Below are 55,923 nucleotides of genomic sequence, written 5' to 3'. Positions count from 1 at the left end.
GGGCATCGAGCCTGCGCCCTGCGACGGCAGTGTCGGCCAGGTGTCCGACCTGCTGGAACCTTGACATGTTCCCTTTGTAATTTAATCCCTTCCTCATCCTCCCTTATCGACGCCAATCGCCCGCGGCCCCGGGCGCATGCGCTAACTTTGTAGCAGGAAAAGGGGAGAGGCGCCCTCCCCGGTTTTCAAGAGAGAAAAAACGGAATATCAACCTGCTAAAACAGAAAAACTATGCCAACTGCTTACAAAGTGATGAAGCGTGTCATCCAGTTGGGTGACCGCAGGGGCGAAACCGTCTATAATGTTGCCCCCGTGTGCTACGGCACCCTGACGACCGACGATGTGGCCCGCCAGATTGCCGCCGAATCGACCGCCAGCCCCGGCGACGTGAAGAACGTGCTCGACCGCTATGCCTACTACGTGGTGGAGAACCTCAAGAAGGGGTACGCCATCGAGCTGCTGGGCTTCGGCAAGCTGTACCTGCGGTTCATCAACGGCAAGAGCGTCAGCACCGAACAGGACGCTTCGGCCGCCCTGGTGAAGGCCCTCGTACCCGGTTTCCGCCCTTCGTTCACGATGGTGAACAACAGCCGCATCTACGACCTCATTCCCGACAAGATCAGCCTCGTGAAGTACAACGGCACTTCCGCCCCGGCCGGCGAAGACACCTCCGGCGGCGAAGATACCTCCGGCACCGGCGAGGACGGCAATCAGGAGGGAAGCCCGCTGTAAGGGAGCTACGAGCTACGAGTGATGAGCTACGAGCTACAAGTGACGAGTTACGAGTGATGAGTGGGGAGTGTCCGGCGTGCCAGCCACTCCCACCCATACCCGATCCCTTATTCTTCATTCTCAATTCTTCATTCTTCATTCTTCATTCTTCATTCTTCATTTCTATGTCTACTACCCAGAAAATCACCTGGACTTCCATCGTGAAGGCCATCATCCAGGCAGCCATCGCCGCCCTGACGGCGCTTGGCGTCACCAGTTGTTCACCCTTTATCCCCTTCCTGTCATGACCGACGACCGCTATCCGCTGACCGTAGGCGGCGAGGAGGTGCCCGACGAACGGGCCCTCCTCACCCGGATNGACCTGCCCGGCACCGCGCCCAAGGCCTGCCCCTGCCTCGACGCGGCGGCTATATTCGGCTGACGGGATGTCTCGTCTGTTAATGGATTTATATTTCTTTTAAAACGTGTTATAAAACATGCTTTTTTATTTGCATAATTTGCAAATTACCGAAACCTCCGTATCTTTGCAATGTGTTTTTCATAGTATTAGATTTAAGGTTAACAAAGGTTGGGCTCGGCGGAGCCCTTTTTTTATGTCCGTACGTTTTCTTACCTCAAATTTCCCCATTCAGGCATATATTTCCTCTTTTTGCATTGTAATTTTGAAAAACAGCATATTGGTTTCGCTGTTTTTTTATGCCGATACTTAAAAAGTATAGGCAAACAAGAAATTATTTTTATGAAAAATAGATTTAATTAAAATATATTTTATATGTTTGCACCGTGATGCATGAAACTTTGCTAACAAGCCACCCCGAAAGGGTTGGACGCTATATTAAATTTAATCTATAAAAAATCATGAACCGAAATTTTAGATCAGTTAGCCTTTGGCTGTTCTTGAGCCTTGTGGGTGCGGGAACGGCTTATGCGATACCCGGTCGTGCGGTATCAGAATCTAATGTAGTTCAGCAGGGATCTGTTTGTAAAGGTGTTGTAAAAGATGCCTTGGGTGAAACCGTTATTGGTGCTACTGTTGTAGTGAAAGGTACTACGAATGGCACTGTGACAGGTCTTGACGGTGACTTCCAGCTGTCTAATGTGGAGAAAGGATCTGTAATCCAGATCTCGTTTATTGGTTTCCAGACTACCGAGGTAGTTTGGGATGGAACTCCTCTGCAGGTGACTTTGAAGGATGACACACAAACGCTGGACGAAGTTGTGGTAGTGGGTTATGGAACCCAGAAAAAAGTCAATGTGACGGGTGCTGTTGGTATGGTAGACTCCAAGGTACTTGCCGCCCGTCCTGTAACAAATGTAGCCCAGGCACTGCAAGGTACAGTTCCGGGCTTGAACTTTACGGTAGGAAGCGAAGGTGGTGCGCTCGATGGTTCCATGAGCTTTAATATCCGTGGCGTCGGTACGATTGGTGATGGCTCGGGCTCTTCTCCGTTGGTTCTGATTGATGGTATCGAGGGTAGTCTTAATTCGCTGAACCCTAATGATATTGAATCGGTTTCTGTTCTGAAGGATGCTGCGTCTGCTTCTATTTACGGTGCACGTGCTGCATTCGGTGTAATTTTGGTGCAAACTAAGAAAGGAAAAGCAGGTAAGGCACGTGTGAATTATGGCGTGAATGTTCGTTTTAGTGATGCTGTTACGGTTCCTGAAATGATGGACTCCTATACCTTCGCACAATATTTTAATCGTGCAGCTGAAAATAGAGGTGATGCTGCTCCGTTCAGCGCAGAAGCTTTGCAGCGCATTAAAGATTATCAGGACGGAAAACTGACAACGGTATGTACCATTAATGAGACTACCAGACGCTGGAATAATTATACGGGTTCCAATGCCAATACGGACTGGTTTAAGGAATTTTATAATGACTGGGTGCCTTCGCAGGAGCATAATGTAAGTATCGCTGGTGGTACGGAGAAAATCCAGTATACATTGAGCGGTAGCTTTATGGATCAGAACGGTTTGTTGCGTCATGGCGATGACAATCTGCAGCGCTATACTGTGAACAGCAACATTACGGCTAGCGTGACCGATTGGTTCAAGGTGAGCTATTCTACCAAATGGACGCGCGAGAACTTTGAACGCCCGTCTTATTTGACCGGTTTGTTCTTCCATAATATTGCACGGCGCTGGCCGACTTGTCCTGCATACGATCCGAACGGCTATCCGATGGACGGTATGGAAATTATTCAGCTGGAAGACGGTGGTAAACAGCGCAATGAAAAGGATTTGAACACACAGCAGTTACAATTGATTTTCGAGCCGATCAAGAATTGGACGATTCATTTGGAGGGTGCTTTGAGAACTACTAACACGCGTCAACATTGGGAAGTATTGCCAGTTTATGCTCACGATGTAGATGGCAATCCGTATGCTGTTTCTTGGGATGGAGGTGGTTCCTATGCAGCAGGTGCTTCCAGAGTCAATGAATATTCGTATAAAGAAAATTATTACAGTACTAATATTTATACGGACTATTTCAAAGAATTCGATAGTGGCCATTATTTTAAAGTAATGGTTGGTTTCAATTCTGAATTGTATAAGACTGCAAATCTAACAGGGCAGAAGAATACTTTGATTTCTAATTCTGTTCCAACACTGAATACAGCTACAGAATCTCCGACGACTTCGGGTGGCTATGCCCACAATGGTGTAGCCGGTTTCTTCGGGCGTATCAACTATAGTTACAAAGACCGCTATATGGTGGAGGTGAACGGACGTTACGATGGTTCTTCCCGTTTTATTGGCGATAAGCGCTGGGGTTTCTTCCCTTCCTTCTCTTTGGGTTGGAACGTGGTGAATGAAGAATTCTTTGCTGGTATTGCTGAAAAGGCTAATATGAACATGCTGAAAGTACGTGGATCTTGGGGACAGTTGGGTAATACGAATACCAATGATGCCTGGTATCCGTTCTACCAGACAATGCCTCAGGGATCGAACTACAATTGGTTGGTTAACGGTGTACGTCCTAACTATGCTTCATTGCCGGGCATCGTATCTACATTGAAAACGTGGGAAACCATTGAAACGTGGGACATCGGTTTGGACTGGGCTTTCTTCAACAACCGATTGACCGGTTCGTTCGACTACTTCGTACGTTGGACGTATGACATGATTGGTCCGGCTCCTGAACTTCCATCGATTCTGGGTGCTACTCCTCCGAAAATCAACAATGCTGACATGAAGTCTTATGGTTTTGAGTTTGAATTGGGCTGGAGAGATCAGATTGGTGACTTCTCCTATGGCGCGAAATTTACATTGGCCGACGACCAGCAGAAGATTACGGACTATCCGAATGAAAATCTAAAGCTCTCGCAGCCTTATTATCCGGGCAAGAAGTTGGGTGAAATCTGGGGATATGAAACAGTAGGTATTGCTCAGACGCAAGAAGAAATGGACGCTCATCTGGCTAAGGTAGACCAGTCTTCGTTGGGTAGCAAGTGGGGGGCCGGTGATATCATGTATGCCGATCTCGACGGCAATGGTGTCATTTCGAATGCTGACAATACAGCTGATAATTCTGGTGACCGCAAGGTGATCGGTAACAGTACGCCGCGATTCAAATATGGTGTTACGCTGGATGCTGCCTGGAAAGGCATTGACTTCCGTGTTTTCTTCCAGGGCGTGGCTAAGCGCGACTATTTGATGAATGGTCCCTACTTCTGGGGCGCTAACGGTGTAGGTATGTGGCAAGCTACTGGTTTCAAGGAACATTGGGATTTCTGGCGTCCGGAAGGTGACCCCTTGGGTGCCAACACCGATGCTTACTATCCGCGTGTAATAAGGAATGATAGTAAAAATATGCGTGCACAGAGCCGTTATCTGCAGAATGCTGCCTATTGCCGTATCAAGAACTTGCAAGTAGGCTATACGTTGCCGAAGGCTTGGACTGATAAGGCTGGCATGTCTTCAGTACGTGTATACATTTCCGGTGATAACTTGTTCACATTCTCGCACATGTCCAAGATCTTTGACCCGGAAGCTTTGGAAAGTACCTATGATGCAAACAACGGTAAACTTTATCCGTTGCAGCGTACGATATCTGTAGGTTTGAATGTTAACTTCTAATTTGCTTACTTATGAAACTGAAAAATATATTTTTGAACACAATGGCGCTTGTCGGAGGACTGCTTGCGACTTCTTCGTGCAATGACTTTTTGGACATGAAACCGCTGGATCAGGTGACTCCAGGAGAATACTTCAGTACTGCTGACCAGGTTGGAGCATACTGTATTTCTCAGTATAACGGTTTGTTTTCTACGCATAGTGGGTTCGGTGCCGGTACTGTAAACAATGATAAGAACACCGATAATATGGTGGCTGGCGGATATAGTTCGGCTTATTTTGAGAAAGGGCAGTGGCGTGTGCCCAATACGGGCGGATGGGATTTTTCGCAGATCCGTTACTGTAACTACTTCTTCGAAACAGTGATTCCTAAGTATGAAGCCGGGCTGATAACCGGTGGCGATGACGTGATCCGTCATTATATCGGTGAAATGTATTTCATCCGTGCATGGGTTTACTACAGTAAACTCAAGACATTTGGTGATTTTCCTATCGTAACCAAGGTTCTGCCTGACGTAAAGGACGAATTGATAGCCCATTCGGCTCGTCGTCCGCGCAATGAGGTAGCCCGTTTCATTATCAGCCAGCTGGACTCTGCAGCCATGTACATGCAAGAGGATATTTCTGGAAACAAAACCCGTCTTACACGAGACTGTGCTTTGTTGGTGAAGTCACGCGTGGCTTTGTATGAGGCTACTTTTGAAAAGTATCATCGGGGTACGGGCCGTGTGCCGGGCGATGCCAACTGGCCGGGTAAGAAGGTGTATCCCAACTATTCGACCGACATCGATCAGGAAATCAATTGGTTCCTTGACCAGGCGATGGCTGCGGCAGAGCAGGTGGCCGATAAGATCCAACTGACTGAAAATACCGGTTTGACCAATCCGACCGGACCGAGTGCCATAACTAACTGGAATCCTTATTTCGAGATGTTCGCAGCAGAAGACATGAGCGTTTATCCGGAAGTGTTGTTCTGGAAGGACTATCTGATTTCGGGTGATGTGGCTATTTCGCACGGTACACCGGCTTATATCTATAGTGGTGGAAACAACGGTATGTTGAAAAGCTTTGTAGATTGTTTTGTAATGGAAGACGGTTTGCCTTACTATAAGTCTAATGATTATAAGGGAGACAAACGTATTATGGATGTGAAAGCTAACAGAGATCTACGTTTGCAACTTTTCTTGTTCGGTGAGGACGATATGTTGCCTTCCAAAAACACGGAAGACGGCACCTTCAAAGCCTTTGCGCAGCCGAACGTTATTAGTACTGAAGCACAGACAATAGACCAGACCGGATACCGCATCCGCAAATGTCTGACCTATGATAAAAATCAGATTGTTTCAGGTCAAAGCTCGTCTACAACGGGATGTATCATCTTCCGTGCGGTGGAAGCTTATCTGAATTATTTGGAAGCCTATTATGTTAAGAACGGTAAGGTAGACGGAAAGGCTGCTCAATATTGGAAAGCTGTCAGAACACGTGCCGGTATCAATCCGGATTATACTAACTCTATCAATAATACGGATTTGGCTCAGGAAACCGACCTGGCGGCTCATCCGGGCGGATATGAAGTAGATGCAACGTTGTATAATATCCGCCGTGAACGCCGTTGCGAGTTTATCGGCGAAGGAATGCGTTGGGATGACCTGATCAGGTGGAGAGCATGGGATGCCTTGCTGACCACTAAGTTTATTCCTGAGGGCTACAACTTCTGGGATGAGGCTTATAAGACCTATGAACTGCCTGAAGGTACGGACGAAATCAATGATGACCCGAACAGCCCGACGGCTAATATGTCATCAAGACTTGTTTCGAAATATGTCCGTCCGTTTGCTAAGGTGAAAGCCAACAATGCTGTTTATGACGGCTTTACATGGGCTAAAGCTAATTATCTTAGTCCGATAGCTGTTAACGAAATTAAATTGGCTTCTCCCGATAATTCTGTTGACAATTCGGTAATCTACCAGAATCCTTACTGGCCTACAGAGATTGATGGAACCGCAATAGAGTAAGGTAAGGATGGAAAGGTCGGATTTTTGACATCTGACTCTTTTGCAGGCACGAATCGCACGGATTTTTGAGTTATGGCAGTCTGTGTGGTTGGTGCCTGCTCTTGTATGATGCTATTTTGTTTTTTATATATGGAAAAGATGAATATCTTTGTAATGGGATTGTTATGTACGTTGTGTCTGGTATCCTGTTCGCATGATCCCTGCTGGAAACTTGTGTGGGAGGATAACTTTGATGGCGAAAGTCTTGATACGACCGTATGGAGCCGTATTCCCCGAGGACAGGCCGATTGGGCTAATACGCAGTCGTTGGATGAACGGTGTATGGAACTGAAGGATGGAATTCTCCATCTGAAGGGCATCGTGAATGACGACCGGTCGAAAGACACCGCTGCTTTTCTGACCGGCGGAATCTGGACGAAGGGAAAATATGCCTTTAAGGGAGGCAGGGTTGAGGTGCGGGCCAAGTTGCAGGCGGCACGCGGTGCATGGCCGGCTATTTGGATGCTACCTTTTGAACGGCGTGCCGGTTGGCCACATGATGGTGAGATTGATTTGATGGAACGATTGAATCATGATACGATTGTTTATCAGACGGTGCATTCCCATTATACGTATGATTTGGGAATAAAGGATTGTCCGGCTCATAGTACGACTGCAGGGATCGACCCTAACGACTTTAATACCTACGGTGTGGCTGTTTGGCCGGACAGTGTGGTGTTTTATGTGAATGGCATTCGCACCTTCTGTTATCCGAAGATTGAAACGGATAAAAAAGGTCAGTTCCCGTTCGATGTGTCTCAGTACCTGTTGATTGATATGCAGTTGGGAGGACAATGGGTCGGCGCTGTGGATGCGGACGATCTGCCTGTCGAAATGCTGGTGGATTGGGTCAGATATTACCAATGGAAATGATTTTTCAAGTTAGTCAAACTTAGATAAAATATGGAAAAGAAAAAAATCACCCGTCGGATGCTGGTGCTATGGGTATCGGCATGCCTGCTCACCGGCCCGTTGCGGGCCCAGGAACCGGCACCGGTACGCATTGTTCCCCGTCCGGTGGAGACAGCCGCAGTCGCGGGAACGTTCCGCATCACGCCGTCGACCGTCGTGTCGGTCGGCGACGAAGGACTGAAGCCGCTGGCCGAATACTTCAGTTCGCTTTTCGTCCGTCCCGCAGGCTTCCCGCTGAAGGTGACTGTGGGCGGTGACGGCGACATCCGGCTGGAACGGGCGGACGACCTGGCTGCCGAAGCCTACCGCCTGCAGGTGGACGCGGCCGGTGTGCGTATCGAGGCGGGCGGATATGCCGGCGCGTTCTATGCCCTGCAGACGCTGCGCCTGGCCCTGCCTGCCACCATCGAGTCGCTGGCGCCGGTAGCCGGGGCGGAATGGACCATCCCCGCCATGTACGTGACCGACAGTCCCCGCTTTGCTTACCGCGGGCTGATGCTGGACGTGGCGCGCTACTTCATTCCCAAGGAGGACGTGCTGCGGATCGTGGACTGCATGGCCCTGCTCAAGCTCAACAAACTTCACATGCATCTGACGGACGACAACGGCTGGCGGCTGGAAATCAAGCGCTACCCGCGGCTCACCGAGGTGGGCAGCTGGCGGGTGAACCGCAACGACGTGCCCTTCCCCGACCGTCGGAATCCGGAGCTCGGCGAACCGGCCTCGGTGGGCGGATACTACACCCAGGACGACATGCGCGACATCATCGCCTATGCCCGCCAACGCCAGGTGGAAATCATTCCCGAAATAGACATCCCCGCCCACTCGAACGCTGCGCTGGCCGCCTATCCCGAACTGGCCTGCCCCGTGGTGGACAAGCCTGTGGGGGTGCTGCCCGGACTGGGCGGCGACCATGCCGACATCATCTATTGCGCGGGCAATGAGCAGACGTTCCGCTTCCTGGAAGGAGTGATCGACGAAGTGGCCGAGCTGTTCCCTTCGAAATACATCCACCTGGGCGGTGACGAGGCCCGGAAAACATACTGGAAGAAATGTCCCCTGTGCCAGCAGCGGATGAAGGACGAGAACCTGCCCGACGAAGAAGAGCTGCAGAGTTACTTCATGCGTCGCATGAGCCGCTACGTGCAGGACAAGGGCAAGGAAGTGATGGGCTGGGACGAGCTGACCAACAGCACCCTGCCCGAGGGCGTGGTGGTCTTCGGCTGGCAGGGCTTCGGCAACGCGGCCCTCAAGGCGGCCGCGCAGGGACACCGCTTCGTCATGACGCCCGCCCGCCTGCTGTACCTCATCCGCTACCAGGGACCGCAGTGGTTCGAGCCGCTTACCTATTTCGGAAACAATACGCTGAAGGACATCTATGCCTACGAGCCGGTGCAGAAAAACTGGAAGCCGGAGTACGAACCGCTGCTGATGGGCGTGCAGGGCTCCCTGTGGACCGAGTTCTGCAACCATCCGTCCGATGTCACCTACCTGATATTCCCCCGTCTGGCAGCTGTGGCCGAAGTGGCCTGGTCGCCCAAGGGCAGCAAGGATTGGCCCTCGTTCGTTGCCGCGCTGGACGGCTACCTGGCACACCTGCAGGCCAAGGGTATCCTGTATGCCCGCTCCATGTACAACATCCAGCACGCGGTGACGCCTGCCGGCGGAGCGCTGAAGGTGGAACTGACGTGCGAGCGTCCCGATGTGGAGATACGCTATACGACCGACGGCATGGAGCCGGGGGCGGCTTCGGACCTGTACGAAGGTCCGCTGACGCTGGACGGAAACGCCGTGCTGAAGTGTGCCACCTTCCGCGACGGGCAGAAGGCGGGCCGGACGCTGGAACTGCCGCTGGAATGGAACCTGGCCACCGCGAAACCGCTGCTGGGACTGCCCCCGCAGGCGGGCATCCTGGTGAACGGCCTGCACGGCAGCCTGAAGCAGACCGACTTTGAGTGGTATACCGGGGAGATGTCCCGGCCGCTGACGTTCACGGTAGACCTGCTGGAACGGCGGGAAGTGGCGGAATGTGCGGTGGGCTGCATCACCAACTACGGCATGGGCTGCCACAAGCCGCGGACGCTGACGGTAGAGGTGTCGGACGACAACCGGACGTTCGTCCCGGCCGGCAGCCTGCACTTCACGGACGCCGACATCTTCAAGGAAGGCACCTTTGTGGAAGACCTGAAGGTGAAGGTCGGCACACGGGCCCGCTACGTGCGCTTCACGCTCGAGGTGCCCGGCAACTGCCCGCCCGACCACGTGCGCCCCGGACAGCCTTCGCGCATCTATGTGGACGAAGTCATCGTCCGCTGACATGGTATAACGAACTAACCCTAAAAACAGATAGAATCATGGACAAACCAGAAAACAACAACGGACAAGTACAGATAGAACTCAAGGAAGACGTGGCCCAGGGCACGTATGCCAACCTGGCCATCATCACCCACTCCAGCTCGGAGTTTGTGCTCGACTTCATCCGCATGCTGCCGGGCATGCCCAAGGCCGGCGTGCAGTCGCGCGTCATCCTCGTGCCCGAACATGCCAAGCGCCTGCTGCTTGCCCTCCAGGAAAACATCGACAAGTACGAACGTGTCTTCGGCCCCATCCGCATGCCCGACGACCGTCCCCTTCCTCCGCTGGGAAACGTGCAGGGCGAGGCCTGATGTCATCGTCCTGTAACAGCCCCGCGAGGGGCTATTCGGCTGAAAATCAAAAAAAATATTGTAGTGCATTGATAATTCAAATATTATTCGTATCTTTGCAGCCCGAAAAAGTGTATTGTCGAAAATTCATACAAATAATATAATAACTAAAAAACAATTAAAATGCCTACAATTCAGCAATTAGTAAGAAAAGGACGCCAAGTGCTGGTAGACAAGAGCAAGTCTCCTGCCTTGGATGCATGTCCCCAAAGACGTGGCGTTTGCGTGAGAGTGTATACAACCACTCCGAAGAAGCCGAATTCAGCTATGCGTAAAGTAGCTCGTGTACGTTTGACCAACGGTAAGGAAGTGAACTCCTACATCCCGGGTGAGGGTCACAACCTGCAGGAACACTCCATCGTACTGGTACGCGGCGGTCGTGTAAAGGACCTTCCGGGTGTACGTTACCACATCGTTCGCGGTACATTGGATACTGCCGGCGTAGCAGGCCGTACGCAAAGACGTTCCAAATACGGTGCAAAGCGTCCGAAACCGGGACAGGCTGCTCCTGCAAAGAAGAAATAAGGAACAATAACCGAAACAACAAAAAGTAAAGTAAAAATTACGTTTTAGTTTGCTTGGACAGATGCTAAAGGTTGAGTAAACCTGCCGGTGGGCGGGTTGAAGAAGACAGAAGTAGACAACCAAGAACGAAAAACATTATTCTTTCAAGAAAATGAGAAAAGCAAAACCCAAAAAACGCGTTATCCTGCCGGATCCCGTGTTCAACGATGTGAAAGTATCGAAGTTCGTCAACCACCTGATGTACGACGGCAAGAAGAACACTTCTTATGAAATCTTCTACGCTGCTCTGGAAACGGTGAAGAACAAAATGCAAAACGAAGAAAAGTCCGCTCTGGAGATCTGGAAGAAAGCTCTGGACAATGTGACTCCCCAGGTGGAAGTGAAGTCTCGCCGTGTAGGTGGTGCCACTTTCCAGGTTCCGACAGAAATCCGTCCCGACCGCAAAGAGTCCATCTCAATGAAAAATCTGATCATCTTCGCCCGCAAGCGTGGCGGCAAGTCTATGGCTGACAAGCTGGCTGCTGAAATCATGGACGCCTACAACGAACAGGGCGGTGCATTCAAGCGCAAGGAAGATATGCACAGAATGGCTGAAGCTAACCGTGCTTTTGCTCACTTCAGATTCTAATCAAGTATAACAATTAAGCAAGAAGGATTTAAAATGGCTAAACATGATTTGCATTTGACCCGTAACATCGGTATCATGGCTCACATCGATGCTGGTAAAACCACGACATCAGAACGTATTCTGTATTATACTGGTTTGACGCACAAGATCGGTGAAGTACACGACGGAGCTGCTACGATGGACTGGATGGAACAGGAGCAGGAACGTGGTATCACGATTACTTCCGCTGCTACGACCACTTATTGGAACTATGCAGGTAACAAGTATAAAATCAACTTGATTGATACTCCGGGACACGTGGACTTTACCGCTGAGGTAGAGCGTTCGCTGCGTGTGCTCGACGGTGCCGTTGCAACCTACTGTGCAGTAGGTGGCGTTGAACCGCAGTCTGAAACCGTATGGCGCCAGGCTGACAAGTACAACGTTCCCCGTATCGGCTATGTGAACAAGATGGACCGTTCGGGTGCCGACTTCTTCGAAGTGGTTCGCCAGATGAAGGACGTGCTGGGCGCCAATCCGTGTCCGGTAGTTATTCCTATCGGTGCCGAAGAAAACTTCAAGGGCGTTGTCGACCTGATCAAGATGAAAGCCATCTACTGGCACGACGAGACGCTGGGCGCCGACTATGAAATCGACGACATCCCCGCCAACCTGGTTGACGAAGCTCAGGAATGGCGCGACAAGATGCTCGAGAAGGTAGCTGAGTTCGACGAGTCACTGATGGAGAAATACTTCGACGATCCCACAACCATCACGGACGAGGAAATCCTGCGCGCCCTGCGTGCCGGAACCCTGAAGATGGAAATCGTTCCGATGCTGTGCGGTTCTTCGTTCAAGAACAAGGGTGTGCAGACACTGCTCGACTATGTTTGCGCCTTCCTGCCGTCTCCGCTGGATACTCCGAACATCATCGGTACGAACCCCACGACCGGTGCTGAGGAAGACCGCAAGCCGGATGAGGATGAGAAGACCGCTGCTCTGGCCTTCAAGATCGCTACCGACCCCTATGTAGGCCGTCTGACATTCTTCCGTGTATATTCCGGTAAGATCGAAGCAGGTTCCTACATCTACAACAGCCGTTCGGGCAAGAAGGAACGCGTTTCCCGTCTGTTCCAGATGCACTCCAACAAGCAGAACCCGGTAGACGTGATCAGCGCCGGTGATATCGGTGCCGGTGTAGGTTTCAAGGATATCCGCACGGGTGATACCCTCTGCGACGAAGATGCTCCGATCGTACTCGAGTCCATGGACTTCCCCGATCCCGTTATCGGTATCGCCGTTGAGCCCAAGACTCAGAAAGATATGGACAAGCTGGCCAACGGTCTGGCCAAGCTGGCTGAAGAAGACCCGACCTTCACGGTACGTACTGACGAGCAGACCGGTCAGACGGTTATCTCCGGTATGGGTGAGCTTCACCTGGATATCATCATCGACCGTCTGAAACGTGAGTTCAAGGTTGAATGTAACCAGGGTAAGCCCCAGGTGAACTACAAGGAAGCCATCACGAAGACTGTCAACCTCCGCGAGGTTTACAAGAAGCAGTCCGGTGGTCGTGGTAAGTTTGCCGACATCATCGTCAACGTAGGTCCGGTAGACGAAGACTTCAAGGAAGGCGGCCTGCAGTTCATCAACGAGGTGACTGGCGGTAACATTCCGAAGGAATTTATCCCCTCTGTACAGAAGGGCTTCCAGACTGCCATGAAGAACGGTGTACTGGCCGGCTTCCCGATGGACAGCCTGAAGGTGACACTGCTCGACGGTTCGTTCCACCCGGTAGACTCCGACCAGCTGTCATTCGAAATCTGCGCCATCCAGGCTTACAAGAACGCCTGCGCCAAGGCCGGTCCTGTGCTGATGGAGCCGATCATGAAGCTGGAGGTTGTAACTCCCGAAGAAAACATGGGTGATGTTATCGGCGACTTGAACAAGCGTCGTGGCCAGGTAGAAGGTATGGAATCGAGCCGCTCCGGTGCCCGCATCGTGAAGGCCATGGTTCCGCTGGCAGAAATGTTCGGTTATGTAACAGCTCTGCGTACCATCACTTCCGGCCGTGCCACTTCCTCCATGTCTTACGACCACCACGCACAGGTATCCACTTCCATCGCGAAGGCTGTGCTCGATGAGGTGAAGGGACACTCCGAACTCCTTTAATGAAATTCTGAAGCCCGCAGGTTAGCGTATGACTCTTAACCTGCGGTGCTTCTCCATTTAATAACAAGTTTAACAATAAACACTGATGAGTCAAAAAATTAGAATCAAATTGAAATCTTACGACCACAACTTGGTTGACAAGTCTGCCGAGAAGATTGTAAGAACAGTGAAGACGACGGGCGCCATTGTTAGCGGTCCCATTCCTCTTCCTACGCACAAGCGTATCTTTACTGTAAACCGTTCGACTTTCGTAAACAAGAAGTCGCGTGAACAATTCGAACTCTCTTCTTACAAGAGACTGATCGACATCTACAGCTCTACAGCCAAGACTGTCGATGCTCTGATGAAGCTGGAGTTGCCGAGTGGTGTGGAAGTAGAAATCAAAGTGTAAGTGTATTTTAAAAATTTAGTGAAATGCCAGGATTATTAGGAAAAAAAATCGGAATGACATCCGTTTTCAGTGCCGAGGGTAAAAACGTACCATGCACTGTTATCGAAGCAGGTCCTTGTGTTGTTACTCAAGTGAAGACCGTAGAAAAAGATGGCTATGCAGCTGTTCAGCTGGGCTTCCAGGACAAGAAGGAGAAGCATACCACGAAACCGCTGATGGGCCACTTCAAGAAGGCCGGAGTAACTCCCAAGAAACACTTGGCTGAGTTCAAAGAATTTGAGACAGAACTGAATCTCGGTGACACAGTGACCGTAGAACTGTTCAATGATGCTGACTTCGTCGACGTAGCCGGAACTTCCAAAGGTAAGGGCTTCCAGGGCGTCGTTAAGAGACACGGTTTTGGTGGTGTAGGCCAGACTACTCACGGTCAGCACAATCGTGCCCGCAAGCCGGGTTCTATTGGTGCTTGTTCTTACCCTGCAAAGGTCTTCAAAGGCATGCGCATGGGCGGACAGATGGGTGGTAACAGAGTGACTGTTCAAAACCTGCAAGTATTAAAGGTAATCGCGGAGCACAACCTCCTCTTGGTGAAGGGTTCTATCCCCGGTTGCAAAGGTTCAATCGTAATAATTGAAAAATAATGGAAGTTAGCGTATATAACATTAAAGGTGAAGACACCGGAAGAAAGGTTGCGTTGAACGAATCTATCTTCGGCATTGAGCCCAACGACCATGCCATCTACTTGGACGTAAAGCAGTTCATGGCTAACCAGCGTCAGGGTACTCACAAGTCTAAGGAAAGAAGTGAAATCAGCGGATCTACTCGTAAGATCGGCCGTCAGAAAGGCGGTGGCGGTGCACGTCGTGGTGACATGAACTCGCCTGTGCTGGTTGGTGGTGGTCGCGTTTTCGGTCCGAAACCCCGTGACTATTACTTCAAGCTGAACAAGAAAGTGAAGGCTCTGGCCCGTAAGTCTGCTTTGTCTTACAAAGCTCAGAACAATGCGATCATGGTTGTTGAAGACTTCGCATTCGAGGCTCCCAAGACGAAGAACTTTGTGGAAATGACAAAAAATCTTAAAGTTTCTGACAAAAAGCTGCTCATGGTTTTAGCAGAAGCAAATAAAAACGTATATTTGTCAGCTCGTAACATAAAGGGCGCTAATGTGCAGACTATCTCAGGGTTAAATACTTACAGAGTATTGGACGCTGGGACTGTCGTGTTTACTGAAAGTGCACTTTCTGCGATCAACAATATCTTAGCTTAATTTAAAAAAGGAGGCTTAAATAATGGGATTTATTATTAAACCGTTGGTGACAGAGAAGATGACCGCAATTACAGATAAGTCGAACAACCGTTTCGGCTTTATTGTGCGTCCTGATGCTAACAAGTTGGAAATTAAGAAGGAAGTTGAAGCCCTTTACAACGTTACGGTGGTTGATGTAAATACGATCAGATATGCCGGCAAGAACAAGAGCCGCTATACGAAGGCTGGTCTCATCAACGGACGTACCAATGCTTACAAGAAGGCAATCGTTACGTTGAAGGAAGGAGATACTATTGATTTTTATAGCAATATTTAATACAAATGGCAGTACGTAAATTTAAGCCCACAACACCGGGGCAAAGACATAAAATTATTGGTACTTTCGAAGAAATTACTGCACGGGTACCAGAAAAGTCTCTTGTATTTGGTAAGAAATCCTCAGGCGGTCGCAACAACGAAGGTAAGATGACCATGCGTTACATCGGTGGCGGCCACAAGAAGGTAATCCGTATCGTTGACTTCAAGAGAAATAAAGACGGTGTGCCTGCAGTGGTGAAGACAATCGAATACGATCCGAACCGTTCGGCCCGTATCGCTCTGTTGTTCTACGCTGACGGCGAAAAGAGATATATTATTGCTCCCAATGGATTGCAAGTTGGTGCGACTTTGATGTCAGGTGAAAATGCAGCTCCAGAGATTGGAAATGCACTTCCTCTTCAGAATATTCCGGTCGGTACTGTAATTCACAACATTGAATTGCGTCCGGGTCAGGGTGCCGCTCTGGTTCGTTCGGCCGGTAACTTCGCTCAGTTGACTTCAAGAGAAGGCAAGTACTGCGTTATCAAGTTGCCTTCAGGTGAGGTTCGTCAGATTCTCAGTACTTGTAAGGCTACTATCGGTAGCGTAGGTAACTCGGATCACGGGTTGGAGAGCTCAGGTAAGGCTGGTCGCTCTCGTTGGCTGGGACGTCGTCCTCGCAACCGTGGTGTGGTTATGAACCCGGTTGATCACCCGATGGGTGGTGGTGAAGGACGTGCTTCCGGAGGTCACCCGAGATCTCGCAAGGGATTGTATGCTAAGGGTCTTAAGACAAGAGCTCCGAAGAAACAATCGTCTAAGTATATTATTGAGAGAAGAAAGAAGTAACCTGATTAATTGAGAAAATTATGAGTCGTTCATTAAAAAAAGGTCCGTATATTAACGTCAAGCTTGAAAAGAAGGTGCTTGCCATGAATGAATCGGGCAAGAAAGTGGTAGTTAAGACCTGGGCCAGAGCTTCAATGATTTCGCCTGATTTTGTAGGCCATACTGTTGCAGTTCACAATGGAAATAAATTCATTCCTGTTTATGTTACCGAAAACATGGTGGGACACAAGCTGGGCGAATTCGCTCCGACCCGTACCTTCAGAGGTCATGCTGGTAACAAGAAAAAATAAGGCAGGATTCAATTGAAATAATAAAGTAATAATATAATGGGAGCAAGAAAAAAAATATCGGCTGAAAAAAGAAAAGAAGCCCTTAAGACCATGTATTTTGCGAAATTGCAAAATGTTCCTACTTCCCCCCGTAAGATGCGTCTCGTGGCTGACATGATTCGCGGGATGGAAGTGAACAGAGCGCTTGGCGTTTTGAAGTTCTCTTCGAAAGAGGCTGCAGCCAGAGTGGAAAAGTTGCTGCGCTCTGCAATCGCTAACTGGGAGCAGAAAAACGAACGTAAGGCTGAAAGCGGCGAACTGTTCGTAACCAAGATTTTTGTTGATGGTGGTGCTACGCTGAAAAGAATGCGTCCGGCTCCGCAGGGTAGAGGTTACAGAATCCGCAAGCGTTCTAATCATGTAACATTGTTCGTTGGTTCTAAAAGTAATAACGAAGATCAAAATTAAGGCAAATGGGACAAAAAGTTAATCCAATAAGCAACCGTTTGGGAATTATCAGAGGATGGGATTCCAATTGGTATGGTGGAAAGAATTACGGTGATTCTTTGCTGGAAGATAGCAAGATCCGCAAATATCTGAATGCTCGTCTTGCAAAAGCCAGCGTTTCAAGAATTGTCATCGAACGTACGCTGAAACTCGTGACGATTACCGTTTGTACTGCACGTCCGGGTATCATTATCGGTAAGGGTGGCCAGGAAGTTGACAAGCTGAAGGAAGAGTTGAAGAAGGTTACCGATAAGGATATTCAGATTAACATCTTCGAAGTGAAAAGACCTGAGCTCGATGCAGTTATCGTGGCTAATAACATCGCTCGCCAGGTAGAGGGCAAAATCGCTTATCGCCGCGCTATCAAGATGGCTATCGCCAACACGATGCGTATGGGCGCTGAGGGTATCAAAGTTTTGATTTCAGGACGTCTGAATGGTGCCGAAATGGCTCGTTCTGAAATGTATAAGGAAGGAAGAACTCCGTTGCACACTTTCAGAGCTGACATCGACTACTGTCACACGGAAGCGTTGACCAAGGTCGGTCTTCTCGGTATCAAAGTTTGGATCTGCAGAGGTGAAGTTTATGGCAAGAGAGAATTGGCTCCGAACTTTACACAAACCAAGGAAAGTGGCCGTGGAAGCAATAGCGGAAACAATGGCGGAAAGAACTTCAAAAGAAAGAAAAATAATCGCTAAACGAATTTGATTTTTTAGGAATTATGTTACAACCGAAAAAGACAAAATTCAGAAGACAGCAGAAGGGCCGCCAGAAAGGTAGTGCTCAGAGAGGCAACCAGCTGGCTTTCGGCTCTTTTGGTATTAAGGCTTTGGAAACGAAGTGGATCACAGGCCGTCAGATTGAAGCTGCGCGTAGTGCTGTGAGAAGATATATGCAACGTCAAGGACAGATTTGGATTCGTATCTTCCCGGACAAACCTATTACGAGAAAGCCTGCTGATGTACGTATGGGTAAAGGTAAAGGTAATCCCGAAGGATTCGTAGCACCTGTTACTCCGGGTAGAATCATTATCGAGGCAGAAGGCGTGTCTTACGAGATTGCAAAGGAAGCTTTGCGTCTGGCCGCCCAGAAGCTCCCTATCACAACGAAGTTTGTGGTTAGACGTGATTACGATATTCAAAATCAAAATGCGTAAGAGTTATGAAGATTGCAGAAATTAGAGAAATGTCTACCGCCGATTTGGCAGAAAGAGTAGAAGCCGAAGTGGCCAATTACAATCAGATGGTGTTGAACCATTCTATTTCTCCGTTGGATAATCCTGCTCAGATCAAACAATTACGCAGGACAATTGCGCGTATGAAAACAGAATTACGCCAAAGAGAACTTAACAATAAATGATGAGCTTGATGGAAGCAAGAAATTTAAGAAAAGAAAGAACAGGGGTTGTGTTGAGCAATAAGATGGACAAAACTATCACTGTTGCTGCCAAGTTTAAGGAGAAACACCCCATTTATGGTAAGTTCGTTAGCAAGACTAAGAAATACCATGCTCATGATGAAAAGAATGAGTGCAATGTAGGTGATACCGTACGTATCATGGAAACTCGTCCTTTGAGCAAGACCAAGAGATGGAGATTAGTAGAAATTGTTGAAAAAGCGAAGTAATTATGATACAAGCAGAATCCAGACTTACAGTATGTGACAACAGCGGAGCGAAGGAAGCTCTCTGTATCCGCGTTTTGGGCGGTACAGGTCGTCGCTATGCTTCTGTAGGAGACGTGATTGTCGTTTCTGTCAAGAGCGTCATCCCTTCAAGTGATATTAAAAAAGGTGCAGTGTCTAAGGCTTTGATTGTACGTACCAAGAAGGAAATCCGTCGTCCGGATGGCTCTTATATACGTTTTGATGACAACGCTTGCGTATTGCTGAACAATGCAGGTGAAATCAGAGGTAGTCGTATCTTCGGTCCCGTAGCTCGTGAACTGCGTGCTGCTAACATGAAAGTAGTGTCACTCGCTCCTGAAGTACTTTAATTTTTTCGTAAAAGATTTAAGTAATGAGTAAATTACATATTAAGAAAGGCGACACAGTTTACGTAAACGCTGGCGAAGACAAGGGCAAGACTGGTCGCGTATTGAAGGTTCTCGTTAAGAAGAATCGTGCGATCGTTGAGGGCATCAACATGGTTTCCAAGAGCACGAAGCCCAGCGCAAAGAACCCCCAAGGTGGTATCGTGAAGCAGGAAGCTTCCATTCACCTGTCGAACTTGAACCCGGTAGACCCCAAGACTGGCAAGGGTACTCGTATTGGTAGAAAATTGAGTGCGGACGGCACTTTAGTGCGTTATTCTAAAAAATCAGGAGAGGAGATTAAGTAATGAGCAATACTGCTAGCCTTAAGAAAGAATATGCAGAGCGCATTGCTCCTGCATTGAAGTCACAGTTCCAGTATTCTTCTTCCATGCAGATCCCTGTACTGAAGAAGATTGTAATCAACCAGGGTCTGGGTATGGCTGTGGCCGACAAGAAGATTATCGAAGTTGCAATCAACGAATTGACTGCCATCACCGGCCAGAAGGCTGTGGCAACGATTTCGCGCAAGGATATTGCCAACTTCAAGTTGCGTAAGAAAATGCCTATCGGCGTCATGGTGACATTGCGTCGTGAGAGAATGTACGAATTCCTCGAGAGATTGGTTCGTGTGGCTCTCCCCCGTATCCGTGACTTCAAGGGTATTGAAAGTAAGTTTGATGGTAAGGGTAACTACACGCTCGGTATTCAGGAACAGATTATCTTCCCTGAAATCAATATCGACAGCATTACCCGAATTCTGGGTATGAACATTACCTTCGTTACAACCGCCAAGACTGACGAAGAAGGTTATGCTCTGTTGAAGGAATTTGGTTTACCGTTTAAGAACGCTAAAAAAGATTGATAGATTATGGCAAAGGAATCAATGAAAGCACGCGAAGTAAGACGTGCCAAGTTAGTAGCCAGATATGCCGAGAAAAGAGCTGCTCTGAAGAAGATCGTTAGAACAGGTGAGCCTGCTGAAGCTTATGAAGCTGCACAGAAATTGCAGGACCTGCCGAAGAACGCTAACCCCATTCGTCTTCACAACCGTTGCAAGCTGACTGGTCGTCCCAAAGGATACATCCGTCAGTTCGGCATTTCGAGAATCCAGTTCCGTGAGATGGCTTCTAACGGTCTTATCCCGGGTGTTAAGAAAGCAAGCTGGTAATTGTTATTTTTAAATATTGTCAGGGTAGTCCTGATTAATTTAATTTATTTTTTATATGACTGATCCAATAGCAGATTATTTGACGAGGTTGCGGAACGCTATTCAAGCGAAGCACAGAGTTGTAGAAGTTCCGGCTTCAAATTTGAAAAAAGAAATCACCAAGATTCTTTTTGAGAAAGGCTACATTCTTAACTATAAGTTTGTAGAAGATGGTCCTCAAGGCACAATCAAGGTTGCTTTGAAGTATGATCCGGTAAACAAGGTAAACGCTATCAAGAAGTTGGAGAGAATTTCTTCTCCGGGTATGCGTAAATATACCGGTTACAAAGACATGCCGCGTGTTATTAATGGTTTGGGTATTGCTATAATATCTACTTCCAAGGGTGTAATGACCAACAAAGAGGCCGCTGAACTGAAAATCGGTGGTGAAGTTTTGTGTTATGTATATTAATAGGAGGAATTAGCAATGTCAAGAATAGGAAAATTACCCATTAGTATTCCCGCCGGAGTGACAGTCACTCTGAACGACAACGTGGTTACCGTAAAGGGACCCAAAGGTGAAATGAGCCAATACGTAAATCCTGCTATCAATGTTACTATCGAAGACGGTCATGTTGTGTTGGCTGAAAACGAATCTGCAATGCTGGACGATCCCAAGCAGAAGCATGCATTCCACGGCCTTTACCGTGCATTGGTTCACAACATGGTAGTCGGCGTATCTCAAGGATATAAGAAGGAACTCGAACTGGTCGGTGTAGGTTACCGTGCTTCCAATCAGGGCAACATCATTGAGCTGGCTTTGGGTTATACTCACAGTATCTTTATCCAGCTGCCTCCTGAAGTGAAAGTTGAGACGAAGTCTGAAAGAAACAAGAACCCTCTGATTATTCTGGAGTCTTGTGACAAACAGTTGCTGGGCTTAGTTTGCGCAAAAATCCGTTCTTTCCGTATGCCTGAACCGTACAAGGGTAAAGGTATTAAGTTTGTTGGCGAAGAAATTCGTAGAAAGTCTGGTAAATCAGCCGGTGCTAAATAATCATTTAAATTGATAGTATTATGACAACAAAAATAGAAAGACGAATTAAAATCAAATATAGAGTACGCAATAAGGTTTCCGGTACTGCTGAGTGCCCGCGTATGAGTGTATTTAGAAGTAACAAGCAAATCTATGTTCAGGTGATCGACGATTTGTCGGGCAAGACGTTGGCTTCCGCTTCTTCACTCGGTATGACTGAAAAGATGCCGAAGAAGGAACAGGCTGCCAAGGTTGGTGAACTGATTGCCAAGAAGGCTCAGGAAGCAGGTATTACGACTGTTGTTTTCGACCGTAATGGTTACTTGTATCATGGGAGAGTAAAAGAGGTGGCTGACGCTGCCCGTAACGGTGGACTTAAATTTTAATCATTATGGCAGGACTTAATAATAGAGTAAGAATCTCAAACGATATAGAACTGAAAGACAGATTGGTTGCTATCAATCGTGTGACTAAGGTAACCAAAGGTGGTAGAACTTTTAGTTTCTCTGCTATTGTTGTAGTTGGAAACGAAGAAGGCATCATCGGTTGGGGCCTTGGTAAGGCTGGTGAAGTGACTGCTGCCATTGCCAAAGGCGTTGAGTCTGCAAAGAAGAACCTGACGAAGGTACCCGTGCTGAAAGGTACTGTACCTCACGAACAGTCAGCTAAGTTCGGTGGTGCAGAGGTATTTATCAAGCCCGCTTCCCACGGTACCGGTGTGGTTGCCGGCGGTGCTATGCGTGCCGTATTGGAGAGTGTTGGTGTAACGGACGTTTTGGCTAAGTCCAAAGGTTCTTCTAACCCCCACAATCTGGTAAAGGCCACTATCCTGGCATTGAGCGAAATGCGTGATGCCCGTACCGTTGCCCAGAACAGAGGTATTAGTGTTGAAAAAGTATTTAGAGGATAAGGAGGAATATTATGTCGACTATAAAGATTAAACAGATTAAAAGTAGAATTGGTGCTCCGGCTGATCAGAAGAAGACTCTCGATGCACTGGGACTTCATAAGTTGAATCGTGTGGTTGAACACGAATGCACTCCTTCAATTCTTGGAATGGTAGATAAGGTAAAGCACTTGGTTACCATTGTGAAGTAATTATTTGTTGAATAATAAAACGAATTACAATATGAACTTAAGTAATTTAAAACCTGCCGTAGGTTCTACTAAAACTAGAAAGAGAATTGGACGTGGTCCGGGATCTGGTTTGGGAGGAACTTCTACCAGAGGTCATAAAGGTGCTAAGCAAAGATCTGGATACTCTAAGAAGATTGGTTTCGAAGGCGGTCAGATGCCTCTGCAGCGCCGTGTGCCCAAGTTCGGTTTCAAGAACATCAACCGTGTAGAGTACAAGGCCATCAATCTGGAAACGATTCAGAAACTTGCCGAAGCCAAGAACCTTCAGACTGTAGGTATCAACGACTTTGTAGCTGCTGGTTTCATCTCTGCTAACCAGTTGGTAAAAGTATTAGGTAACGGAACTTTGACTGCTAAGTTGGATGTACAGGCTCATGCATTCTCCAAGAGTGCTGCAGCTGCCATCGAAGCTGCTGGTGGACAAGTAGTAAAACTCTGATTCAATGAGAAAAGCTATTGAAACATTAAAGAATATATGGAAAATTGAGGATCTGAGACAACGGATCCTCATTACCATATTGTTTGTAGCGATTTACCGTTTCGGTTCGTATGTCGTATTGCCGGGTATCAACCCGTCGATGCTGACTCAATTGCATCAACAAACAAGCGAGGGCCTTTTAGCCTTGTTGAACATGTTTTCGGGAGGTGCGTTCTCGAATGCGTCTATTTTCGCATTGGGAATCATGCCTTATATCACTGCCTCCATCGTTATCCAGCTGCTGGGCATTGCGGTTCCGTATTTCCAGAAGCTGCAGCGTGAAGGTGAGAGTGGCAGAAGAAAGATGAACCAGTACACTCGTGTGCTGACTATCTTTATCCTGCTGGTACAGGCTCCTTCCTATTTGATTAACCTTAAGATGCAGGCCGGTCCTTCCTTAAATGCTTCATTAGATTGGACTCTGTTTATGATTACTTCTACCATCATATTGGCGGCCGGAAGTATGTTTATTTTGTGGCTTGGTGAGCGTATTACCGATAAAGGTATCGGTAACGGTATCTCGTTGATCATCATGATTGGTATCATTGCGCGTCTTCCCCAGTCGTTCGTTCAGGAACTGACTTCCCGTGTCACTGAAAAGGCCGGTGGTCTGGTGATGTTCCTGATTGAAATGGTGGTGCTGCTCATTGTTATCGCATTTGCCATTCTGCTGGTACAGGGAACTCGTAAGATTCCCGTACAGTATGCAAAGAAGATTGTCGGTAACAAGCAGTATGGCGGTGCACGTCAGTACATTCCCTTGAAGGTGAATGCCGCTAATGTGATGCCTATCATTTTTGCACAGGCTATCATGTTCATCCCCATTACCATCATCGGTTTGTCGAGCAAGGCTAATGAGATGAGCGGTTTCATGCGTGCGTTTACTGATCATACAAGCTTCTGGTATAACCTGGTATTTGCAGTGCTGATCATAGTATTTACTTATTTCTATACTGCAATTACTATCAATCCGACTCAAATGGCCGAAGATATGAAGAGAAACAACGGCTTCATTCCGGGTATCAAGCCGGGCAAGAGCACTGCCGAGTATATCGACGTTATCATGTCGCGTATCACTCTGCCGGGTTCCTTCTTCCTGGCGCTGGTTGCCATCATGCCTGCTTTTGCTGGTGTGTTCGGTGTGAAGGCCGAGTTTGCTCAGTTCTTTGGTGGAACATCTTTGTTGATTCTTGTTGGTGTAGTCCTCGATACGCTGCAGCAGGTTGAAAGTCATTTGTTGATGAGACATTATGACGGTTTGTTGAAGTCCGGACGTATCAAGGGCCGTAGCGGAAATATAGCTGCCTATTAATAGTTTTTTGAAGTGATATTTCTTAAGACAAATGATGAAATAGAGTTGCTGCGCGCCAGCAATCTGCTCGTGGGCCGAACCTTGGCTGAGATAGCCAAGGTTATCAAGCCCGGAGTCACAACACTCGAGCTGGACAAAGTGGCGGAGGAATTCATCAGAGATCATGGTGCCATCCCGACGTTCAAGGGTTTTCCCAATCCGTATGGTGGGCCGTTTCCGGCTTCTATCTGTACTTCGGTGAACGAGCAGGTGGTACATGGCATCCCGGGCAATGTGGTGTTGAAGGACGGTGATATTGTATCGGTCGACTGCGGTACGTACATGAACGGTTTCTGCGGTGATTCGGCTTATACGTTCTGTGTGGGTGAAGTCAGTGAGGAAGTCCGCAACCTGTTGAAGGTAACCAAGGAGGCGCTGTACATCGGCATTGAAAATGCAGTTCCCGGCAAACGCTTGGGTGACATCGGATATGCCATACAGGAGCATTGCGAGTCTCATTCCTACGGTGTGGTCCGCGAGTTTGTCGGACACGGCATCGGGAAGGAGATGCACGAAGATCCTCAGGTTCCCAATTATGGGCGTAGAGGTACGGGTACGATGCTCAAGCGCGGACTCTGCATTGCCATCGAACCGATGATTACGCTGGGCGACCGGCATGTAGTTATGGAGCCCGACCGCTGGACGGTCCGTACGCGCGACAGGAAGTGTGCCGCTCACTTTGAGCATACCATTGCGGTGCGCGAAGGAAAGGCAGACATCCTTTCATCATTCGAGTTTATAGAAGAAGTATTAGGAGACCAAGCAATTTAAAAGATTAATATGGCTAAGCAATCTGCAATAGAACAAGATGGAGTTATCGTTGAAGCATTGTCTAATGCAATGTTTCGCGTTGAATTAGAAAATGGACATGAGATTACTGCTCATATTTCCGGTAAGATGAGGATGCACTATATCAAGATTTTGCCGGGAGATAAGGTGAGAGTCGAAATGTCTCCTTACGATTTATCGAAAGGAAGAATTGTATTCAGATATAAATAAATTTAAGATATGAAAGTAAAAGCATCCTTAAAGAAACGTACGCCAGAGTGTAAGATCGTTAGACGTAATGGCCGTTTGTATGTTATTAACAAGAAAAATCCTAAGTATAAACAACGTCAAGGATAATTTATTATTTTTGCAAAAAAAATAATTTAGTATATGGCTATAAGAATAGTTGGTGTCGATTTGCCTCAGAATAAGAGAGGAGAAATTGCGTTGACCTATATCTACGGTATAGGTCGTAGTAGTTCAGCAAAAATTTTGGATAAAGCAGGTGTTGACAAGGACCTGAAAGTAAAAGACTGGACGGATGACCAGGCAGCCAAGATTCGTGAGATCATTGGTGCCGAGTACAAAGTAGAAGGTGATCTTCGTTCTGAAGTTCAACTGAACATCAAGCGCCTGATGGATATCGGTTGCTATCGTGGTGTCCGCCATCGTCTGGGCTTGCCTGTTAGAGGTCAGAGTACAAAGAACAACGCCCGTACTCGTAAGGGTAAGAAGAAAACCGTTGCTAATAAGAAAAAAGCTACTAAATAATAATTGTTGATATGGCAAAAAAAACAGTTGCAGCAAAAAAGAGAAATGTAAAGGTGGATGCCAACGGACAGTTGCACGTTCATTCATCCTTCAACAACATCATTGTTTCTCTGGCAAATAGCGAAGGTCAGATTATCTCCTGGTCTTCTGCCGGAAAGATGGGTTTTAGAGGTTCTAAGAAGAACACTCCGTATGCAGCACAGATGGCTGCCCAGGATTGCGCCAAAGTGGCTTACGATCTTGGCTTGAGAAAGGTAAAGGCTTATGTAAAGGGTCCGGGTAACGGTCGTGAGTCCGCTATCAGAACTATTCACGGAGCCGGTATCGAGGTTACCGAAATCATCGACGTAACTCCGCTGCCTCACAATGGATGTCGTCCTCCTAAAAGACGTAGAGTTTAAGATTTACCTTTATTACAAAGCATGAAACTTGATTTTGTTATTGGATTGTACTTTTCTTCTCTGCAATCGCGGCTGCAACAAATTGAGTTCATCAATTAAACAATTAAATATTTAAAAGAAAATGGCTAGATATACTGGACCAAAATCAAGAATCGCCCGTAAATTCGGTGAAGGTATCTTCGGAGCAGATAAAGTTTTGTCTAAGAAGAACTATCCTCCCGGACAGCACGGTAACTCCAGAAAGAGAAAAACTTCTGAATACGGTGTGCAACTTCGTGAGAAGCAGAAAGCAAAATATACTTACGGTGTATTGGAAAAACAATTCCGCAACCTGTTCGAGAAGGCAGCTACACTGAAAGGTATTACCGGTGAAATCCTGTTGCAGTTGCTGGAGTGCCGTCTGGACAACGTAGTATTCCGCTTGGGTATCGCTCCCACGCGTGCTGCTGCCCGCCAGCTGGTAAGCCACAAGCACATCACTGTTGACGGTGAGGTAGTGAACATTCCTTCCTACTCTCTGAAAGCCGGTCAGGTGGTTGGTGTTCGCGAGCGTTCGAAGTCTCTGGAAGTAGTTGCCAACTCGTTGGCTGGCTTCAACCACAGCAAGTATCCTTGGCTGGAGTGGGACGACAATGCAAAGGTAGGCAAGCTCCTGCACGTACCCGAAAGAGCTGACATTCCTGAGAACATTAAGGAACATTTGATCGTAGAATTGTACTCTAAATAATAATTGATTTCATGGCGATATTAGCATTTCAAAAACCTGATAAAGTTTTAATGTTGGAAGCGGACTCTAAATTCGGCAAGTTCGAGTTTCGTCCGTTGGAGCCCGGTTTCGGTATTACCGTGGGTAATGCACTGCGCCGCATCCTGCTTTCTTCATTGGAAGGTTTTGCCATCACCACCATCAAAATCGAGGGTGTTGAGCACGAATTTTCCAGTGTCCCCGGTGTAAAGGAGGATGTTACTAACATTATCTTGAACCTGAAGCAAGTACGGTTCAAGCAAGTAGTAGAAGAATTCGAGAGCGAAAAGGTAAGTATCACGATCGAGAATTCGAGTGAATTTAAGGCAGGTGACATAAGTAAGTATCTGACTGGATTTGAAGTGTTAAATCCTGAATTAGTTATTTGTCATTTAGATTCAAAAGCTACGATGCAGATAGACATTACAATCAACAAAGGCCGTGGTTATGTTCCCGCTGACGAGAACCGTGAATACTGCACTGATGTGAATGTAATTCCTATCGACTCCATTTATACTCCGATACGTAACGTCAAGTACCAGGTGGAAAACTACCGCGTAGAGCAGAAGACTGACTACGAGAAACTGGTGCTCGAGATTACTACCGACGGTTCCATTCACCCGAAAGAGGCGCTGAAGGAAGCTGCAAAAATCCTGATCTATCACTTCATGCTCTTCTCCGACGAGAAGATCACGCTCGAGAACAACGATGCCGACGGCAATGAAGAGTTTGATGAGGAAGTATTGCACATGCGTCAGTTGCTGAAGACCAAGCTCGTCGATATGGACCTCTCTGTTCGTGCCCTCAACTGCTTGAAGGCTGCCGACGTCGAGACCCTGGGCGATCTGGTACAGTTCAACAAGACCGACCTCCTGAAGTTCCGCAACTTCGGTAAGAAATCGCTGACCGAGCTTGATGATTTGCTGGACAGTCTGAATCTGTCGTTTGGAACCGATATTTCTAAATATAAATTAGATAAAGAATAAACAATGAGACATAACAAGAAATTCAACCATCTGGGTCGTACTGCTTCTCACAGAAACGCTATGTTGGCCAATATGGCGTGCTCTCTGATCAAGCACAAAAGAATCACTACGACCGTTGCAAAGGCTAAAGCTCTGAAGAAGTTTGTTGAGCCGCTGATCACCAAGTCAAAGAACGACACTACAAACTCCCGTCGTGTAGTATTTAGCAACTTGCAAGACAAGTATGCTGTAACTGAACTGTTCAAGGAAATCTCTGTAAAGATTGCCGACCGTCCGGGTGGCTACACTCGCATCATCAAGACTGGTAACCGTCTGGGTGACAACGCCGAGATGTGCTTCATCGAACTCGTTGACTACAACGAGAACATGGCTAAGGACAAGGTGGCCAAGAAGGCAACCCGTACGCGCCGTTCTTCCAAGAAGGCTGTCGCTACGGAAGCTGCTCCCGCTGCAGAGGCTCCTGCAACTGAAGCTCCTGCTGAAGAAGCAAAGGCTGAGTAATCCGACACTATTCTTATATGATATGAAAGCCGTCCCAGGGATTGGGGCGGCTTTTTTTATGCCCTGGCGGGTTCATGCCGTGCTCCGTGAGGGTACAAGGCAGTGCTCCGTTGCCCGCTGACGCAGTGCTTTGTGAGGGTGCCTGCCAGTGCTTCGTCGGGTGGTGTGGCAGTGCTTTGTGGGGACGGGTTGATGTATTTGCATGTCCGGCACCGATAATTCCCCGCTTTTTTATACCTTTGCCCGCGTATCAAGAACTTTTATGTGTTATCCGAACGTTATGGACAAGAAATACAACCGATTCTGGCTGGCGGTGGGCATCATTGTGCTCACCCTCTTTCTGGACCAGCTTATCAAGATCGAGGTGAAGACCCACATGTATTACGGGCAGAGCATCCGCATCACGGACTGGTTCTACATTGCTTTCATCGAGAACAACGGCATGGCCTTCGGCATGCAGGTGATGCCCAAGGCGGTGCAGACGCTGATGCGGCTGGTGTTCTCGGGTGTCATCCTGTGGTACATCTGGCGGCTGGCCAAGGCGCGCTTCAAGATGGGTTACATCGTGTGCATCGCACTGATTTTTGCAGGGGCGGTGGGCAATGTCATCGACAGCATCTTCTACGGCGCCATCTTCAGCGAGAGCACGCGGATGAGCATTGCCACGTTCGTGCCGGCGGGGCAGGGTTATGCTGACTGGCTGTACGGGCGTGTGGTGGACATGTTCTACTTCCCGCTGTTCGAGTTCGACTGGCCGTCGTGGATGCCTTTCGTGGCAGGCAAGCATTTCATTTTCTTCAGTCCCGTCTTCAACCTGGCCGATGCGGCTATCAGCTGCGGAACCATTGCCGTGCTGCTGTTCTATTCGCGTACGTTCGGCGAAAGTTTTGCGCTGTTCAAGAAGAAGGACTGATTTTTTTTGCACCACAGATTACACGGATTTACACAGATTATGTTTTTTATCAGTCGATAGCTGAGTAGGAGAAATCTGTGTAAATCCGTGTAGTCTGTGGTGTCTCTTTTTTATAGATCCATGGCAATCCCCATCTTCTTCATGAGGAAGCAGGCGTTCATGTTCTGCGCCACGCCGGGGCGGAGGCGGTAGGAGAAAGTCAGCTCGTCGCCGGTGATGTCGGCTTCGAAGCGGAAGTTGTCGATGCAGTCGGGGAAGCGGTCCTTCAGTGTACCCAGCAGCAGGTCGTGCGTGGCGATGATGCCGTTGGCCTGCAGACGCACCAGCTGTTGGACGAGGGCGAACGAACCCCGCTGTTTGTCGGCCGAGTTGGTGCCCTTCAGAATTTCGTCGAGGATGATGAAGAGCTGCTCGCCGCTTTGCAGGCGGTCGATGACGGACTTCAGCCGCTTCAGCTCGGCGAAGAAGTAGGACTCGTTGTCGCTGAGCGAGTCGGTAGTGCGCAGGCTCGTCATCAGTCGGGCGGGGTAGAGTGACATCTGCTTGGCACAGACGGGCGCGCCGATGCAGGCCAGCAGGTAGTTCACGCCGATGGTGCGCAGGTAGGTGCTCTTGCCCGCCATGTTGGCCCCCGTGATGATGATGAAGGCGGGGCGGCGGGTCATGCGGATGTCGTTGCACACGCAGCGGTCGCGCGGGATGAGCGGATGGCCCATCGTCTCGGCCACCAGCTGGAAAGGCGTTTCCGTGTTGTCCGTCCCCGTGTTTGTATCGCCCAGAATGTCGGGGTAGGAGTATCCCTCCGGATGGTTGTAGGCGAACGTGCCCAGCGAGCAGAGTGCGTCCATCTCGCCGATGGCCTCCAGCCAGTGCGGCAGTTCGCCCGCATGGACTTCCTTCCACGCCTCGATGCGCATAATCTGCCAAAGCTCCCAGAAAAAGCAGCCGTTCAGCACGGTGTACATCAGGTAATTGTTGCGCTGGTCCAGCTCGTTCATCAGTTTCACCAGCCGCCGGATGGCCTGCGAGGCCTGTCGGCGGTCACCTCCAATCTTGTCTTTGACGGCCCGCAGGAGCGGGGCTTCCATCGGCTCCTCGTCCATCGTCTGCAGCAGCTGGGCGTAGGTGCCCAGGATGCGGAGCTTCTGTCCGTAGACGCTCTGTACCTTGGTGATCTGCCGCGTGAAGGCGAAGCTGGCTACCACGATGCCGAACCACAAGACGCCCCATACGTTGCCCGGCAGCACGCCCGTCACGACACCCAGGAGGCAGAGGAGGTTGACCGCCGTCACCACGTGGGGCAGCCGTCGCAGCAGGCCGCGGTTGCGGTAGCGGACGGGGCTTTGTGCCCACTCCAGCAGCTCGGCACGGTCGGCCGCCTGCCCCTTGTTCAGCAGGCCCAGGATGCGGAAGTGCTGGCGGAATGACGGCTTGCCCGCCAGTTCCTGCACGGCCTCCTGCCGGCGGAGGATGGGTTCCCGCTTGTCTAGGTGGCAGGCCATCCACCCGGCCAGCTGTTCGCGTCCGAGGCGGGTGCACGTGCGGTTGACGTACTGGAAGAGCGAGCGGGGACCGAAGACGTCGAGGTCGTACGTATAGGGATGGGCCGGGTCGGCAAATTCCTTGCCGTCGTCGAAGGCCGAGGTATCCTGGTCGAGCGCGGCCAGCTCCTGTCGGTTCACCTCCTGCCGCTTCTCCTGATAGTCCTTCCGCAGGAACAGGCGGTTGTGGTACTTCACCAGCAGCAGGAAGGGCAGCAGGCAGGCGGCCGTCACGGCATACATCAGCGCGCCCTGGCCCCACAGGCCTATTACCGCCGCCACGGCTCCGCCGAAAAGCAGCAGGCGCAGGGTGCCGGTGCGGTAAATCAGTCGTTGCGTCTTTGTCACTTCGCCGGCCGCGCGTTCGGCATCCTGCCGGTAGGCGGCGCGTATTTCGTTTTCGCTCATCATAAGTTGTTCAGTGTTGGTTTGCGTGGCAAAGGTATGAAAAGTCGGCAGAAGTACGAAGTCCGCCGTCGCTTTTGTGGGCTTTCTCCAGCTTTCCTTCGACTTGTTCCGTACAATGCTGGTATTCAGCACAATCGTTTCCTTTGGTTTTCCCGGGCAGATTATAGCTGGTTTGATGGTTGTTCTGAGGAACGAGGCCGGCAGCAAACCGCAGCCAATGATACCCGACTATGCAGGCGGGGCGAAAACGGATGACAATCCGGTGCTGGTTGTCTGCCGTTTGAAACATTTTTAGCCGCAGGCTTGCAGGTTTTTCCAAAATGCCTTACCTTTAGCTCGCAAAACCAACGAACCGGAAAAAGGAGACTTTCAGATATGAAGAAATGGGTAGTGTTGCTGGCATTGTTAGGCGTCTCGGGGCTGTTCCTGCCTTGCGAGGCGCAGCAGATTATGTATGCCAACCTGCGCGAACTGGTGGAGTGCGACGGCGACACGGTGACGACGTTGCGGGTGGAGCGTCGCAGCAAGAACCAGATACTGCTGATGGGTGGAGGTGACTACCGCATCGAGGCGGTGGACAACCGTGGCCTGAGCCGTTATCTGAACCGTCGCTGCTATGCGGTGCGGATTGATACGGCCCTCTACGTCAACTGCCGCAAGATGCGCTACAAGCGCTACCGCTTCGGCAACTGCTATGCGGCCACCATGCACGTGGGCGACAAGTTCTACTTCTGTGCCCAGCCCGTCGGCCAGGCTGCCACGAGCACGGCCCAGTCGCCCGACGCCACGAAGCTGGGCGGCGAGGTGGGCGATGCCATTGCCGCGTCGGCGCTGGTGGCTGCCCGCGTGTTCTACGAAATCAATCCCGAGACCGGCCGTGCCGAGTTTGTGGGCAAGGACAAGATGATGTCCCTCCTCGAGGGCCTTCCCGAACTGCAGGAGAACCTCCGGCTGGAAACGAGCGAGTCGGCCGGCGTGATGGTACGCTACCTGCGGGCCCTGAAGCAGAGCCGCAGCGAAGACTGACGGGGGCTTTGCCATTTGCTTTTTGTTTTTAAGGGGTTATATCGCTGGCTGCGGGGCGGAATACAGCCTTCGCAATAAAAAAATTCTCTTTTTTCTTTCATTTCCTTCATTTTTCCCAATTCTTTCCAGAATGACTGCTTTCCTTTGCAGTACGAAAACGAGAAAAAAGACAGAAATCAAATTTAGTAATAACCCTTTAAAAACTTACGATTATGAAAAAATTGTTCCTCTTACTGGTAAGCGTGTTCACCATTCAGCTGGCATCGGCCGACAACGACAAACCCATCACCTTCGAGCAGCTCCCCGCCGCCGCACAGCAGTTTGTCAAGAAGCATTTCGCCTCGGAGAAAGTGGCCTTTGCCAAGGAAGACTCCGAACTGTTCGACACCTCCTACGAAGTGATGTTCACCAGCGGCAGCAAGGTGGAGTTCAACAAGAAAGGCGAATGGACCGACATCCAGTGCCGTATGTCGGAGGTGCCTGCTGCCGTTGTTCCGCAGCCCATCCAGAAGTTTGTGGCCGACCGCTATCCCGATGCTGAAATTGTCAAGCTGGAGAAGGACCGCTATTCCTACGAAGTACAGCTCAGCAACCGTTGGGAAATCAAGTTCGACACGAAGTTCAACGTCATCGACATGGACGCTGACGACTAAACCGCTCCCGAAACCTGTTTTTCTGACTATTTGATAAATAATCCCGGTATTTCATTGCAAATATCGGGATTGTTTTGTATATTGCGCCAAGTAAACTTCGTCTTGATTGACAATTTGTAACCTCTAATCTCCGTTTATTATGGAAATATCTCTGAGCAAGGTGCTTCCGCCTTACCCCTCGTTCGTCGAGGGCATCCGCCGTGCTCCCGACCGCGGCTACACGCTCGATGCGGCCCGGACGGCCGTGGCGCTGAAGAATGCCCTCCGTTACATCCCGCCCGAGCTGCATAGCCAGCTGGCCCCCGAATTTCTGGAAGAACTCCGCACGCGCGGCCGCATCTACGGCTACCGCTACCGTCCGCAGGGCGACCTCAAGGCCAAGCCCATCGACGAATACCGCGGCCGCTGCATCGAAGGCAAGGCCTTCCAGGTGATGATCGACAACAACCTGGCCTTCGACGTGGCCCTCTATCCCTACGAGCTCGTCACCTATGGCGAGACGGGACAGGTGTGCCAGAACTGGATGCAGTACCGCCTGCTGAAGATGTACCTCGAAGAGCTGACACAGGACCAGACGCTCGTGGTGGAGAGCGGCCATCCGCTAGGGTTGTTCCGCTCGAAGCCCGAAGCGCCGCGCGTCATCCTGACCAACGCCCTGATGGTGGGCCTCTATGACAACCAGGAAGACTGGCACACCGCCATGCAGATGGGCGTGGCCAACTACGGGCAGATGACCGCCGGCGGCTGGATGTACATCGGGCCGCAGGGCATCGTGCACGGCACGTTCAACACCCTACTCAACGCCGGACGACTGAAGCTGGGCATTCCGCAGGACGGCAATCTGGCCGGACGCCTATTCGTCTCCTCGGGCCTGGGCGGCATGAGCGGCGCACAGCCCAAGGCAGCCGTCATGGCCGGAGCGGCAGCCATCATTGCCGAGGTGGACGCGTCGCGCATCGCCACCCGCCACGATCAGGGCTGGGTGCAGGAGGTGACCGACTCCATCCCCCATGCCTTTGCCTTGGCCCAAAAGGCTATGAAGCACGGACAGCCCCTGTCCGTGGCCTATCACGGCAACATCGTCGACCTGCTGGAGTATGCCGTGCGCGAGGGCATCCGTCCCGACCTGCTTTCCGACCAGACTTCGTGCCATGCCGTCTACGACGGCGGCTACTGCCCCGCAGGGCTGACCTTCGAGGAACGTACCCGCCTGCTGCACGAAGACACCGCCCGCTTCCACGAGCTGGTGGACGCTTCGCTGCGCCGCCACTATCAGGCCATCCGTCAGCTGGTGGAGTGGGGCACCTACTTCTTCGACTATGGCAACTCCTTCCTGAAGGCCGTCTACGATGCCGGTGTCCGCGAGATAGCCCGCGACGGCAGTGACAAGAACGGCTTCATCTTTCCCAGCTACGTGGAGGACATCATGGGGCCCGAACTCTTCGACTACGGCTACGGCCCCTTCCGCTGGGTGTGCCTGAGCGGACGGCACGAGGACCTGGTGAAGACCGACCGTGCCGCCATGGAGTGCATCGACCCCACGCGCCGCGGCCAGGACCTGGACAACTACAACTGGATACGCGACGCCGAGAAGAACAACCTCGTGGTGGGCACGCAGGCCCGCATCCTCTACCAGGATGCCGAGGGACGGCTGAAGATAGCCCTGCGCTTCAACGAAATGGTGCGCCGCGGCGAAGTGGGGCCCATCATGCTGGGGCGCGACCACCACGACGTGAGCGGTACGGACTCCCCCTTCCGCGAGACGGCTAACATCAAGGACGGCAGCAACGTCATGGCAGACATGGCCGTGCAGTGCTTTGCGGGCAACTGCGCCCGTGGCATGAGCCTCGTAGCCCTGCACAACGGGGGCGGCGTCGGTATCGGCAAGGCCATCAACGGCGGCTTCGGCATGGTGTGCGACGGCTCCGAGCGGGTAGACCGGATCCTGCGCTCGGCCATGCTGTGGGACGTGATGGGCGGTGTGGCCCGCCGTTCGTGGGCCCGCAATCCGCATGCCATGGAGACCAGTGCCGAGTTCAACCGCACGCATGCCGACGGATACCACATCACGATGCCCTACCTGGCCGACGACCGGCTGATACAGGAACTCATTCAATAGACCTTTAACGCTGACCTTATGAACAGAATCATGGAATGCGTCCCCAACTTCAGCGAGGGACGCGACTTGCAGAAGATAGACAAGATTGTGGCCCCCTTCCGTGCGCGGGCCGGAGTGAAACTGCTGGACTACAGCAACGATGAAGACCACAACCGCCTGGTGGTGACCGTGGTGGGCGAACCCGAACCCCTGCGCGACGCCGTGCTCGAAGCCATCGGCGTGGCGGTGGAGCTGATTGACCTCAACCACCACCAGGGCCAGCATCCCCGCATGGGAGCTGTCGACGTGGTGCCCTTCATCCCCATCCGGGGCGTGACGATGGACGATGCCATTACCCTGTCGCGGGAAGTGGGCGAAGAAGCAGCCCGGCGGTACGGCCTGCCCGTGTTCCTCTACGAAAAGTCGGCCACGGCTCCCCACCGGGAAAACCTGGCCGCCATCCGCAAGGGTGAATTCGAAGGCATGGCCGAGAAGATACACCAGCCCGAGTGGAAGCCCGACTTCGGCCCTGCTGAACGCCATCCGACGGCCGGCACCGTGGCCATCGGAGCCCGCATGCCGCTGGTGGCCTACAACATCAACCTCTCGACACCCAGCCTGGAGATAGCCCACGACATCGCCAAGAAGATCCGCTTCATCGGCGGCGGCCTGCGCTACTGCAAGGCCATGGGCGTGGAACTGAAGGACCGCGGCATCACGCAGGTGTCCATCAACATGACCGACTATACCCGCACGGCCCTCTACCGTGCCTTTGAGCTGGTGCGCATCGAGGCCCGCCGCTACGGCGTGAGCATTGTGGGCAGCGAAATCATCGGCCTGGTGCCGATGGAGGCACTGATAGACACCGCTTCCTATTACCTCGGACTGGAGAACTTCTCCCTGCGCCAGGTGCTGGAAGCCCGGATCATGGAAGAATGACGGAGGAAGGCTATGGCAGAAAACCTGATTATATTCAATGCCCGTGTGGTCACCCCGACTGGTTTCTCGGCCCGGAAAGGCCGGGAGATGGCGGAAGTGCAGGTGCTGGAGAATGCGACGGTCGAAGTGACGGACGGCCTCATCACCTACGTGGGGCCCAACCGTGGCGAGAGCCGTGACGGCTATTACCAGCACTACTGGCACTACAACGCCCGCGGACGGTGTGTGCTGCCCGGCTTTGTGGATTCGCACACCCACTTTGTGTTCGGCGGCGAGCGGGCCGAGGAATTCTCCTGGCGGCTCAGGGGCGAGAGCTACATGAGCATCATGCGGCGGGGCGGCGGCATCGTCAGTACCGTGAAGGCTACCCGCGCCAGCAACTTCATCCGCCTGCGTGCCCGTGCCGAGGATTTCCTGAAGCGCATGTTGGCCATGGGTGTCACCACCGTCGAGGGGAAGAGCGGCTACGGGCTCGACAAGTCCACCGAACTGCTCCAGCTGAAGGTGATGCAGAGCCTGGCCTGTGACGAGCACCGGCGGGTGGACGTGGTGCCCACCTTCCTGGGCGCCCATGCCGTGCCTGCGGAGTATGTGGGGCGGACGGACAACTATGTGGACTTCCTGATACGCGAGGTCCTGCCCTGTGTGGTGAAGAACGGGCTGGCCGAGTTCTGCGACGTGTTCTGCGAGGAGGGCGTCTTCTCCCTCGAACAGTCGCGCCGCCTGCTGCTGGCCGCCCGCGAACAGGGCCTGGCTCTGAAGCTGCATGCCGACGAGATTGTTTCCCTGGGCGGAGCCGGTCTGGCTGCCGAGCTGGGAGCCGTTTCGGCCGACCACCTGCTCCATGCCTCCGACGCCGACATCGACGCGATGGCCTCGCGGGGTGTGGTGGCCACGCTGCTGCCGCTGACGGCTTTCGCCCTGCGCGAGCCCTATGCCCGTGCCCGGCAGATGATTGACGCCGGTTGCGCCGTGGCCCTGGCCACCGACCTGAATCCCGGCAGCTGCTTCTCCGGCTCCATCCCGCTGACCTTTGCCCTGGCCTGCATCTACATGCAGATGTCCGTGGAGGAGGCCATCACTGCCCTGACGCTGAACGGCGCGGCGGCACTGAACCGGGCCGACCGCATCGGCAGCATCGAGGTGGGCAAGAAGGGCGACTTTGCCGTGCTCGATACGGACAACTATCACTTCCTGCCCTACTATGTGGGCATGAACTGCGTCTATACCACCATCAAGGAAGGGGTCATTTGGCCTATTGCCTGACGGATGGAACTGATTTTATGATTGTATCACCCCTAATAAAAATGTAATACCATGTTGACAGAACTGAAAGTAACCGATTTTTTGGATAAAGTGGCGGGCAGCGACCCCGTCCCCGGGGGCGGCAGTGTGGCCGCCTTGAGTGGCGCGTTGGCCTCGGCCTTGGGAGCCATGGTGGCCCGGCTCACCGTGGGCAAGAAGAACTACGAAGTCAGCTGGGCCGAGATGGAGCGTGTGGCGGCCGACCTCTCTGCCGCCCGTGAAGGCTTTACGGCCGACATCGACCGCGACTCCGAGGCCTACGACCGCGTATTTGCCTGCTTCAAGATGCCCAAGGCCACCGATGAAGAAAAGGCGGCCCGCAGTGCGGCCATTCAGGAGGCTACCCGACAGGCGGCCCTGGTGCCGATGGAAGTGGCCCGCAAGGCCTTTGCCCTGATGCCAGCCCTGGCCTACGTGGCCCGTAACGGCAACCGCAACGCCGTGACCGATGCCTGCGTGGCCATGATGTCTGCCCGCAATGCGGTGCTGGGCGCGTTGCTCAACGTCCGCATCAATCTGGGCTCGCTGAAAGACAAGGAGTTTGTGGCTGCCCTGCAGGCCGAGGCCGACGACCTCGAGCGGAAAGCCTGCGACGAAGAAGCCCGTTTGCTGGAATCCATCACCCAAGAATTACGCGTATGAGCAGGAATGTCTATCAGATAGGTTCGGGTGAGCTGACCTTCGACCTCCTCGAACGCATCATCAACGAAAACATCAAGCTGGAGCTGGCCCCCGAGGCCCGCGAACGCATCCAGCGCTGCCGCGACTATCTGGACCGGAAGATTGCCGAGTCCGATGTCCCTCTGTATGGCATCACCACCGGCTTCGGTTCGTTGTGCAACAAGAACATCTCGCCCGACGAACTCGAAACCCTGCAGGAAAACCTCATCAAGAGCCATGCCTGCAGTGTGGGCGAGGAAATCAAGCCCGTCATTGTCAAGCTGATGATGCTCCTCAAGGCCCATGCCCTGTCGCTGGGTCACAGCGGTGTGCAGGTCATCACTGTGCAGCGCATCCTCGACTTCTTCAACAACGATGTCCTCCCCATTGTCTACGATCGCGGCTCGCTGGGCGCTTCGGGCGACCTCGCTCCGCTGGCCAATCTCTTCCTGCCCCTCATCGGCGTGGGTGACGTCTACTACAAGGGAAAGAAGTGCGAGGCCATCAGTGTGCTCGACGAGTTCGGCTGGGAGCCGGTCAAGCTGAAGAGCAAGGAAGGACTGGCCCTGCTCAACGGCACCCAATTCATGAGCGCCAACGGCGTGTTTGCCATCCTCAAGGCACAGCGCCTCTCGCGGCGGGCCGACCTGATTGCCGCCCTGTCGCTCGAAGCCTTTGACGGCCGCATCGACCCCTTCATGGACTGCATCCAGCAGATACGTCCCCACCAGGGACAGATCGAGACGGGTGCCGCTTTCCGCAAACTGCTGGAAGGCAGTGAGCTGATAGCTCGTCCCAAGCAGCACGTGCAGGATCCTTATTCCTTCCGCTGCATTCCGCAGGTGCATGGAGCTACGAAAGATGCCATCCGCTACGTGGCATCGGTGCTGCTCACCGAAATCAATTCCGTCACCGACAACCCCACCATCTTCCCCGACGAAGACCTCATCATATCGGGCGGAAACTTCCACGGACAGCCGTTGGCCATTGCCTACGACTTCCTGTGCATCGCCCTGGCCGAACTGGGCAACATCTCCGAACGGCGTGTGGCGCAGCTCATCATGGGCCTGCGCGGTCTGCCCGAATTTCTGGTGGCCAATCCGGGACTGAACTCGGGCTTCATGATACCGCAGTATGCCGCCGCTTCGATGGTGAGCCAGAACAAGATGTACTGCTATGCCGCCAGTAGCGACTCCATCGTGTCGAGCAACGGACAGGAAGACCACGTCAGTATGGGGGCCAATGCTGCCACCAAGCTCTACCGCGTGATGGACAACTTGGAACACATCCTGGCCATCGAGCTGATGAACGCTGCCCAGGGCATCGACTTCCGTCGTCCGGCCAAGACTTCGCCTGTGCTCGAACGCTTCCTGCATGCCTATCGGAAAGAAGTGCCTTTCGTGCGGGAAGACATCGTGATGTACAAGGAAATCCACAAGACGGTGGCTTTTCTCAACCGCATGAAGTTCGATTATTAACGGAGAATTGTAATTTTTATTAAAACCTGATGAAAAGAAAGGAAACTCGATGCGGAAATTGAGTTTCCTTTTTTTATATTTGTAGCGAATTTAGGCCTCAGGCAGGTGAGTCGAATGATAATCTATTGAGAATGAGTGAGAATACAAAGCGTTCAACCTCGCGTGTTGAACTGAAAGAACGGATTATAGAGAGAGCGATGCAGGCATTCAAGACCCACGGCATCAAATGCATCACGATGGACGACATTGCCGCATCGATGGGTATCTCCAAGCGTACGCTCTACGAAGTGTTTGCCAACAAGGAGATGTTGCTGGAAGACTGCATCCGCAAGGAACGGCAGGAGACGAACGAGTATATCCGTACCATTCTTGGGCAGTCGGCCCATGTGCTCGAAGTGCTGCTCAAGCTCTATCTGCGCAGCATCGAGAAGTTTCATACCACCCACAAGAGTTTTTTCGAAGACATCAAGAAGTATCCCAAGGCCTACGAACTGCTCAAGAACGACAAGAACCGCGACTCGGCAGAGGTGGTCAACTTCTTCAAGGAGGGGGTGAAGCAGGGTATCTTCCGTGACGACATCAACTTTGCCATTGTCAATCTGCTGGTCCATGAACAGCTTGACTTGCTGATAAATAGCAATATTTGCGAGAAATATTCCTTTCTGGACGTTTACGAATCCATTATGTTTACTTATCTTCGTGGCATTTCTACCGAAAAGGGAGCACAGGAGTTGGAAAACTTCATCCGTGAGTACCGCGCTTCGGTGAGGAAGTGAGCTGCGATATGGAGAAAAATGCATTGAAGAGGGTGGGCTGGCACAATGTTCTGTCAGCCGGAAGAAACAGGGAAGGCCGTCCCAATTGCATTTTGTGACGGCCTTCAGATAATTCTCGTGCAGAGCGTTATTTGCTTATGTGCTTGATGAATAATTCTTTGAGCAGGTCGCTGTCTACCGTATTTCCAGCTTTCTTTAATTCATCACTTAATATGCGGATATAAGTATCTATATTGATTTCCATAACGATATAGTTCGCATATTGTCCGGTTTCTTCATCCTTGGTCCATTGGTCGCAAACAATTTTGGCACCTTTGACCACTCTGTTGCTTGTGGTGATTGTCTTCTGCTGCAAGAGCTCTTTGGAGGCAGCTTGTTTGCCTTCGGACAATGTGGTGGCATACTCCTCGATCATTTCGCCTACAGTCTTTTCCAGCATACCGGCCAACTCCGAATATGCCATAGTCGTGGCTTTCTTTCTTGCGGTCGTTTCGGAGTCCGATCGGCCCATGGCCCAAGCTCTCAGATTTGTATCCGACTGGACCAGATCGGAGCAGGGCTGGACAAAAGTCTTTATGGGTGATTTTTTGGCTGTATTTTTTGAAGATTTACATGATGCAGCCAATAATAGTACAGACAAAGCTGTTATCAGGTAATAAATACATTGTTTCATGACGTTCACTATAATCAGTTATTGGAGATTCTTTTTCTTGGTTAATTTAACACCAGATTTTTGATCTGTTTGGGCAATTCACGTTTAACCCTTTTCATTAATTCCCGGACACACATCATTTCTGTTTGTTCAGGACTTTTGTTGACAGGCGCAAGTACACGAAGACGGTCTACCACATAGTTGAGCAGGAGCGTTGTGCTTTGGTTGTCATAGATCTTCAGTACAAGTCCGCACAAACATTCGTTGAGGTCATACAGATCTCCGGCAACGACTCCTCCTAATTCCAGCGATGTAGACAAGTCGATGAAGAGGGTGGCATTGTCCGGATCTTCAGTCATGGTGAAGTGTTGGTTGGCCAGTATGGCTGTTATCTGCTTTTCACAGGATGACAGATCACTGTTGCTTACGTTCAGATAGGCCGTCACTTGCTGTGGAGCCAACGTAATGGTTATTTTGGCGGATGGCCACGACTGGTTCTTTATCAATTGCCGGTAGGATACAGGTAAATCTGCGATGAAGGAATCATCGATGGAAATATGTATTTCTTGTACCGATGCTTTTGATGTAATGTTGGTAACATAAAACTCGGAGGTCCCGTTATAGTCTGTTGCTACGGGTGGAGTAATTTGGCCTGAACCGACAACAAATTCCGCCTTTAACTTAACATTCTGTACGACAGCCCCGTTCTTTGAAAGGCAGCCGGCAATCGGTGTCTTTATCGGCTTGAAGGCCTCTCCCTCAATGTTCAGCTGATTGGTGGTTATCGTCAGTCCGTCGAATACCTGTATATAGGCATTGTACAATTCGGCAGGGACGTCAAAACGATTTCCATCGACCGTCGTGGAGAGGTCCATGAACAGCCACGGAGAAACTGCATCAAGGCCTTTCCCAAGCAATTGGACTGCCGTAACCAGACTGTTGGCATCCAGCGCTTGTTGGGCTTTGTTGTAGTAGTCCAACCCTGTGTTGATAGCTGTACGCTTGTGCTTCTGTATGCATTGTTCATAAGCGGCTTTGTCCAATGAATAGTAGACGTAGTAGTTACGGTCATCCTGGTAGCTGTCCATCAGTTTTTGTCCTTCCAGGTACGACACGACGGAACTCTTTATTTTGTCTTCGAACAATTCCCTGGATTTTCCGTCTATGTCCACCGTATGCATGAAGGAGTTTGACTCTATTCTCGTGGCAATTTGCAGTGCAATGTCATTCAGTGCATTTTGGGTTGCTTTCTGGATATAGTCCGGTTCCTTCAGTGCGGCGAAGCCTATACCGATATAGGCATTGTCGTCTGTCGGATGTGCAGCAACCCATGCCGGTTGCTGGGCGAGCAGAGCGAGGCTTCCCAACAACCATAAATTAAGGGCTATAATCAATTTTCTCATACGGTTGAAATCATTAGTAGATTGTAAACAAGATAATGTTTCCATCAATCCGGCTGGAACAATCAATTCCGATTTCTTCCTTGAGATAGGATTCTATCAGGAATGCGAACTGGGCGGCATCCATCGACAAACCATCCGCATCGGTAGGAGGCATGGTCACGGAATCGAAGATGATACTTTCAGCCATGATGCCTTTCAGATGGTATTGTCCCTTGTAGCAGTTCTTTCTTACCCATTGCCTGATGATGTTGGATAGAGAATAGTTGTTTGGACCAGCGGGATCGTTGAAAGTCGTTGCAGAACTGCCGTCGATAGCAAACTGCAGGACAACTCTGGTGCCGTTCGAACCTTTTGTCCCCTTGCCGGAGCCGTCCCAATGGGAGCAGATGTCGTCAAGAAAAGGTTGCAGATGATCCTGAACAGCATACTTGGCCAACAAGTCACTGCCGGCGTTGGGGTATCTTTTGGTAAAGCCATCCTTGCTGGCAAGCAGGGCGCCTGTCGCTGTTTCATAGGCTCTCATTACCAAGGATACGCGTGTTCCTTGGTTGTTTTTGTCTTTAATCATATCCACTTCCACATAAACATCCGCACCCGACGACAGGAGTAACTGCTTGTCATTGGAGTCGGCGGCATTGCTGTTGTTCTCGTATTCGGAACGTCTCTGTGTCGAGCGGATTACTGCAGCCAGGTCATAGGTAGTAACCTTTCGTGAACGGAATCCGTCCTGTACATTGGCGACAGCTACGCGCCGGTCGAAATCATTTTCCAGAATGGACTGATAAGTTTCGCCGGTTTTCTTATAAGGTACCACTATGATTGTAGGCATGACGGGACCTCCTTCTTCACCAAAGACCGGTGTAGTGCTTTCCATCAAACCTGCGTCAGCCAAGAACTTCTTTAGAAGCTTGATGCTTACGGTTATGGTGCAAGTGGCCCGATGCTTTTTGTTTACCTTTTGGGTCTCATCGGCTCCTTCCGTGTCTAGGATATACGATTCATATCTTTGTGCGTCGTTGAAGAAAGGATCTGTATAGCTTGCATTGTCCTTTGTAATCAAAGGTTGGGTATCGTTGAATCCGATGACCCCTTTATAGAACAAGGCATAGAACAGACGGCGTTTTGCGTCTTTGCCAACTTCATCTTTTTTAGACGCTTCTCCCTCGGATGTGAACACAGCAATGTTCTCATCACTGGATATACATCTGACTTTCTGCCAGTCGCTTCCAAGTTGTGCATATATCAAAATATGGCAGAGAGACAGAATACTTAAAAGAATGCTTATTCGTTTCATCATTTGAATATGTGGATTATGTCTTTGAAGAGGTTTCCTGTGTCACATCGTGAACTTACCAGCAGAGGCTTGGCATCTGCCTCATTGATTGTTTTCTGTTTCAGATATTCTTTGACAGCTTCCAATAATTCTTTTCCCTTGCTGACAACAGAGCATTCGGACAAGTCTTCGGCCAATACTTTTTCAATTTTGAGCACTCCAACTTCTTCATACACCGTTCGGCCTGCAATGTTTGTAACGCTTTTTGCATCCAGAAACATTCCTTCTTCCACTCCGTGCAGGCTGCCCAGGCTGACATAGCAGGTCTTCATTTTGCCCTTTTTTTCCGTATAGTCCACTTCAATCAAAGTACCGTTCAAGGGGAACACACTCTCAATCAGGTCGCAATTAACGCCGGCTTTTTTCAAGGCCTCTGTTTTTGCTTCCGCTTCTGTCTTGCGTGAGCCGACTGAGGCCGTATAATTGTTGGAGAATGCTACGGTTCCGTCTTCGGTAGAAACTATCTTAATTGTGTAAGCCATGGAGCCGTCATACGTAATATTCCCTTTGGAATCTTTTTCACGTTGTGTTCCCAGTTTGGAAATGTGGCCTTCCAAGATATAATCAGCTCCCAGTTGTTTCATCTGTCCGCTACGGGCAAGTTCATCGGCCAATGCGGCTTCTTTCAGTCTGCGTTTGGTCTCTTCATCGATGGATGATTCTGTTTCCACGTCGACTACCCTTAATCTTGGGTATTTTGACAAGGATGCCAAAACGGCGTTTCTGGCCAGCTCACAGTCGCCGCTGCTGATTTCTGAGGATTTATTGAAATAATTGACAACCACAACAGGTTTTCTGTATTTGCTATCTTGTGCATTGACAAATAATGCGAAAAACAATAAGAAAAGGACATTCACTCCAATTCGTTTCATTCCAATTCGTTTCATATTCATAAGGTATTTAATTGATTAATAATTCTTGCAACTGGGTGGAATTATAGCTTGGCTTTGGCAGCTTCGCTGCCCATTTTGGCTGCTGTCTTGAAGTATTTCCGGGCCATCATGGCGTTGGCTGCTACATTCCCACATCCTTGCTCATAAATGACGCCTAGCATGTAGTTCGATTCGGCGCTACCTGAGGATTTGAAACATTTGATAGCCTCCAAAGCATCACCGGATTTGTATGCTTCCATTCCTTTTTCGTAGTTGGAATCGGTGGCTTTTTCTACAGAGGCCTTTGTCTGCTTCTTGGTTGCAGCCGGTTCGTTTACTTCAGGGGAAGCCTCGGTGGAAATCGACGGTTGCTCGGCTGCAGAACTCTCTGTATCACTGCTTCCTGTGGCTTTCTCGACAGATTCCGGAATCGCATTTTCATCTTGGGGGATACTGTTATCTTCCGGAGTCTTTATAATGAAGAACAAGCCGATGACAACAACCAGTCCGATACAGGCAGCAATGATTGTCTTCATATTGCCGTTTGTATTGTTTCCGGTTTTAGGCTTATTCCCCTGGCCGCCTGCTATTGCGCCGATTCCTTTCGAAGCATTTGAGTCGGAAACTGCTTGCGGGGTGGGATTGGGTTGGAAGGGTTGGCCGGGGTTAAAGTCGGGTATGCCTGGACCCTGATTCGGCTGTTGGGCAGCTCCTTGTCCGGTATTCTGATAGATAATGTTATAGGTGACATTGTTGGTGTTAGAGTTGACCACTTTCTGTGAATTGTCCACATGTGATGTACTGACACTGTTTGTAGTGTTAGCTTCCACGTGCGTATTCGTATTCTCAATCATCGATTGTGTTTCAATCTTACGCCCTGTGACATCACCTACAATATTGTTTCTGCTTCCCAACTGAATGCCGTCCTTGTCCGCTTCTGTTTCTTCCGATAGGGTCTGGGCCTTTTTCAGGCCGTCGTTCCCATTTGTTTGAGGAAGGGTGTCGTCCACAAGATTTTCACCGCAATTGGGGCAAGATTTCATGTCGGGGGTAACAGGTTCTCCACACGACGGACAAAATTTATTCGTATTCATCTTTTTCTCCTTTTTAAGTTATTGTTGCTTTTCTTCTTTTTTTTCAATAGGAGTGTCGGCTTGTTTTTTGTCGGCACTTTCTTTTCGTTTATGCAGCAGGTCTTCCCTTCTGATTTTTCTGCCGGTTGGAAAACCAAATCCGTTGGGAGCAAAGGTTGATCCGGTACTTGAACAAGCTTCCCTTCGGAAGTCCTGACGGAAGTGACGCATATAAATCCCGTATTCTCCAATTCACCTTTGACTTCAACTTCCTGTTGGTCGAACTGTTTAAAGAAACTGTCATTGATGTCAAAGGCTCCTTTCCGATATAATCTGTATGATTCTCCGGCCGGAGTAATCAGACAGGCCATAAAACCTTCTGATTTTGATTTTTGACCAGCCAGCTTATATTCAATATGACCTGTATAGGTATCCATTTATTTTTTATTTAGTGAACGAGTTATTTAAATTGGTTGACCGCATTCGGGGCAGGTTTTGGCATCTTTACTGATGGAAGCACCACATTCCGGACAATAAATCTTTTCGTCTGCTGTGGTTTTCTGTATGCTTCTTTGGTCGGGGATGTTGCCATGCGTTGCAGATGGAGCCTGTTCCTGTTGTGCAGGTCTGTTTACAGGTTCATTAGGTGCGTATCCTTGCCTTGTCGTGTAGCTTAGAGATTGGTTGTAGGCATTGTCGGCCCTTTGTTGCTGATAAAATGTCTGTTGTGTCTGGAGATTGGCTTGGTTTGCTTGATTGTCCAGCATGCGGTTCATCAACTGATACATCATCTCTTGATTTCTGCGCTGCTCTTCATTTAGGCGTTCGCTGGCGGCTCGTTCCACGTCGGCATTGCTGCGGGCTGTATAGGATCGGGCAAATTCCAAAGCGACATCTCCACCGCTCATGGCTAATATTTGTTCGGGAGTCAGATTGCTTTGGATGTTGGCCATATTTTCATTATGGGCAAATTGTTGCGCCTGCATGTCGGCTTGGTGTTTCCGCTCGTTTTCTTTGCTTGCTTCTTGTGCTTGAAGAATTTGCATGAGTCTTTCCTGCTGCTGCTTGTCTTCTTCCATCTCCAGATCGTGTTCTCGCTTACGTTGCTCGAACTGCAGGTCTGCATCCCGTTTACGTTGCTGATAATCAAAATCAGCATTCCGTTGCTTGTTTGCAGCGTTCTGATCTTCAATCATCTGCTGGATATGGAGTTCAGTTTTGGCTTTTTCCACCATCAGTTCATTGGCGCCCTCCATGCGTATCCGCTCAAACTCAATACTGTCTTTAAGTTGTGACAATCTCAGAGCCATGCCCCGTTGATAGGCATGCTGTTCGCTTAGTGCTCTGATTTCTGCCAGATCGTCCTCACGTATGAGTCTGGTCCTTTCGATTTCAGCCAGGGCTGCTTCCCGCTCTTCGGTGGTACGTGCTTCGCGGAGCAAACGTTCGTTCTCGAGTAGTAGGACGAATTTGTTCATTTCGTCTTCTGACAGTAGCTGGTCTCTGTTGATTTCATTAAGCCTTTGCTGCAATTCTACAGCCGTACGTGCCGTGTGGATTTGTTGGCTGTTGTTTACGTCGGTAAGGCGATTCTTAAAGTCATTCGTGCGGCGGAGGTAGTCCAGTTCCTGTTCCGAAAGATACATTTCATGGCTTAAGGTATTGAACCTCTGTATGTCCTCATTATCTGCTGAGATTTCAACAATGCGCACAATCTCCAATCCCCAAAAGGCTTCTTCGGCCACCTTGTTCAAATTCTCTTTGATGATGGGGAATAATTCACCCGGTATCCGATTGGAGATGACGGGTTGGTCGTACAGAACTTCCTGAATGGTGGTTCTTACTGTTTCGGCAATTTCATCAATCAGTATTGCTGTGTTCAGATATTGCTTGTCTACGAGATAATGTAAGATAAACTCTTCCTGCTTCTTTATCCGGAAATAAGCGTTCAGGCCCACATTCATGTCATGGTGGCGGGTATGGATGAGCATCGGCTTGAAGTTCTTGTAATCATCCGGATGTTCCTGCTTGGCTCCAACGAGCATAGGGAAGGCTCTGTCCAACAGGATAACTATTGAGAAAGAAGCTCCTGCTTTGGCTTGTGCAAAGATTTCTCTCTGCTGCTTGGCGTGCATTTCAATCTTTGCTTCTTGTTCGGATTGGCCTTCCAGTAACTTCCGTCGGCTTTTGAACAGATTGATAATGATTTGCCATGCATTGTTGATGGATGTCGAAACGACCTCACCGACTGTACCCCTTCTGGGTTGGAAGTCATAGGAGCCTCCACTGATGGTTGCTATTGTTGTGCCATTGGCGCGGATAAAGGCGGTTGTTCCCTCGGCTATAATAATGCCTTCGGCATCCTTGTAGGTTGCCATCTCCTGTTCAGTGATGATACGTGCAATCTGGCCGGGCGTGATATTCCAGTGGATGCGCTGGTTCGTCACAATCAAGTCTCCTTGGTTATCTTTGCCAATTTGTTGGCTTTCATTCGGCTGATTCTGAGGCTGCGCTGTTTCAGGTACATTCCCGGAAACTTTAGTTCCGCACTTTACGCAGAACTTGGCATTTGGTTTTAGCGGGGCACCGCATTTAGAGCAATTCATATATGGTGATTTTTTAGATTAAACATTATTTGGTTACTCTGACACTTCTTATTTTCCCATTCAAGTCGGAAGATACGCTCAGTAGATTGTAAAAGCCCTCCGGCGCTTTTTTATGGTCATCCAAATCGTATTGGATTTCATAACCCTTTTGTCCGCCCAAGGATGTTGTCCTACTCATGCTGATAGGCTTTCTGGGGCTGATGCCCCATTGTTTGTAAAGCTGGTCGTTTATTTTCGATTGAATTTCTGCGATATTTGCGTCTACCTGTGCTCTGACCTGGGCCAGCAAAGACACAGGCTTTGCTTCTTCTTCCATTGAAACGGGAACATTTTCCAATTTGCTTGAGGCCGCTGTTGGAGTGAACAATGTTCCGATTTTAGCATCTATAGTAGGAGCTGGTGCTTTGTTCATCTTTGAATTCATTATGAACAATGTCGGGTCTCCGAACAAATTGAACTCTACAAGGGTAGTCGATTCTATTGGACCGATTTCAGATACTTGATGCAAATATCTTCTGGCTTCGAAAAAGGCTGCACCGGCCGGAAGGCCATCCAGCATGTTGTTTACAAATGCTCCTGTAATGACATCGGCATTACTCATTTGGACAGGATTGCTTGGGTCATGTGGGTCCGGCTGTCCGTACGCAACACGCGATGCACCCAAATAGATTAATGTATTAGCGGACATGGCTGTCAAGAGCATGCTGTGTGCTTTGTCAAAACCTATGAAACGGGCTCCATAGCATGCCTCGGATACAACAACATTTGGATGTTTGCATGCAGCAAGCACCCCCGGATAGATGGCGACTCTCCAGTCTGAGGAGTCTTTCGTCGATTGCCCCAAAAAGTAAAATGTTTCTTTGGCTGCACTGCCATGTAAATTAAAGAAAAACAATTGGGCATTCGTATTGAATACCTGTCCGATATTTGTATGGTCTACCTCCGGGGTCAGGAACAGCTGGTCATATAGAATGTCTTTCGGCAATGGGTTGTACTTTGGAAACAATTGTTCTTTGTTTATTCTGTTCGTTACTTTGGCGGTTACTTTCATCCAGTGTGGATCGCATTGCCCATAGCCTGCATGGATGTCAATGACAGGATTTTCTATTGTCCTTCGCAGGTAGTTTGCAAGGTCCTGGAATACAGCATCTGTTGCCAACGGCAGTCTGCCGATATAAAATAGTGCGTCATAAAAGAACAACTGTCCGGAACAGATGGCTTCATTCATCTGGGCGCCATACGGGTAGGCATATAATATATCCGTATCAATTTTCTTGTCAGCATCACTTGCCTCATTGCCTAAATAATGTGGTATCGCCGGCATGGGGATGATGTCGTCTCCACCGATAATGAACAGAAAAGTCGACGGCTCTTCGTGATTTCGCGTTTCTTGGTCGTGAATTTGTTTGAGCAAATCGGCATATTCATACCACGGAGAGTCTGGGGTGAGGCTCTTTCTTTTGTTGAAGAAGCCTTTTGACTCAACTCCCGCATCTGCCAGTCTGTAGAGAACTCCCTGCTCTGCCTTAAGTCGGATAAAGGTCTCCAACAGGTTGGTGATCTCTTGTGGACTGACGGCTAATTTTTGGGCCAGATTGGGTATATGTGTAAACAAGATGCCTTTCATTACCGAATCTTCAGAATCCTTCGCGGACGGTTTTTCTACTTTCGTTCCGCATTCGGGGCAGAAAAGCATGTCATTATCTAATTGGCTTCCACATTCAGGACAATACATAGGCATTCTTTTGTTAGGTGTTAGCGCTGTTATTTGATGTATTTTTCTCTTTTCTTTGTTACGCCTTTCACGTAGTTGCGGGCTTCGTCTGTACTCAAATGTTTGGTCAGATGTTGATAGAGCCGCTTGTAGTCAAACTTGTTGATCTCGTTATAAGCATTGCTCAGTTGCGTCGTCCCAATGAATGCCCGGCTCACATTGCCTGCTCCGGTATTATAACCGGCTATAACGCATAGTCTTCTGCAATGTACATCCTTGACGCTCTCGAACCAGTTGTATAAAATGCGCAGATAGGCAGTGCCTAGTTCGATATTCTGGTCGGGATCAAACAGGTAGCTTTTTGTGGGCACTTTCTCCACGCCATACACAAAACGATAGGCGTCGATTCCGCCTGATGTAGGAACTAATTGCATGAGGCCATAGGCCGGTATGTGACTGGTAGCCTGCGGATTGAAGCAGGATTCCTGTTCTATGACAGCATAAATCAAGGGCTGCTCAATCTGGAAACGTTCACTGTATTTTTTTACGATGTCTTTATATAAAGCTGCCGACTTTGATATGTTGTCGCGCACCAAAGGCATATTGATACAGATTACCTTACGTCTGCTTCCGTCTTTTCCCGTTATGTTGGTAGTACTCTTTTTACTTTGTTGTGCAACTTGGTATGCGACAGCCTCTTTGGATTCTTCATTGGCATCCTGTAATTCCTTTTCTCGGATCTCCGCAGCTTCTTTTTCTTCTTTCAGCTTTTCTTGCTCATCCAGTCGGGTCCTTGCCAAGGTCTTTTGTCTTTTCGTTTGTTTCTTTGTCTGTTTTGGGGAAGGAATTTTCAGCTCGCTTCCTCTGACTACCGGCTGGGGAGGTACTTTCTTTTTGTTAGAGGCCTGAACCTTTTTGCTTATACCGGTATCTACCGTATTGTCTAACTGATATTTGGATAAATCTAACAATCCGTCAAGAACAGGATTTTGAGTGATTGGTTTTGATTGGTCAACTTGGGAGCGATAGGGACATGTGCTTCCTCTACTGGCCATCAGCCGGTAGATTGCTTCGGTAAGTTTTTCATTGATTTCATTTTCGTTGGCATCTACATCTACGGCAACTTCGACCATGGCATTACCTTTTTCAAAATTGACCACAGACCGCGAGAGGAAATCGTCGCCGTATTCGACCCATTCGTATTTCGAGTCGAGGATAACCGAGTCTCCTCCCCAAACATTTTGAATGTTGCTCTTGTATGCGTTGAATTCCGCTGTCGCTTTTTCTACATAAGCTTTATAGGCATTTTTAACGGAATCGGCATATTGTTCAAAGGAACTTTTTTCTTCAAAGATGCGGGTGTTGAAGTCTTTGACCAGTGCATCCAGCTCCTCTTTTGTCGTTTGTGCTTGGATGGATGTATGGCCAACAAATAGTAGCACAAGTATACATACTCCTGAGAATAATTTTACTTTTATGTAATTATAGCATTTCATCATCCAATTGTGTTCCCATAAGTTAATCAAACGTAATTTTGCTTTCTAAATTACGAAGTTAACGATTCGCGTTGTAATCTCAAAATAAAGGATGAATAAAAATACCAATACTTCGGTAAATTTTTACCGATAAATTTAATTAAATAATAGAATCGGTGTTAGCCAGTTCAATATTATTAAAGAGATCATTGAAATACTGTCAAGAATGAATCGTTAAGGGGTAAGAAAAGTGATGAAAAATATATGATAAATAGCTGAAAATAAAGCATGAAAGTATTGCATAATTTGTTGATTATTAGTAAATTAGAAGTATCTCACCACTTTTAATTATGACCAAAGAATCACTCCTTATGCAATACCAATCCGAGTGCAGGAATGCTCTCGAATCAGTTGTAAATATAAGCAAATCTTTCCAGAAAGTATTCATGGATGCAATAAAATTGTTCATGGCCATACCTGACCGCATCAATTTCCTACAAATGGGACGATATGGATGTTTCTCAGAACAGACATACCGAAACAATTTTGAGAATGATGGCTTTGACTGGTTTTCCTTCAATGAAGCCATCATTAGAGAACACCTTAAAGGTGGTCGTAAGGCGATAGCCGTTGATCCGTCTTTCATTCCAAAATCAGGCAGCAAAACGCCATGGATTGGCTATTTCTGGTCCGGTTGTGCCGGTGAATACAAACGCGGACTGGAAATAACCGGTATTGGAGTTATAGACGTTGACAACCATGAATGTATGACTTTGGGTTCTGTACAGACACCTGACAACGCAACGCTGGAAAGCTGTGAGAAGAATCTTGTTGACTGGTACAGCTCTTACCTTATCAGCATACAGGAACAGCTGAAACGTATTTCTGGCACAGTCGTATGTGATGCGTTCTTTTCAAAGGCAACTTTCATCAAACCATTGTACGATAACGGTTTCCACGTAATAAGCCGTTTCAGGAATGATGCCGTATTGTTTTATCCCACCTTAGAAAATAGGACAGGAAAACGCGGACGTCCAAAATTACATGACGAGAAAATTGACTTTGAAAATCTGGACATCACAAGATGTACCGAGTACAAAGTGAACAAGGGTAAACTTTACGGACTGAAAGCATACTCCAAAGCGCTCAAACGCTTTGTGAGCCTGGCTGTATGGTATCCTATGGATGGAACGGACAAATGGCAGCTGTATTTCTCTACGGACGAAACACAGAACGCACAGGATGTTCTGGACTTTTACAGGACACGTTTCCAACTCGAATTTTGCTTTCGTGATGCCAAGCAATATGCCGGAATAACAAACTGTCAGTCTACAGACTTCAGGAAACTGGCATTTCACTTTAATGCATCACTTGCAGCGATAAACCTTGCCAAGGCTGCCTGTAAGAGGATGGGAATAAAATATTCCATATCATCATGCAAGTCAGTCATACACAATGCTTACATGCTTGAACGATTTATTCACGTGTCTGGGATTGAACCAGACACGCATTTAATTGACAGACTTTTCAAAGAACTCATTTTATTTACTGCCAAAGCCGCTTAGGCTAGGCTAATGGTTAACGAACTATTGAAAATACTATAAATGCTTTATAACATTTTTGATGTATGTTTTACAATAGGTATGCACTTGAAAAAGACACGTCGTTAAGATATTGTCAGACAAACTGTAGCGGGGTTTGTATGTCTCTGCCACTCTTTCCTCAGCTCATTGTAGGCTATTGGGAAGTGTTTGCTCTGATGGGGCTGGGGTATGTGCTCCATTTTGTGCCCGACAGCTGGGAGAGGGGATGCACAAAAACAATAATCCGCCTTCCCCTGATGGGAAAGGCGGTATTGCTGGTCGCCCTCATTTACCTGGTCATTCAGATGAAGAGTGCCGATGTGCAGCCTTTCATCTATTTCCAGTTCTGAGATTATTGGGCTTGTACGGAGTCGGCAGGAGCGGTGAATACGTGCTTGGCGTAGTTCAGTCCGTCGCGGTCGTAGATTTTGGCCAGTGAGTTGAGGCGTTGCAGGAAGTTGTTGTATTCTTTCTTGCTCGGCTCGGTCCATTGTACTTCAGCCAATGCGGCCATACGCGGCAGAATCATGTATTCCACCTGTTGGGTCGAGGTCATGTATTCGGTCCATACGTTGGCCTGTGCGCCCAGGATGTATTTGGCTTGTTCTTCGTTGAGGCCTTCGGTGGGGTTGAGGCTATAAACCTGTTCTACAGGTAGGTAACCGCCGATGGCGTCATACGGTTCGTTTTCCTTGTCCTTGCTCTGGAAGTAGTCGAAGTAACAGTAGGTGTTGGGTGTCATGATGACATCGTGTCCCATCTGTGCAGCCTTGATGCCTCCGGCCGATCCGCGCCATGACATGACGGTGGCGTTGGGGGCGAGGTCGCCTTCCAATATTTCGTCCCATCCGATGATCTGTCGTCCGTGGGCGTTGAGGAATTTCTCGATTTGTGCCGTGCAATAGCTTTGCAGGCGGTCTTCGGCCGTGTGGTTCTTGTCGGCCTTCAACCCTTCCTTCTTGATGAGGGCCTGGCACTTCGGGCATTTCTGCCAGCGGGTACGCGGCGCTTCGTCACCTCCGATGTGGATGTACTTCGAGGGGAAGATGTCCATGATTTCGGTCATGATGTCTTCGAGGAACGGGATTGTTTTTTCGTTGCCGATGCAAAGTACGTCTTCGAATACGCCCCACTCCGGGCAGACTTCATATGGGCCGCCCGTACAACCCAGTTCGGGATAGGCAGCCAGCGCGGCGAGCATGTGGCCGGGCAGGTCGATTTCGGGAATGACGGTGATGTAGCGTTCCTGTGCATATTTCACGATTTCGCGGGCCTCGTCTTGTGTATAGAAGCCGCCATAAGGCGTGTTGTCATATTCGCCCGAGTTGTGGCCGATCACTGTACGCTGGCGGATGGAGCCGATTTCAGTCAGTTTCGGATATTTCTTGATTTCGATTCTCCAGCCCTGGTCTTCAGTCAGATGCCAGTGGAAGGTGTTCATGTTGTGCAGGGCCAGCAGATCGATGTATTCCTTGATGAATTCTACAGGGAAGAAGTGGCGTCCTACGTCGAGGTGCATGCCTCGGTAGCTGAAGCGTGGCTGGTCTTCTACCTGACCGGCGGGCAGCAGGATGGCTGCGTCTTGTGCCTGGGCGGGGATGGACTTGCGGAGCGTCTGGATGCCGTAGAATACGCCGTTGGCCGTCTGTCCGCAGATGCTGATACCGTCTGCTTGGGTCGTCAGGCGGTAGCCTTCAGCATTGGCGATGCCTGAGTCGAGTCCGAGGACGATGGCCTTACTTGGTTTTTCGCCGTTTTCGATGGCCTTGGTTTTCAGCGTGTAGCCTGTAGCCTCTGCGATGTATTCGGCGAGGAATTCAGCATTGCGCTTCAGCAGGTCATTGTCTTTGGGGTAGGCGATGACGGTGCTTTTGCTTAGTTTGAACGGACTCTCTTGCGAGAGGGTGATTTCTTGCGGCAGCGGAATGACGTCATACGACGTGGCCTGCTGTTCGTTAGAGCTACATGCGGCAAGAACGCATGCCACGAATGGTACGAATAGCTTTTTCATGGTGTTTAAAAGATAAAAAATAAAAGTTTGGTGGACAAAGATACGAAATCCAAAACCTTCTGGAAAATATTCTGTTAGCTTTTGCTTTATAGAATGAACATTTCTTTTCTTTAGGATGGATTTTGATGTCATTTTCTACTTTTCGTGTTTTGCTGGGGGCTTGTGCACATTCTCTTTCCTTCCTGTGCATATCCTGCTTTTTTCTTGTGCACATTCTCTCTGTAGTTCTTGCACGTTGTTTTCCCCTTTTCAAATCATTGCTTTCTTGATTGTAAGTCACCGTTTTCTTTTCCGTAACTGTAACTGTAATTGTCATGCGCGCGCGTATTGCGCCCGCGTGAAATATTATAATGTGTGCCTTCTTTTCCCTGCCTTCGCAAGCGTGGGAAAAACATGTTTTGTAACATGCCTGTAATCCAGCATTTTACGCGGAATCCTGCAAAAAAGTTCAGAAAAAACCTTTGATGTATTTTGCGTGAACGGAAATAACCCGTACTTTTGCACCCGCTTTCGGAAAGGAAGCGGCGATACTTGACAGAATGTTGCGGAGACGTTTGGCGCAGGGTGCTCCGGACGGTTTGCGGCTCAGGTCCCGCCTTTCGCAAGAGAGGCCCAAGCGGACGGCCCTTCCCCGGCAGCCTTCGGAAAAGAAACTTCGAAAAAACTTCGCAAAACGTTTGGCGG

General features: G+C 49.6%; 65 protein-coding genes and 1 pseudogene (1 of these 66 only partly in view). 52 read left to right on the top strand and 14 right to left on the bottom strand.

Annotated features, from left to right (window positions below; genetic code table 11):
- The 42 genes from BQ7483_RS18195 to BQ7483_RS13495 form a co-directional block, all read left to right on the top strand.
- A protein-coding gene (locus BQ7483_RS18195; protein ID WP_262493925.1) for an alkaline phosphatase family protein crosses the window boundary here: on the top strand, positions 1-64 show its final stretch. 548 nt of this gene lie to the left of the window's left edge; the window shows 64 of its 612 coding nt (coding positions 549-612); the start codon falls outside the window, past its left edge; it ends in the stop codon at positions 62-64.
- Positions 65-231: 167 nt separating this feature from the next.
- The gene (locus BQ7483_RS13700) at positions 232-732 is read left to right on the top strand and encodes an HU family DNA-binding protein (RefSeq protein ID WP_072546293.1); all 501 of its coding nucleotides are present in this window, start codon (positions 232-234) and stop codon (positions 730-732) included.
- 164 nt (positions 733-896) lie between these two features.
- Complete coding sequence (locus BQ7483_RS17760; protein WP_154673575.1) at positions 897-1,019, top strand: smalltalk protein; 123 nt, start codon at positions 897-899, stop codon at positions 1,017-1,019.
- Between the two features lie 571 nt (positions 1,020-1,590).
- The gene (locus BQ7483_RS13685) at positions 1,591-4,815 is read left to right on the top strand and encodes a SusC/RagA family TonB-linked outer membrane protein (RefSeq protein ID WP_072546290.1); all 3,225 of its coding nucleotides are present in this window, start codon (positions 1,591-1,593) and stop codon (positions 4,813-4,815) included.
- A gap of 11 nt (positions 4,816-4,826) precedes the next feature.
- Complete coding sequence (locus BQ7483_RS13680) at positions 4,827-6,827, top strand: RagB/SusD family nutrient uptake outer membrane protein (RefSeq protein WP_072546289.1); 2,001 nt, start codon at positions 4,827-4,829, stop codon at positions 6,825-6,827.
- Between the two features lie 138 nt (positions 6,828-6,965).
- Complete coding sequence (locus BQ7483_RS13675; protein WP_083535748.1) at positions 6,966-7,739, top strand: glycoside hydrolase family 16 protein; 774 nt, start codon at positions 6,966-6,968, stop codon at positions 7,737-7,739.
- 30 nt (positions 7,740-7,769) lie between these two features.
- Positions 7,770-10,094 (top strand): family 20 glycosylhydrolase, encoded by a 2,325-nt coding sequence (locus BQ7483_RS13670; protein WP_072546288.1) that lies wholly within the window; start codon positions 7,770-7,772, stop codon positions 10,092-10,094.
- Positions 10,095-10,132: 38 nt separating this feature from the next.
- Positions 10,133-10,444 (top strand): DUF3467 domain-containing protein, encoded by a 312-nt coding sequence (locus BQ7483_RS13665; protein WP_072546287.1) that lies wholly within the window; start codon positions 10,133-10,135, stop codon positions 10,442-10,444.
- 162 nt (positions 10,445-10,606) lie between these two features.
- Positions 10,607-11,008 (top strand): 30S ribosomal protein S12, encoded by a 402-nt coding sequence (rpsL, locus tag BQ7483_RS13660; RefSeq protein WP_022020061.1) that lies wholly within the window; start codon positions 10,607-10,609, stop codon positions 11,006-11,008.
- A 151-nt stretch (positions 11,009-11,159) separates the two neighbouring features.
- On the top strand, positions 11,160-11,636 hold the full coding sequence (gene rpsG, locus BQ7483_RS13655) for a 30S ribosomal protein S7 (protein WP_022020060.1): 477 nt from the start codon (positions 11,160-11,162) through the stop codon (positions 11,634-11,636).
- A gap of 33 nt (positions 11,637-11,669) precedes the next feature.
- Complete coding sequence (gene fusA, locus BQ7483_RS13650) at positions 11,670-13,787, top strand: elongation factor G (RefSeq protein WP_072546286.1); 2,118 nt, start codon at positions 11,670-11,672, stop codon at positions 13,785-13,787.
- An 85-nt stretch (positions 13,788-13,872) separates the two neighbouring features.
- Positions 13,873-14,178 carry a 30S ribosomal protein S10 gene (gene rpsJ, locus BQ7483_RS13645; RefSeq protein ID WP_004291244.1) on the top strand — a complete coding sequence of 102 codons (306 nt, stop codon included), beginning with the start codon at positions 13,873-13,875 and terminating at the stop codon, positions 14,176-14,178.
- Positions 14,179-14,201: 23 nt separating this feature from the next.
- On the top strand, positions 14,202-14,819 hold the full coding sequence (rplC, locus tag BQ7483_RS13640) for a 50S ribosomal protein L3 (protein ID WP_072546285.1): 618 nt from the start codon (positions 14,202-14,204) through the stop codon (positions 14,817-14,819).
- Positions 14,819-15,445, top strand: coding sequence for a 50S ribosomal protein L4 (gene rplD, locus BQ7483_RS13635; protein ID WP_022020056.1), 627 nt, complete (start codon positions 14,819-14,821; stop codon positions 15,443-15,445). Before rplC ends, rplD begins: the two co-directional genes overlap by 1 nt.
- A gap of 22 nt (positions 15,446-15,467) precedes the next feature.
- Positions 15,468-15,761, top strand: a complete 294-nt coding sequence (gene rplW / locus BQ7483_RS13630) for a 50S ribosomal protein L23 (RefSeq protein WP_022020055.1) — start codon at positions 15,468-15,470, stop codon at positions 15,759-15,761.
- A 5-nt stretch (positions 15,762-15,766) separates the two neighbouring features.
- Positions 15,767-16,591 carry a 50S ribosomal protein L2 gene (gene rplB / locus BQ7483_RS13625; protein WP_022020054.1) on the top strand — a complete coding sequence of 275 codons (825 nt, stop codon included), beginning with the start codon at positions 15,767-15,769 and terminating at the stop codon, positions 16,589-16,591.
- 20 nt (positions 16,592-16,611) lie between these two features.
- A complete protein-coding gene (gene rpsS, locus BQ7483_RS13620; RefSeq protein ID WP_002558070.1) occupies positions 16,612-16,881 on the top strand; it encodes a 30S ribosomal protein S19 in 270 nt (89 codons plus the stop codon).
- A gap of 36 nt (positions 16,882-16,917) precedes the next feature.
- A complete protein-coding gene (gene rplV / locus BQ7483_RS13615; protein WP_004291236.1) occupies positions 16,918-17,328 on the top strand; it encodes a 50S ribosomal protein L22 in 411 nt (136 codons plus the stop codon).
- A gap of 5 nt (positions 17,329-17,333) precedes the next feature.
- Positions 17,334-18,065, top strand: a complete 732-nt coding sequence (gene rpsC / locus BQ7483_RS13610; protein ID WP_072546284.1) for a 30S ribosomal protein S3 — start codon at positions 17,334-17,336, stop codon at positions 18,063-18,065.
- A gap of 23 nt (positions 18,066-18,088) precedes the next feature.
- Positions 18,089-18,523, top strand: coding sequence for a 50S ribosomal protein L16 (gene rplP / locus BQ7483_RS13605; protein ID WP_072546283.1), 435 nt, complete (start codon positions 18,089-18,091; stop codon positions 18,521-18,523).
- Positions 18,524-18,528: 5 nt separating this feature from the next.
- Positions 18,529-18,726, top strand: coding sequence for a 50S ribosomal protein L29 (gene rpmC, locus BQ7483_RS13600; RefSeq protein ID WP_072546282.1), 198 nt, complete (start codon positions 18,529-18,531; stop codon positions 18,724-18,726).
- Complete coding sequence (gene rpsQ / locus BQ7483_RS13595) at positions 18,723-18,992, top strand: 30S ribosomal protein S17 (protein WP_113740847.1); 270 nt, start codon at positions 18,723-18,725, stop codon at positions 18,990-18,992. Before rpmC ends, rpsQ begins: the two co-directional genes overlap by 4 nt.
- Before the next feature lie 2 nt (positions 18,993-18,994).
- Complete coding sequence (gene rplN / locus BQ7483_RS13590) at positions 18,995-19,360, top strand: 50S ribosomal protein L14 (RefSeq protein WP_072546281.1); 366 nt, start codon at positions 18,995-18,997, stop codon at positions 19,358-19,360.
- A 23-nt stretch (positions 19,361-19,383) separates the two neighbouring features.
- On the top strand, positions 19,384-19,704 hold the full coding sequence (gene rplX / locus BQ7483_RS13585; RefSeq protein ID WP_072546280.1) for a 50S ribosomal protein L24: 321 nt from the start codon (positions 19,384-19,386) through the stop codon (positions 19,702-19,704).
- Positions 19,704-20,261: a 50S ribosomal protein L5 gene (gene rplE / locus BQ7483_RS13580; RefSeq protein WP_072546279.1), complete on the top strand. Its 558-nt coding sequence runs from the start codon at positions 19,704-19,706 to the stop codon at positions 20,259-20,261. Before rplX ends, rplE begins: the two co-directional genes overlap by 1 nt.
- A gap of 6 nt (positions 20,262-20,267) precedes the next feature.
- Positions 20,268-20,567, top strand: coding sequence for a 30S ribosomal protein S14 (gene rpsN / locus BQ7483_RS13575; RefSeq protein ID WP_072546278.1), 300 nt, complete (start codon positions 20,268-20,270; stop codon positions 20,565-20,567).
- A gap of 55 nt (positions 20,568-20,622) precedes the next feature.
- Positions 20,623-21,018, top strand: coding sequence for a 30S ribosomal protein S8 (gene rpsH / locus BQ7483_RS13570; RefSeq protein ID WP_022161560.1), 396 nt, complete (start codon positions 20,623-20,625; stop codon positions 21,016-21,018).
- 15 nt (positions 21,019-21,033) lie between these two features.
- Positions 21,034-21,603: a 50S ribosomal protein L6 gene (gene rplF / locus BQ7483_RS13565; RefSeq protein WP_072546277.1), complete on the top strand. Its 570-nt coding sequence runs from the start codon at positions 21,034-21,036 to the stop codon at positions 21,601-21,603.
- A gap of 20 nt (positions 21,604-21,623) precedes the next feature.
- Complete coding sequence (gene rplR / locus BQ7483_RS13560) at positions 21,624-21,968, top strand: 50S ribosomal protein L18 (RefSeq protein WP_072546276.1); 345 nt, start codon at positions 21,624-21,626, stop codon at positions 21,966-21,968.
- 5 nt (positions 21,969-21,973) lie between these two features.
- Positions 21,974-22,492 carry a 30S ribosomal protein S5 gene (gene rpsE / locus BQ7483_RS13555; protein ID WP_072546275.1) on the top strand — a complete coding sequence of 173 codons (519 nt, stop codon included), beginning with the start codon at positions 21,974-21,976 and terminating at the stop codon, positions 22,490-22,492.
- Positions 22,493-22,503: 11 nt separating this feature from the next.
- Complete coding sequence (rpmD, locus tag BQ7483_RS13550; RefSeq protein ID WP_072546274.1) at positions 22,504-22,680, top strand: 50S ribosomal protein L30; 177 nt, start codon at positions 22,504-22,506, stop codon at positions 22,678-22,680.
- A 31-nt stretch (positions 22,681-22,711) separates the two neighbouring features.
- Complete coding sequence (rplO, locus tag BQ7483_RS13545) at positions 22,712-23,158, top strand: 50S ribosomal protein L15 (protein WP_072546273.1); 447 nt, start codon at positions 22,712-22,714, stop codon at positions 23,156-23,158.
- A 4-nt stretch (positions 23,159-23,162) separates the two neighbouring features.
- The gene (gene secY / locus BQ7483_RS13540) at positions 23,163-24,509 is read left to right on the top strand and encodes a preprotein translocase subunit SecY (protein WP_072546272.1); all 1,347 of its coding nucleotides are present in this window, start codon (positions 23,163-23,165) and stop codon (positions 24,507-24,509) included.
- Between the two features lie 12 nt (positions 24,510-24,521).
- Complete coding sequence (map, locus tag BQ7483_RS13535) at positions 24,522-25,319, top strand: type I methionyl aminopeptidase (RefSeq protein ID WP_072546271.1); 798 nt, start codon at positions 24,522-24,524, stop codon at positions 25,317-25,319.
- A gap of 9 nt (positions 25,320-25,328) precedes the next feature.
- Positions 25,329-25,547 carry a translation initiation factor IF-1 gene (gene infA / locus BQ7483_RS13530; RefSeq protein WP_002558052.1) on the top strand — a complete coding sequence of 73 codons (219 nt, stop codon included), beginning with the start codon at positions 25,329-25,331 and terminating at the stop codon, positions 25,545-25,547.
- A 9-nt stretch (positions 25,548-25,556) separates the two neighbouring features.
- A complete protein-coding gene (gene ykgO / locus BQ7483_RS13525; RefSeq protein WP_072546270.1) occupies positions 25,557-25,673 on the top strand; it encodes a type B 50S ribosomal protein L36 in 117 nt (38 codons plus the stop codon).
- Positions 25,674-25,706: 33 nt separating this feature from the next.
- On the top strand, positions 25,707-26,087 hold the full coding sequence (rpsM, locus tag BQ7483_RS13520) for a 30S ribosomal protein S13 (protein WP_072546269.1): 381 nt from the start codon (positions 25,707-25,709) through the stop codon (positions 26,085-26,087).
- 11 nt (positions 26,088-26,098) lie between these two features.
- Positions 26,099-26,488: a 30S ribosomal protein S11 gene (gene rpsK, locus BQ7483_RS13515; protein ID WP_005656474.1), complete on the top strand. Its 390-nt coding sequence runs from the start codon at positions 26,099-26,101 to the stop codon at positions 26,486-26,488.
- 121 nt (positions 26,489-26,609) lie between these two features.
- Positions 26,610-27,215 (top strand): 30S ribosomal protein S4, encoded by a 606-nt coding sequence (gene rpsD, locus BQ7483_RS13510; protein ID WP_072546268.1) that lies wholly within the window; start codon positions 26,610-26,612, stop codon positions 27,213-27,215.
- Positions 27,216-27,226: 11 nt separating this feature from the next.
- On the top strand, positions 27,227-28,219 hold the full coding sequence (locus BQ7483_RS13505; protein WP_022019531.1) for a DNA-directed RNA polymerase subunit alpha: 993 nt from the start codon (positions 27,227-27,229) through the stop codon (positions 28,217-28,219).
- Positions 28,220-28,222: 3 nt separating this feature from the next.
- A complete protein-coding gene (rplQ, locus tag BQ7483_RS13500) occupies positions 28,223-28,720 on the top strand; it encodes a 50S ribosomal protein L17 (RefSeq protein ID WP_072546267.1) in 498 nt (165 codons plus the stop codon).
- Positions 28,721-29,000: 280 nt separating this feature from the next.
- A complete protein-coding gene (locus BQ7483_RS13495; protein WP_072546266.1) occupies positions 29,001-29,633 on the top strand; it encodes a lipoprotein signal peptidase in 633 nt (210 codons plus the stop codon).
- 110 nt (positions 29,634-29,743) lie between these two features.
- Here the strand turns inward: BQ7483_RS13495 and BQ7483_RS13490 are convergent, their stop codons facing one another.
- Entirely contained in the window at positions 29,744-31,585 is a 1,842-nt protein-coding gene (locus BQ7483_RS13490) for a MutS family DNA mismatch repair protein (RefSeq protein WP_072546265.1), read from the bottom strand.
- 7 nt (positions 31,586-31,592) lie between these two features.
- Positions 31,593-31,901 (bottom strand): hypothetical protein, encoded by a 309-nt coding sequence (locus BQ7483_RS13485; RefSeq protein WP_139247667.1) that lies wholly within the window; start codon positions 31,899-31,901, stop codon positions 31,593-31,595.
- A gap of 56 nt (positions 31,902-31,957) precedes the next feature.
- Between BQ7483_RS13485 and BQ7483_RS13480 the strand changes: the two genes are divergently transcribed.
- From BQ7483_RS13480 to BQ7483_RS13445, 8 genes are all read left to right on the top strand, one after another.
- Positions 31,958-32,608, top strand: a complete 651-nt coding sequence (locus tag BQ7483_RS13480; protein WP_072546263.1) for a DUF6563 family protein — start codon at positions 31,958-31,960, stop codon at positions 32,606-32,608.
- A 212-nt stretch (positions 32,609-32,820) separates the two neighbouring features.
- Positions 32,821-33,261 carry a PepSY-like domain-containing protein gene (locus tag BQ7483_RS13475; protein WP_022019536.1) on the top strand — a complete coding sequence of 147 codons (441 nt, stop codon included), beginning with the start codon at positions 32,821-32,823 and terminating at the stop codon, positions 33,259-33,261.
- A gap of 139 nt (positions 33,262-33,400) precedes the next feature.
- Entirely contained in the window at positions 33,401-35,380 is a 1,980-nt protein-coding gene (locus tag BQ7483_RS13470) for a urocanate hydratase (protein ID WP_072546262.1), read from the top strand.
- Positions 35,381-35,398: 18 nt separating this feature from the next.
- A complete protein-coding gene (ftcD, locus tag BQ7483_RS13465) occupies positions 35,399-36,298 on the top strand; it encodes a glutamate formimidoyltransferase (protein ID WP_022019538.1) in 900 nt (299 codons plus the stop codon).
- Positions 36,299-36,310: 12 nt separating this feature from the next.
- Positions 36,311-37,564 carry an imidazolonepropionase gene (gene hutI, locus BQ7483_RS13460; RefSeq protein WP_072546261.1) on the top strand — a complete coding sequence of 418 codons (1,254 nt, stop codon included), beginning with the start codon at positions 36,311-36,313 and terminating at the stop codon, positions 37,562-37,564.
- Between the two features lie 51 nt (positions 37,565-37,615).
- Entirely contained in the window at positions 37,616-38,245 is a 630-nt protein-coding gene (locus BQ7483_RS13455) for a cyclodeaminase/cyclohydrolase family protein (protein ID WP_022020940.1), read from the top strand.
- Positions 38,242-39,741: a histidine ammonia-lyase gene (hutH, locus tag BQ7483_RS13450; RefSeq protein WP_072546260.1), complete on the top strand. Its 1,500-nt coding sequence runs from the start codon at positions 38,242-38,244 to the stop codon at positions 39,739-39,741. Before BQ7483_RS13455 ends, hutH begins: the two co-directional genes overlap by 4 nt.
- A 131-nt stretch (positions 39,742-39,872) precedes the next feature.
- Positions 39,873-40,517, top strand: coding sequence for a TetR/AcrR family transcriptional regulator (locus BQ7483_RS13445; protein ID WP_022020942.1), 645 nt, complete (start codon positions 39,873-39,875; stop codon positions 40,515-40,517).
- A 127-nt stretch (positions 40,518-40,644) separates the two neighbouring features.
- On the opposite strand, the gene BQ7483_RS17600 is transcribed toward BQ7483_RS13445, so the two are convergent.
- The 9 genes from BQ7483_RS17600 to BQ7483_RS13400 are packed head-to-tail and all read right to left on the bottom strand — an operon-like array spanning position 40,645 to position 51,696.
- Positions 40,645-41,190 (bottom strand): hypothetical protein, encoded by a 546-nt coding sequence (locus BQ7483_RS17600; protein ID WP_139247666.1) that lies wholly within the window; start codon positions 41,188-41,190, stop codon positions 40,645-40,647.
- Between the two features lie 41 nt (positions 41,191-41,231).
- Positions 41,232-42,572 (bottom strand): LPP20 family lipoprotein, encoded by a 1,341-nt coding sequence (locus tag BQ7483_RS13435; RefSeq protein ID WP_022020944.1) that lies wholly within the window; start codon positions 42,570-42,572, stop codon positions 41,232-41,234.
- Positions 42,573-42,585: 13 nt separating this feature from the next.
- Positions 42,586-43,869: a DUF6175 family protein gene (locus tag BQ7483_RS13430; protein ID WP_022020945.1), complete on the bottom strand. Its 1,284-nt coding sequence runs from the start codon at positions 43,867-43,869 to the stop codon at positions 42,586-42,588.
- A complete protein-coding gene (locus tag BQ7483_RS13425; protein WP_204246016.1) occupies positions 43,866-44,792 on the bottom strand; it encodes a hypothetical protein in 927 nt (308 codons plus the stop codon). The genes BQ7483_RS13430 and BQ7483_RS13425 overlap by 4 nt, the downstream gene beginning before the upstream one ends.
- 47 nt (positions 44,793-44,839) lie before the next feature.
- Positions 44,840-45,871 (bottom strand): zinc ribbon domain-containing protein, encoded by a 1,032-nt coding sequence (locus BQ7483_RS13420; RefSeq protein WP_072546257.1) that lies wholly within the window; start codon positions 45,869-45,871, stop codon positions 44,840-44,842.
- Positions 45,868-46,287, bottom strand: a complete 420-nt coding sequence (locus tag BQ7483_RS13415; RefSeq protein WP_022020948.1) for a hypothetical protein — start codon at positions 46,285-46,287, stop codon at positions 45,868-45,870. The genes BQ7483_RS13420 and BQ7483_RS13415 overlap by 4 nt, the downstream gene beginning before the upstream one ends.
- 27 nt (positions 46,288-46,314) lie before the next feature.
- Positions 46,315-48,456, bottom strand: a complete 2,142-nt coding sequence (locus BQ7483_RS17920; protein WP_072546256.1) for a zinc-ribbon domain-containing protein — start codon at positions 48,454-48,456, stop codon at positions 46,315-46,317.
- Positions 48,457-48,481: 25 nt separating this feature from the next.
- Positions 48,482-50,191 (bottom strand): C25 family cysteine peptidase, encoded by a 1,710-nt coding sequence (locus BQ7483_RS13405; RefSeq protein ID WP_162274258.1) that lies wholly within the window; start codon positions 50,189-50,191, stop codon positions 48,482-48,484.
- A 29-nt stretch (positions 50,192-50,220) separates the two neighbouring features.
- Positions 50,221-51,696 carry a murein transglycosylase domain-containing protein gene (locus BQ7483_RS13400; RefSeq protein WP_139247665.1) on the bottom strand — a complete coding sequence of 492 codons (1,476 nt, stop codon included), beginning with the start codon at positions 51,694-51,696 and terminating at the stop codon, positions 50,221-50,223.
- 299 nt (positions 51,697-51,995) lie between these two features.
- Between BQ7483_RS13400 and BQ7483_RS13395 the strand changes: the two genes are divergently transcribed.
- Complete coding sequence (locus tag BQ7483_RS13395; RefSeq protein WP_072545385.1) at positions 51,996-53,210, top strand: transposase; 1,215 nt, start codon at positions 51,996-51,998, stop codon at positions 53,208-53,210.
- A gap of 149 nt (positions 53,211-53,359) precedes the next feature.
- A pseudogene (locus tag BQ7483_RS13390) lies at positions 53,360-53,578 on the top strand (MBOAT family O-acyltransferase); the annotation flags it as partial.
- Between the two features lie 2 nt (positions 53,579-53,580).
- On the opposite strand, the gene BQ7483_RS13385 reads toward BQ7483_RS13390, so the two are convergent.
- From BQ7483_RS13385 to BQ7483_RS17915, 3 genes are all read right to left on the bottom strand, one after another.
- The gene (locus BQ7483_RS13385; RefSeq protein ID WP_072546253.1) at positions 53,581-55,239 is read right to left on the bottom strand and encodes a beta-N-acetylhexosaminidase; all 1,659 of its coding nucleotides are present in this window, start codon (positions 55,237-55,239) and stop codon (positions 53,581-53,583) included.
- Positions 55,190-55,555, bottom strand: coding sequence for a hypothetical protein (locus BQ7483_RS17590; protein WP_139247664.1), 366 nt, complete (start codon positions 55,553-55,555; stop codon positions 55,190-55,192). Before BQ7483_RS17590 ends, BQ7483_RS13385 begins: the two co-directional genes overlap by 50 nt.
- Before the next feature lie 132 nt (positions 55,556-55,687).
- On the bottom strand, positions 55,688-55,923 hold a 236-nt coding region (locus BQ7483_RS17915), incomplete at its 5' end, for a hypothetical protein (RefSeq protein WP_204246015.1).

Source organism: Mediterranea massiliensis (assembly GCF_900128475.1).
Taxonomy (GTDB): Bacteria; Bacteroidota; Bacteroidia; order Bacteroidales; family Bacteroidaceae; genus Bacteroides; species Bacteroides massiliensis_E.
Note: the sequence above shows the minus strand (reverse complement) of the source record. Positions and strands in the feature narration are given on the sequence as shown.

Bases quoted from the DNA above. Each gene is read 5' to 3' on its own strand.
- BQ7483_RS13700 (WP_072546293.1), top strand. From the start codon at position 232: ATGCCAACTGCTTACAAAGTGATGAAGCGTGTCATCCAGTTGGGTGAC.
- BQ7483_RS17760 (WP_154673575.1), top strand. From the start codon at position 897: ATGTCTACTACCCAGAAAATCACCTGGACTTCCATCGTGAAGGCCATC.
- BQ7483_RS13685 (WP_072546290.1), top strand. From the start codon at position 1,591: ATGAACCGAAATTTTAGATCAGTTAGCCTTTGGCTGTTCTTGAGCCTT.
- BQ7483_RS13680 (WP_072546289.1), top strand. From the start codon at position 4,827: ATGAAACTGAAAAATATATTTTTGAACACAATGGCGCTTGTCGGAGGA.
- BQ7483_RS13675 (WP_083535748.1), top strand. From the start codon at position 6,966: ATGAATATCTTTGTAATGGGATTGTTATGTACGTTGTGTCTGGTATCC.
- BQ7483_RS13670 (WP_072546288.1), top strand. From the start codon at position 7,770: ATGGAAAAGAAAAAAATCACCCGTCGGATGCTGGTGCTATGGGTATCG.
- BQ7483_RS13665 (WP_072546287.1), top strand. From the start codon at position 10,133: ATGGACAAACCAGAAAACAACAACGGACAAGTACAGATAGAACTCAAG.
- rpsL (WP_022020061.1), top strand. From the start codon at position 10,607: ATGCCTACAATTCAGCAATTAGTAAGAAAAGGACGCCAAGTGCTGGTA.
- rpsG (WP_022020060.1), top strand. From the start codon at position 11,160: ATGAGAAAAGCAAAACCCAAAAAACGCGTTATCCTGCCGGATCCCGTG.
- fusA (WP_072546286.1), top strand. From the start codon at position 11,670: ATGGCTAAACATGATTTGCATTTGACCCGTAACATCGGTATCATGGCT.
- rpsJ (WP_004291244.1), top strand. From the start codon at position 13,873: ATGAGTCAAAAAATTAGAATCAAATTGAAATCTTACGACCACAACTTG.
- rplC (WP_072546285.1), top strand. From the start codon at position 14,202: ATGCCAGGATTATTAGGAAAAAAAATCGGAATGACATCCGTTTTCAGT.
- rplD (WP_022020056.1), top strand. From the start codon at position 14,819: ATGGAAGTTAGCGTATATAACATTAAAGGTGAAGACACCGGAAGAAAG.
- rplW (WP_022020055.1), top strand. From the start codon at position 15,468: ATGGGATTTATTATTAAACCGTTGGTGACAGAGAAGATGACCGCAATT.
- rplB (WP_022020054.1), top strand. From the start codon at position 15,767: ATGGCAGTACGTAAATTTAAGCCCACAACACCGGGGCAAAGACATAAA.
- rpsS (WP_002558070.1), top strand. From the start codon at position 16,612: ATGAGTCGTTCATTAAAAAAAGGTCCGTATATTAACGTCAAGCTTGAA.
- rplV (WP_004291236.1), top strand. From the start codon at position 16,918: ATGGGAGCAAGAAAAAAAATATCGGCTGAAAAAAGAAAAGAAGCCCTT.
- rpsC (WP_072546284.1), top strand. From the start codon at position 17,334: ATGGGACAAAAAGTTAATCCAATAAGCAACCGTTTGGGAATTATCAGA.
- rplP (WP_072546283.1), top strand. From the start codon at position 18,089: ATGTTACAACCGAAAAAGACAAAATTCAGAAGACAGCAGAAGGGCCGC.
- rpmC (WP_072546282.1), top strand. From the start codon at position 18,529: ATGAAGATTGCAGAAATTAGAGAAATGTCTACCGCCGATTTGGCAGAA.
- rpsQ (WP_113740847.1), top strand. From the start codon at position 18,723: ATGATGAGCTTGATGGAAGCAAGAAATTTAAGAAAAGAAAGAACAGGG.
- rplN (WP_072546281.1), top strand. From the start codon at position 18,995: ATGATACAAGCAGAATCCAGACTTACAGTATGTGACAACAGCGGAGCG.
- rplX (WP_072546280.1), top strand. From the start codon at position 19,384: ATGAGTAAATTACATATTAAGAAAGGCGACACAGTTTACGTAAACGCT.
- rplE (WP_072546279.1), top strand. From the start codon at position 19,704: ATGAGCAATACTGCTAGCCTTAAGAAAGAATATGCAGAGCGCATTGCT.
- rpsN (WP_072546278.1), top strand. From the start codon at position 20,268: ATGGCAAAGGAATCAATGAAAGCACGCGAAGTAAGACGTGCCAAGTTA.
- rpsH (WP_022161560.1), top strand. From the start codon at position 20,623: ATGACTGATCCAATAGCAGATTATTTGACGAGGTTGCGGAACGCTATT.
- rplF (WP_072546277.1), top strand. From the start codon at position 21,034: ATGTCAAGAATAGGAAAATTACCCATTAGTATTCCCGCCGGAGTGACA.
- rplR (WP_072546276.1), top strand. From the start codon at position 21,624: ATGACAACAAAAATAGAAAGACGAATTAAAATCAAATATAGAGTACGC.
- rpsE (WP_072546275.1), top strand. From the start codon at position 21,974: ATGGCAGGACTTAATAATAGAGTAAGAATCTCAAACGATATAGAACTG.
- rpmD (WP_072546274.1), top strand. From the start codon at position 22,504: ATGTCGACTATAAAGATTAAACAGATTAAAAGTAGAATTGGTGCTCCG.
- rplO (WP_072546273.1), top strand. From the start codon at position 22,712: ATGAACTTAAGTAATTTAAAACCTGCCGTAGGTTCTACTAAAACTAGA.
- secY (WP_072546272.1), top strand. From the start codon at position 23,163: ATGAGAAAAGCTATTGAAACATTAAAGAATATATGGAAAATTGAGGAT.
- infA (WP_002558052.1), top strand. From the start codon at position 25,329: ATGGCTAAGCAATCTGCAATAGAACAAGATGGAGTTATCGTTGAAGCA.
- ykgO (WP_072546270.1), top strand. From the start codon at position 25,557: ATGAAAGTAAAAGCATCCTTAAAGAAACGTACGCCAGAGTGTAAGATC.
- rpsM (WP_072546269.1), top strand. From the start codon at position 25,707: ATGGCTATAAGAATAGTTGGTGTCGATTTGCCTCAGAATAAGAGAGGA.
- rpsK (WP_005656474.1), top strand. From the start codon at position 26,099: ATGGCAAAAAAAACAGTTGCAGCAAAAAAGAGAAATGTAAAGGTGGAT.
- rpsD (WP_072546268.1), top strand. From the start codon at position 26,610: ATGGCTAGATATACTGGACCAAAATCAAGAATCGCCCGTAAATTCGGT.
- BQ7483_RS13505 (WP_022019531.1), top strand. From the start codon at position 27,227: ATGGCGATATTAGCATTTCAAAAACCTGATAAAGTTTTAATGTTGGAA.
- rplQ (WP_072546267.1), top strand. From the start codon at position 28,223: ATGAGACATAACAAGAAATTCAACCATCTGGGTCGTACTGCTTCTCAC.
- BQ7483_RS13495 (WP_072546266.1), top strand. From the start codon at position 29,001: ATGGACAAGAAATACAACCGATTCTGGCTGGCGGTGGGCATCATTGTG.
- BQ7483_RS13490 (WP_072546265.1), bottom strand. From the start codon at position 31,585: ATGATGAGCGAAAACGAAATACGCGCCGCCTACCGGCAGGATGCCGAA.
- BQ7483_RS13480 (WP_072546263.1), top strand. From the start codon at position 31,958: ATGAAGAAATGGGTAGTGTTGCTGGCATTGTTAGGCGTCTCGGGGCTG.
- BQ7483_RS13475 (WP_022019536.1), top strand. From the start codon at position 32,821: ATGAAAAAATTGTTCCTCTTACTGGTAAGCGTGTTCACCATTCAGCTG.
- BQ7483_RS13470 (WP_072546262.1), top strand. From the start codon at position 33,401: ATGGAAATATCTCTGAGCAAGGTGCTTCCGCCTTACCCCTCGTTCGTC.
- ftcD (WP_022019538.1), top strand. From the start codon at position 35,399: ATGAACAGAATCATGGAATGCGTCCCCAACTTCAGCGAGGGACGCGAC.
- hutI (WP_072546261.1), top strand. From the start codon at position 36,311: ATGGCAGAAAACCTGATTATATTCAATGCCCGTGTGGTCACCCCGACT.
- BQ7483_RS13455 (WP_022020940.1), top strand. From the start codon at position 37,616: ATGTTGACAGAACTGAAAGTAACCGATTTTTTGGATAAAGTGGCGGGC.
- hutH (WP_072546260.1), top strand. From the start codon at position 38,242: ATGAGCAGGAATGTCTATCAGATAGGTTCGGGTGAGCTGACCTTCGAC.
- BQ7483_RS13445 (WP_022020942.1), top strand. From the start codon at position 39,873: ATGAGTGAGAATACAAAGCGTTCAACCTCGCGTGTTGAACTGAAAGAA.
- BQ7483_RS17600 (WP_139247666.1), bottom strand. From the start codon at position 41,190: ATGAAACAATGTATTTATTACCTGATAACAGCTTTGTCTGTACTATTA.
- BQ7483_RS13435 (WP_022020944.1), bottom strand. From the start codon at position 42,572: ATGAGAAAATTGATTATAGCCCTTAATTTATGGTTGTTGGGAAGCCTC.
- BQ7483_RS13430 (WP_022020945.1), bottom strand. From the start codon at position 43,869: ATGATGAAACGAATAAGCATTCTTTTAAGTATTCTGTCTCTCTGCCAT.
- BQ7483_RS13425 (WP_204246016.1), bottom strand. From the start codon at position 44,792: ATGAAACGAATTGGAATGAAACGAATTGGAGTGAATGTCCTTTTCTTA.
- BQ7483_RS13420 (WP_072546257.1), bottom strand. From the start codon at position 45,871: ATGAATACGAATAAATTTTGTCCGTCGTGTGGAGAACCTGTTACCCCC.
- BQ7483_RS13415 (WP_022020948.1), bottom strand. From the start codon at position 46,287: ATGGATACCTATACAGGTCATATTGAATATAAGCTGGCTGGTCAAAAA.
- BQ7483_RS17920 (WP_072546256.1), bottom strand. From the start codon at position 48,456: ATGAATTGCTCTAAATGCGGTGCCCCGCTAAAACCAAATGCCAAGTTC.
- BQ7483_RS13405 (WP_162274258.1), bottom strand. From the start codon at position 50,191: ATGTATTGTCCTGAATGTGGAAGCCAATTAGATAATGACATGCTTTTC.
- BQ7483_RS13395 (WP_072545385.1), top strand. From the start codon at position 51,996: ATGACCAAAGAATCACTCCTTATGCAATACCAATCCGAGTGCAGGAAT.
- BQ7483_RS13385 (WP_072546253.1), bottom strand. From the start codon at position 55,239: ATGAAAAAGCTATTCGTACCATTCGTGGCATGCGTTCTTGCCGCATGT.
- BQ7483_RS17590 (WP_139247664.1), bottom strand. From the start codon at position 55,555: ATGACAATTACAGTTACAGTTACGGAAAAGAAAACGGTGACTTACAAT.